At 62.6% G+C, this 43,691-nt stretch carries 42 protein-coding genes and 1 pseudogene (1 of these 43 only partly in view); 16 read left to right on the plus strand and 27 right to left on the minus strand.

Annotated features, from left to right (window positions below):
* A pseudogene (locus ACIOVD_RS18060) lies at window positions 1-473 on the minus strand (cache domain-containing protein); its annotated part reaches 256 nt to the left of the window's first position; the annotation flags it as partial.
* Between the two features lie 292 nt (window positions 474-765).
* Here ACIOVD_RS18060 and ACIOVD_RS18065 point away from each other — a divergent pair.
* Both ACIOVD_RS18065 and ACIOVD_RS18070 read left to right on the plus strand, forming a co-directional pair.
* A complete protein-coding gene (locus ACIOVD_RS18065) occupies window positions 766-1,596 on the plus strand; it encodes an undecaprenyl-diphosphate phosphatase (protein WP_095170436.1) in 831 nt (276 codons plus the stop codon).
* Window positions 1,593-1,997 (plus strand): DUF1294 domain-containing protein, encoded by a 405-nt coding sequence (locus ACIOVD_RS18070; protein WP_095170435.1) that lies wholly within the window; start codon window positions 1,593-1,595, stop codon window positions 1,995-1,997. The genes ACIOVD_RS18065 and ACIOVD_RS18070 overlap by 4 nt, the downstream gene beginning before the upstream one ends.
* On the opposite strand, the gene ACIOVD_RS18075 is transcribed toward ACIOVD_RS18070, so the two are convergent.
* Both ACIOVD_RS18075 and ACIOVD_RS18080 read right to left on the minus strand, forming a co-directional pair.
* On the minus strand, window positions 1,994-2,338 hold the full coding sequence (locus ACIOVD_RS18075) for an MmcQ/YjbR family DNA-binding protein (protein ID WP_174244618.1): 345 nt from the start codon (window positions 2,336-2,338) through the stop codon (window positions 1,994-1,996). The genes ACIOVD_RS18070 and ACIOVD_RS18075 overlap by 4 nt on opposite strands.
* A gap of 11 nt (window positions 2,339-2,349) precedes the next feature.
* Window positions 2,350-3,258 carry a LysR substrate-binding domain-containing protein gene (locus tag ACIOVD_RS18080; protein WP_401129410.1) on the minus strand — a complete coding sequence of 303 codons (909 nt, stop codon included), beginning with the start codon at window positions 3,256-3,258 and terminating at the stop codon, window positions 2,350-2,352.
* A gap of 127 nt (window positions 3,259-3,385) precedes the next feature.
* Here ACIOVD_RS18080 and ACIOVD_RS18085 point away from each other — a divergent pair, with 127 nt between their 5' ends.
* Together ACIOVD_RS18085 and ACIOVD_RS18090 are read left to right on the plus strand one after the other, a co-directional pair.
* On the plus strand, window positions 3,386-3,997 hold the full coding sequence (locus ACIOVD_RS18085) for an FMN-dependent NADH-azoreductase (protein ID WP_095170433.1): 612 nt from the start codon (window positions 3,386-3,388) through the stop codon (window positions 3,995-3,997).
* A 228-nt stretch (window positions 3,998-4,225) separates the two neighbouring features.
* A complete protein-coding gene (locus ACIOVD_RS18090; RefSeq protein WP_320332254.1) occupies window positions 4,226-5,275 on the plus strand; it encodes a dienelactone hydrolase in 1,050 nt (349 codons plus the stop codon).
* An 8-nt stretch (window positions 5,276-5,283) separates the two neighbouring features.
* On the opposite strand, the gene ACIOVD_RS18095 is transcribed toward ACIOVD_RS18090, so the two are convergent.
* The 5 genes from ACIOVD_RS18095 to efeU all read right to left on the minus strand — a co-directional run bounded on the left by ACIOVD_RS18095 (window position 5,284) and on the right by efeU (window position 10,994).
* Entirely contained in the window at window positions 5,284-6,474 is a 1,191-nt protein-coding gene (locus ACIOVD_RS18095) for an MFS transporter (protein ID WP_095170431.1), read from the minus strand.
* Window positions 6,475-6,759: 285 nt separating this feature from the next.
* Complete coding sequence (efeO, locus tag ACIOVD_RS18100; RefSeq protein ID WP_401129413.1) at window positions 6,760-7,584, minus strand: iron uptake system protein EfeO; 825 nt, start codon at window positions 7,582-7,584, stop codon at window positions 6,760-6,762.
* Window positions 7,585-7,617: 33 nt separating this feature from the next.
* Entirely contained in the window at window positions 7,618-8,916 is a 1,299-nt protein-coding gene (efeB, locus tag ACIOVD_RS18105) for an iron uptake transporter deferrochelatase/peroxidase subunit (protein ID WP_401129415.1), read from the minus strand.
* Window positions 8,917-8,934: 18 nt separating this feature from the next.
* Window positions 8,935-10,134, minus strand: coding sequence for an iron uptake system protein EfeO (gene efeO / locus ACIOVD_RS18110; RefSeq protein ID WP_401129417.1), 1,200 nt, complete (start codon window positions 10,132-10,134; stop codon window positions 8,935-8,937).
* Window positions 10,135-10,142: 8 nt separating this feature from the next.
* Entirely contained in the window at window positions 10,143-10,994 is an 852-nt protein-coding gene (efeU, locus tag ACIOVD_RS18115) for an iron uptake transporter permease EfeU (RefSeq protein ID WP_401129419.1), read from the minus strand.
* 232 nt (window positions 10,995-11,226) lie between these two features.
* On the opposite strand from efeU, the gene ACIOVD_RS18120 reads away from it, so the two are divergent.
* Window positions 11,227-12,243, plus strand: a complete 1,017-nt coding sequence (locus ACIOVD_RS18120) for an AraC family transcriptional regulator (protein ID WP_320332249.1) — start codon at window positions 11,227-11,229, stop codon at window positions 12,241-12,243.
* Between the two features lie 531 nt (window positions 12,244-12,774).
* Here ACIOVD_RS18120 and ACIOVD_RS18125 read toward each other — a convergent pair.
* Window positions 12,775-13,788 (minus strand): RHS repeat-associated core domain-containing protein, encoded by a 1,014-nt coding sequence (locus tag ACIOVD_RS18125; protein ID WP_401129421.1) that lies wholly within the window; start codon window positions 13,786-13,788, stop codon window positions 12,775-12,777.
* A gap of 462 nt (window positions 13,789-14,250) precedes the next feature.
* On the opposite strand from ACIOVD_RS18125, the gene ACIOVD_RS18130 reads away from it, so the two are divergent.
* The 5 genes from ACIOVD_RS18130 to ACIOVD_RS18150 are packed head-to-tail and all read left to right on the plus strand — an operon-like array spanning window position 14,251 to window position 19,819.
* A complete protein-coding gene (locus ACIOVD_RS18130) occupies window positions 14,251-15,909 on the plus strand; it encodes an AMP-binding protein (RefSeq protein ID WP_095171471.1) in 1,659 nt (552 codons plus the stop codon).
* Between the two features lie 16 nt (window positions 15,910-15,925).
* Window positions 15,926-16,687: an SDR family NAD(P)-dependent oxidoreductase gene (locus tag ACIOVD_RS18135; protein ID WP_095171473.1), complete on the plus strand. Its 762-nt coding sequence runs from the start codon at window positions 15,926-15,928 to the stop codon at window positions 16,685-16,687.
* Window positions 16,688-16,699: 12 nt separating this feature from the next.
* Entirely contained in the window at window positions 16,700-17,893 is a 1,194-nt protein-coding gene (locus tag ACIOVD_RS18140) for an acetyl-CoA C-acyltransferase (protein ID WP_401129424.1), read from the plus strand.
* A 9-nt stretch (window positions 17,894-17,902) separates the two neighbouring features.
* Window positions 17,903-19,030 (plus strand): acyl-CoA dehydrogenase, encoded by a 1,128-nt coding sequence (locus ACIOVD_RS18145; RefSeq protein WP_401129426.1) that lies wholly within the window; start codon window positions 17,903-17,905, stop codon window positions 19,028-19,030.
* 15 nt (window positions 19,031-19,045) lie between these two features.
* The gene (locus ACIOVD_RS18150) at window positions 19,046-19,819 is read left to right on the plus strand and encodes an enoyl-CoA hydratase (protein ID WP_095171478.1); all 774 of its coding nucleotides are present in this window, start codon (window positions 19,046-19,048) and stop codon (window positions 19,817-19,819) included.
* 81 nt (window positions 19,820-19,900) lie between these two features.
* Here ACIOVD_RS18150 and ACIOVD_RS18155 read toward each other — a convergent pair whose 3' ends face one another.
* Both ACIOVD_RS18155 and ACIOVD_RS18160 read right to left on the minus strand, forming a co-directional pair.
* Window positions 19,901-21,052 (minus strand): acyl-CoA dehydrogenase family protein, encoded by a 1,152-nt coding sequence (locus ACIOVD_RS18155; RefSeq protein ID WP_401129428.1) that lies wholly within the window; start codon window positions 21,050-21,052, stop codon window positions 19,901-19,903.
* 5 nt (window positions 21,053-21,057) lie between these two features.
* Window positions 21,058-22,164 (minus strand): enoyl-CoA hydratase/isomerase family protein, encoded by a 1,107-nt coding sequence (locus ACIOVD_RS18160; protein ID WP_401129430.1) that lies wholly within the window; start codon window positions 22,162-22,164, stop codon window positions 21,058-21,060.
* Window positions 22,165-22,647: 483 nt separating this feature from the next.
* On the opposite strand from ACIOVD_RS18160, the gene ACIOVD_RS18165 reads away from it, so the two are divergent.
* Window positions 22,648-23,124 (plus strand): Lrp/AsnC family transcriptional regulator, encoded by a 477-nt coding sequence (locus ACIOVD_RS18165; protein WP_095171484.1) that lies wholly within the window; start codon window positions 22,648-22,650, stop codon window positions 23,122-23,124.
* Between the two features lie 283 nt (window positions 23,125-23,407).
* Here ACIOVD_RS18165 and ACIOVD_RS18170 read toward each other — a convergent pair whose 3' ends face one another.
* The 9 genes from ACIOVD_RS18170 to arnC all read right to left on the minus strand — a co-directional run bounded on the left by ACIOVD_RS18170 (window position 23,408) and on the right by arnC (window position 32,514).
* Entirely contained in the window at window positions 23,408-24,115 is a 708-nt protein-coding gene (locus ACIOVD_RS18170; protein ID WP_401129432.1) for an HPP family protein, read from the minus strand.
* A 209-nt stretch (window positions 24,116-24,324) separates the two neighbouring features.
* On the minus strand, window positions 24,325-24,846 hold the full coding sequence (locus tag ACIOVD_RS18175; RefSeq protein ID WP_401129434.1) for a GNAT family N-acetyltransferase: 522 nt from the start codon (window positions 24,844-24,846) through the stop codon (window positions 24,325-24,327).
* Between the two features lie 9 nt (window positions 24,847-24,855).
* On the minus strand, window positions 24,856-26,232 hold the full coding sequence (locus tag ACIOVD_RS18180) for a UDP-glucose dehydrogenase family protein (RefSeq protein WP_401129436.1): 1,377 nt from the start codon (window positions 26,230-26,232) through the stop codon (window positions 24,856-24,858).
* Window positions 26,229-26,642, minus strand: a complete 414-nt coding sequence (gene arnF, locus ACIOVD_RS18185; protein WP_401129438.1) for a 4-amino-4-deoxy-L-arabinose-phosphoundecaprenol flippase subunit ArnF — start codon at window positions 26,640-26,642, stop codon at window positions 26,229-26,231. The genes ACIOVD_RS18180 and arnF overlap by 4 nt, the downstream gene beginning before the upstream one ends.
* Window positions 26,639-26,983: a 4-amino-4-deoxy-L-arabinose-phosphoundecaprenol flippase subunit ArnE gene (gene arnE, locus ACIOVD_RS18190; RefSeq protein ID WP_401129440.1), complete on the minus strand. Its 345-nt coding sequence runs from the start codon at window positions 26,981-26,983 to the stop codon at window positions 26,639-26,641. The genes arnF and arnE overlap by 4 nt, the downstream gene beginning before the upstream one ends.
* Window positions 26,980-28,626 carry a lipid IV(A) 4-amino-4-deoxy-L-arabinosyltransferase gene (arnT, locus tag ACIOVD_RS18195; protein ID WP_401129442.1) on the minus strand — a complete coding sequence of 549 codons (1,647 nt, stop codon included), beginning with the start codon at window positions 28,624-28,626 and terminating at the stop codon, window positions 26,980-26,982. The genes arnE and arnT overlap by 4 nt, the downstream gene beginning before the upstream one ends.
* The gene (gene arnD, locus ACIOVD_RS18200) at window positions 28,623-29,507 is read right to left on the minus strand and encodes a 4-deoxy-4-formamido-L-arabinose-phosphoundecaprenol deformylase (RefSeq protein ID WP_095171496.1); all 885 of its coding nucleotides are present in this window, start codon (window positions 29,505-29,507) and stop codon (window positions 28,623-28,625) included. The genes arnT and arnD overlap by 4 nt, the downstream gene beginning before the upstream one ends.
* Window positions 29,507-31,498 (minus strand): bifunctional UDP-4-amino-4-deoxy-L-arabinose formyltransferase/UDP-glucuronic acid oxidase ArnA, encoded by a 1,992-nt coding sequence (gene arnA / locus ACIOVD_RS18205; protein ID WP_401129444.1) that lies wholly within the window; start codon window positions 31,496-31,498, stop codon window positions 29,507-29,509. Before arnA ends, arnD begins: the two co-directional genes overlap by 1 nt.
* Entirely contained in the window at window positions 31,495-32,514 is a 1,020-nt protein-coding gene (gene arnC / locus ACIOVD_RS18210; protein ID WP_401129446.1) for an undecaprenyl-phosphate 4-deoxy-4-formamido-L-arabinose transferase, read from the minus strand. The genes arnA and arnC overlap by 4 nt, the downstream gene beginning before the upstream one ends.
* 489 nt (window positions 32,515-33,003) lie before the next feature.
* Here arnC and xerC point away from each other — a divergent pair, with 489 nt between their 5' ends.
* The gene (xerC, locus tag ACIOVD_RS18215) at window positions 33,004-33,954 is read left to right on the plus strand and encodes a tyrosine recombinase XerC (protein ID WP_401129448.1); all 951 of its coding nucleotides are present in this window, start codon (window positions 33,004-33,006) and stop codon (window positions 33,952-33,954) included.
* A 90-nt stretch (window positions 33,955-34,044) separates the two neighbouring features.
* Here the strand turns inward: xerC and ACIOVD_RS18220 are convergent, their stop codons facing one another.
* On the minus strand, window positions 34,045-34,671 hold the full coding sequence (locus tag ACIOVD_RS18220) for a histidine phosphatase family protein (protein WP_401129465.1): 627 nt from the start codon (window positions 34,669-34,671) through the stop codon (window positions 34,045-34,047).
* 365 nt (window positions 34,672-35,036) lie between these two features.
* Here ACIOVD_RS18220 and ACIOVD_RS18225 point away from each other — a divergent pair, with 365 nt between their 5' ends.
* Window positions 35,037-35,390, plus strand: coding sequence for a DUF1428 domain-containing protein (locus ACIOVD_RS18225; protein ID WP_095171505.1), 354 nt, complete (start codon window positions 35,037-35,039; stop codon window positions 35,388-35,390).
* A 19-nt stretch (window positions 35,391-35,409) separates the two neighbouring features.
* Here the strand turns inward: ACIOVD_RS18225 and ACIOVD_RS18230 are convergent, their stop codons facing one another.
* Together ACIOVD_RS18230 and ACIOVD_RS18235 are read right to left on the minus strand one after the other, a co-directional pair.
* Window positions 35,410-35,601, minus strand: coding sequence for a hypothetical protein (locus tag ACIOVD_RS18230; protein ID WP_095171506.1), 192 nt, complete (start codon window positions 35,599-35,601; stop codon window positions 35,410-35,412).
* A gap of 13 nt (window positions 35,602-35,614) precedes the next feature.
* Window positions 35,615-36,265: an MliC family protein gene (locus ACIOVD_RS18235; RefSeq protein ID WP_401129451.1), complete on the minus strand. Its 651-nt coding sequence runs from the start codon at window positions 36,263-36,265 to the stop codon at window positions 35,615-35,617.
* A gap of 177 nt (window positions 36,266-36,442) precedes the next feature.
* On the opposite strand from ACIOVD_RS18235, the gene ACIOVD_RS18240 reads away from it, so the two are divergent.
* Both ACIOVD_RS18240 and ACIOVD_RS18245 read left to right on the plus strand, forming a co-directional pair.
* Complete coding sequence (locus ACIOVD_RS18240; RefSeq protein WP_401129453.1) at window positions 36,443-37,663, plus strand: helix-turn-helix domain-containing protein; 1,221 nt, start codon at window positions 36,443-36,445, stop codon at window positions 37,661-37,663.
* Window positions 37,664-37,697: 34 nt separating this feature from the next.
* Window positions 37,698-38,324, plus strand: coding sequence for a PQQ-binding-like beta-propeller repeat protein (locus ACIOVD_RS18245; RefSeq protein WP_320332230.1), 627 nt, complete (start codon window positions 37,698-37,700; stop codon window positions 38,322-38,324).
* A 3-nt stretch (window positions 38,325-38,327) separates the two neighbouring features.
* Here the strand turns inward: ACIOVD_RS18245 and ACIOVD_RS18250 are convergent, their stop codons facing one another.
* The 4 genes from ACIOVD_RS18250 to ACIOVD_RS18265 are packed head-to-tail and all read right to left on the minus strand — an operon-like array spanning window position 38,328 to window position 41,390.
* On the minus strand, window positions 38,328-38,987 hold the full coding sequence (locus ACIOVD_RS18250; RefSeq protein ID WP_401129455.1) for a glycosyltransferase: 660 nt from the start codon (window positions 38,985-38,987) through the stop codon (window positions 38,328-38,330).
* Window positions 38,984-39,583, minus strand: a complete 600-nt coding sequence (locus tag ACIOVD_RS18255; protein ID WP_159996127.1) for a bifunctional 2-polyprenyl-6-hydroxyphenol methylase/3-demethylubiquinol 3-O-methyltransferase UbiG — start codon at window positions 39,581-39,583, stop codon at window positions 38,984-38,986. Before ACIOVD_RS18255 ends, ACIOVD_RS18250 begins: the two co-directional genes overlap by 4 nt.
* Complete coding sequence (locus tag ACIOVD_RS18260; RefSeq protein ID WP_401129457.1) at window positions 39,580-40,347, minus strand: PIG-L deacetylase family protein; 768 nt, start codon at window positions 40,345-40,347, stop codon at window positions 39,580-39,582. Before ACIOVD_RS18260 ends, ACIOVD_RS18255 begins: the two co-directional genes overlap by 4 nt.
* Window positions 40,344-41,390, minus strand: coding sequence for an acyl-CoA dehydrogenase (locus tag ACIOVD_RS18265; RefSeq protein WP_401129459.1), 1,047 nt, complete (start codon window positions 41,388-41,390; stop codon window positions 40,344-40,346). The genes ACIOVD_RS18260 and ACIOVD_RS18265 overlap by 4 nt, the downstream gene beginning before the upstream one ends.
* A gap of 219 nt (window positions 41,391-41,609) precedes the next feature.
* Here ACIOVD_RS18265 and ACIOVD_RS18270 point away from each other — a divergent pair, with 219 nt between their 5' ends.
* Window positions 41,610-43,535: a PAS domain S-box protein gene (locus ACIOVD_RS18270; protein ID WP_401129461.1), complete on the plus strand. Its 1,926-nt coding sequence runs from the start codon at window positions 41,610-41,612 to the stop codon at window positions 43,533-43,535.
* Window positions 43,536-43,691 lie beyond the last annotated feature (156 nt).

The raw sequence follows: 43,691 nt of genomic DNA on the forward strand, positions 1-43,691 counted from the left end.
TGCACCGGTGTACTGGCGCCCGGCTTGGGCCAGCGATAGTCGACCATGCCGGCACCCTTGGCCTTGGCGATGGCCACCATCTCGTTGAACAGGGCAAAGCCGTCCGGGTCCTTGATCGCCGACAGGTTCTGGCCATCCAGCTTGGGATTGGTGGGGTGCATGACCATCACCGGGGTCAGGTCATTGATCCAGAAATAGTCGCTCTGCTCATAGCGTAAGCCGCGGACCACGCTCAGGGCCTGCTGTTGCGCCGCGTCGCGGGTCAGGGTGCCGGCGGTTTCCAGTTGCCGGTAGTAATCCAGCACGCCGCTGGCCGCTTCAACCACATGGCGGGTCTTTTCTGCCTTGGCTTGATACAGGTCGTCATGAATCTGCTTGAGCATCAGCAAACCCAGGGTTAAGAGCATCAGTACAGCCACTACCAGGATGAGCCACAACCGCCGGCTGATCGACATACTGCGCAAGCTGTTCATAGTGCGTCACTCCAGGTTCTTATTCTTGTCATCAACCAGCGCCAGCATAAGGGCATGCTTTTGCCACTACGCCAATACGACTGAAGTCCCATGACGGCGCAGCGCTGGCCGGGCATGTCTGATAGGATTTCGGCCGCGCACGGGAAAACCTGAATCCGTGCTGATTTTTCACAGGATTTTTACCGGTTCCGGTAGATCCTGTACGCCTTGCCATTCAGCTACGCTGAGCGCAGTGAACACCAAAAAAACTAGATAACGTGGCATGCCAGGGGCATCGCTTCATGGGGGATTGATGGATCTTTGGACGGCCATACAGGCGTTGATTCTTGGGGTTGTAGAAGGGCTGACGGAGTTCTTGCCGATTTCCAGTACCGGGCACCAGATTATCGTGGCGGACTTGCTCGATTTTGGCGGCGAGCGGGCGATGGCATTCAACATCATCATCCAGCTCGGGGCAATTCTCGCGGTGGTCTGGGAGTTTCGCCGCAAGATCCTCGACGTGGTCATCGGCTTGCCGACCCAGCGCAATGCGCAACGCTTTACCGCTAACCTGCTGATTGCCTTCCTGCCGGCGGTGGTATTGGGGGTGATTTTCGCCGACCTGATCCACCATTACCTGTTCAACCCGATCACCGTGGCCACGGCCCTGGTGGTGGGCGGGGTCGTCATGCTGTGGGCCGAGCGTCGCCAGCACAGCGTGCGCGCCGAGACGGTCGATGACATCACCTGGAAAGATGCACTGAAAATCGGCTTCACCCAGTGCCTGGCGATGATCCCGGGAACCTCGCGCTCCGGCTCGACAATTATCGGCGGCCTGCTGTTCGGCCTGTCGCGCAAGGCGGCCACCGAGTTCTCGTTCTTCCTGGCAATGCCGACCATGGTCGGTGCCGCGGTGTACTCGGGCTACAAGTACCGTGACCTGTTCCAGGCCTCGGACCTGCCGGTATTTGCCGTGGGTTTTGTCACCGCGTTCATTTTTGCGATGATCGCGGTAAAAGGCCTGCTCAAGTTCATCGCCAGCCACAGCTACGCGGCGTTTGCCTGGTACCGGATAGCTTTCGGCCTGTTGATCCTGGCGACCTGGCAGTTCGGCTGGATCGACTGGACGGCGGCCAAGGCGTGAACGCCCCTCGCAACGGTGTTGCCATCCAGCATCCGCGTCTCAAGGGCCTGATCTTCCTGGGCCTGTGTGCCTTGCCGCTGATCGGTTCCAGCCTGTTGTGGCTGCGCGGGGGCTCGCCGCTGGCGCTGGCGGCCTACGGCGTGGTCAGCGTCCTGGCATTCCTGCTGTACTGGAGTGACAAGCGCAAGGCCCGTACCGAGCGCTGGCGCACCCCGGAAAACGTCCTGCACGCAGTGGAGCTGGCCGGCGGTTGGCCGGGCGCGTTGCTGGCCCAGCAAGTGTTCCGCCACAAGACCCGCAAGGTCTCGTTCCAGGTCGTGTTCTGGATCATCGTGCTGCTGCATCAGGTGTTCTGGATCGACCAGTTATTCCTCGGTGCCGGCTTGTTCAGCCTGTTTTAAAGGAGCAAGCCGACCTGCACCCGCTTGGGTAACTTGCTCACCACCAGTTGGTGGGAACGTTGCAACAGGCCCTGCAGCTCAGCGGCCCCCAGCGGGTAGGGGGGCTGCATGATGATCCACTGGGCGCGCGCCAGATAAGGCGCCGGTCCTATCCCCGGGCGGTCGACGTGGCCGAGGAACAACTCCTTGTCCACCTTGAACGCCAATGAGTCGCCCCGCAGATTCTGCAGGGCGAACATCTTGTTTCCCGCCACCGAAAACACCCGCACGCCCCCCCATTTGTAATCTTCCCGGGCCCCAGGCAGGGCCAGGCAGAAGTCGGCGACCTGTTGTTCGCTCATCACCTTGGCTTTCATAGCAGTCGATCTCCACAGCCATTGAACGATTCAGTCAGATGGTCTATCCACGCCCGCACCGCCGGCAACACGCCGCGCCGATGGGGATAGACGGCCTGCAACCAGCCACCGGGCAGCGACCACTGGGGCAGCAGTTGCACCAGCGTGCCGTCGGCCAGTTCCTGTTCGCAATACAGCATCGGCAAAATGGTGAAACCCAACCCGGCCAGGGTGCAGGCCTTGCGCACGACAAAGTCATCGATGCCCAGGCGCGCCTCCAGGCTCAAGTCGCAACTGTGCCCCTGCGCGTCGAGCATGCGCAAATGCACCAGGCGATCGGCTTCCAGGGCCGCGAGTACCGGCACATTTTTCAGGTCGTCGGGGTGGTCGATCTGGCGCTCGCGCAGGAACGCCGGGGTCGCGACGAGCACTGTTTGCGCCTGGCGCAGGCGGCGGGTCACCAGGAAGGGGTCCTCGTCGCCCAAATCGCGGACCCGCAAGGCCACGTCTATGCCTTCGGTGACCAGGTCGACCCGGCGGTTGAGCAGTTGCATCTCCAGTTGTACCAGGGGGAAGCGTTCGAGAAACGTGCTGATCACGCTCGGCAGGAACTCATGGGCCAGGCCCACCGGGCACGACACCCGCAAGCGTCCCCGCGGTTCGCTGGTCATGCTGGCCACCGCTTCATCGGCCATCTCCGCTTCCAGCAGCATGGCCTGGCAGTGGCGCAAGTAACGTTCACCCACTGCGGTCAGCTTCAGTTGCCGAGTCGTCCGTTGCAGCAGGCGCGCACCCAGGCGTTCTTCCAGCTCGGCGATGCGTCGTGACAACCGCGACTTGGGAATCCCCAGCAACCGCCCGGCCGCAGCGAAACCGCCGGCTTCGACCACCTTGGCGAAATAGTAGAGGTCATTGAGATCTTGCATGGCGCACTCGATTGTCCTATCAGTAGGACGAACTATCACATTGTTGCCGACTAATCGTCCATTGGATTCACCTGTAGGATTGTCTCAACTTGATCGCCCAGTGGCGATCCTCACTTGGAGATCCCACATGAAACTTCTGCATATCGATTCGAGCATCCTCGGTGACAACTCCGCTTCCCGTCAGTTGAGCCAGGGTGTGGTCCAGGCCTGGTTAGCCGCCGACCCGGCCACCCAGGTGACCTACCGCGACCTGGCCAGCGATGCCATTAGCCACTTTTCTGCCGCGACCCTGGTTGCCGCCGGCACCACCGCCGAACTGCGCAACGCCGCGCAGCAGCACGAAGCCGAACTGAGTGCTTCGACCCTGGCCGAATTCCTCGCCGCTGATGCGGTGGTGATTGCCGCGCCGATGTACAACTTCACCATCCCCACCCAACTCAAGGCCTGGTTCGACCGCATCGCCGTTGCCGGCCAGACGTTCCGCTACACCGAGGCCGGCCCTGAAGGCCTGTGCGGCAACAAGAAAGTGGTGCTGGTGTCGACCTCCGGCGGCCTGCATGCCGGTCAACCGACCGGTGTTGGCCATGAAGAGTATTTGAAAGTCATGCTCGGTTTCATGGGCATCACCGACATCGAGTTTGTCCGTGCCCATGGCCTGGCCTACGGTGATGAGGTTCGCAACAAAGCCATGAGCGATGCTCAGGTGCACATCAGCGAGCAACTGTTCGCTGCTGCGTAAAGCTTGCGTCAACCACTGGACTGCGCGCTTTGATCGAGAGTAAAACGATCAAGGCGCGCAGTTTTTTGTGTCCGCTTGAAAAAAGCCGCTCGCGCAGAGTGAGAGTGGCTTGAGTTATGCAATGGGGTTCTGCAATAGGATTCTGCAATAGGATTCTGCAATTTAGGTTTGCCAGCTTCGCGCTGAGCTCGATATTTCTACCAATCGGTTAACAAGGTGGGGCATGCCATGTCGCGTCTGTGGGCACTGTTACTGATCTGCCTGCTGGGCAGCCTGAATTCAGTGCATGCCGCACCCCGACTGACCCCACATTGGAGCGTCGGTTACCACTCCCTGAGCTTTCTCGACCCGCTGGACCTGCAACCAATGTCCGCCATCGCGTTTTATCCGTCGACGGGCATCGAACACCCCAGCATGCTGGAGGGCTATCAGATCCAGGCCACGCAAGATGCCCGGGTCGCCATCGGCCGTTTCCCACTGCTGATGTTGTCGCACGGCAACACCGGTACGCCCCTGGCCCTGCACGACCTCGCCACGGCGCTGGCCCGCAAGGGTTTTGTGGTGGTGGCGGTGATTCACCCCGGCGACAACTCCAAGGACCACAGCCGCCTCGGCACCTTGAGCAACCTGTACGGGCGGCCGATCCAGATCTCCGAGGCCATCACCGCGACCCTGGCTGATCCGCTGCTGGCGCCATTCGTCAATCCCGAGCAGGTCGGGGTCATCGGTTATTCAGCCGGTGGTGAAACTGCATTGATTCTGTCCGGCGCCACTCCCGACCTCGATCGCTTGCGCCGCTACTGCCTGGAGCGCCCGGAGGATCGCGACGCTTGTAACACCCAGGGCGAACTGATCGTCGACCGTGACGACCTGCAACCGGTCGCCGATCCACGGGTCCACGCCTTGATGCTGATGGCGCCCCTGAGCTTGAAATTCGGCCGGCAAACCCTGGCGGGGGTGCATGTGCCGGTGCTGCTCTACAGTGGCGATGGCGACAAGCTGGTGGCCGTGGACAAGAACGCGGCGGCCCTGGCGCGCAAGCTACCGACCGCGCCGGACTTCAAGCTGCTGGCCGGGGCCGGGCACTTTGTGTTCATGGCGCCGTGTAGCGCTGAACAACGGCTGTCCATGGCGGCCCTGTGCACCGATGCCGATGGTGTCGACCGCGAGGACATTCACCGCAACCTGATCACCGAAGCTGCCGCGTTTTTCTCACGCACCTTGGGCAAACCCAGCCGTGCCGGGCTGCAGACTGTTAGCGAGGAACATGGGTCCTGACGCAGTGACTAGCCCCGCAGGTGCCTGCGCTTGAGCAGCAAGGTCAGGCCCAAGCCGCTGATCGACAACAGCGCTGCGCCAAAGAAGATCCACGAGTACCCCAGGTTCAACGCCACGGCTCCCATCAAGGGACCAGCAATCGCCAGTGCCAGATCGAAGAACACCGCATAAGCGCTCAAGCCGGCGCCGCGACTGCTGCTCGGTACTTGCTTGATGGCTTCCACGCCGAGGGCTGGATACACCAGGGACAGGCCAAAGCCTGCGAGCCCGGCACCAATCAGGGCCACGGTCGTCGAGGGGGCCAGCCACAACAGCGCCAGCCCCAGGGTCTCGATGCTCATGCAGGCGATGGCCGAGCTGTACCCGCCGAAGCGGTTGATGCAGGAGATGAACAGCAGCCGCGCGAGAATGAAGCACAGGCCAAACACCGTCAGGCAGTAGGCCGCGCCGGTCCAGCCACGGCTGACATAAAACAGGGCGATGAAGGTGGTCAGGGTGCCGTAGCCGATCGAGGCCAGGCTCAGGCTGGCGCCAAAGGGCGCGATCCGCCCGAACACCGACCAGAAGGGCAGGCGCTCGCCACGGATCACCGGTACCGAGGGTTTGTTGCGAATCAGCAGCAAGGCGGCCGCTGCCAGCACGGCCAGGGCAATCCCCAGGCTGGCGAAGCCCCAGGCGTCGATCATCACCACCCCCAGTGGCGCGCCGATGGCGATGGCGCCATAGGAGGCAATGCCGTTCCAGGAAATCGAGCGCGCCGTGTGTTCGGCGCCGACCTGGCCCATGCACCAACTGATGGTGCCGACGCCGATCAGGCCCTGGGCAACGCCCAACAACAACCGGCCGCAGATCAGGATGCCCAGGCTCAGCAGCGGCAGACTCTGCAGCAGGGTCGAGGCCAGGGTCAGCACGCCGCTGAGCAGGATCCCCAGCAGTCCATAGACAATTGCACGCTTGGTGCCGACGCTGTCACACATGCGCCCGGCCATGGGCCGGCTGAGCAGGGTGGCCAGGTACTGCGAGCCAATGGTCAACCCGGCCACCACCGCACTGAACCCCAGGTGTTCGTGGACATAACCCGGCAGCACCGCAATCGGCAGGCCGATGCAGATAAAGGCAATAAAGGTGTAGAACACGATGGAGACGATCTGCAGGGTGATCGCCATGGAACTGACGGGGGGTGTTTGCTGCGCAGACATGGGAGCTCGTTCGCGGGCGGGCGGTACCCGGCATCATGGCGTGCGGTTGGGATAAAAGGAAGCAGGCTAACGATATATGTAGTAACCATGGGCCGGTGTCCTGGCAGTCGGCCTGAGTGATAAAAGCGGGCGAGGCGGCCTGGCTTTTCCTGGTGTACGAATTTCCCTTGTGGGCTAGCCTGCTAGCGATGGGGCCGGCCCCATAGCGAGTGTGCTCGCTCGCACTGTGTTTTGTTGCTGCTGGCAGATTTTGCATACGCTCACCAGGAAGGGGACGGGGGGACGTCAGTTCAATCCCAATTTGCCGCGCAGCGTCGACAGGTCTTCGGCCAGGGTATTGACCGGTCCGATCAGGGCCTTGCGGTCGCGGTCCTTGACCTTGTCGTAGGTCTGGAAGCCACCGTCGGCGGTCCGGTACTTGGCGAGGATGCTGTTGACGCTGGCGAAGTTTTTGTCGACCTTGGCCACGAACGCCTGGTCCTGCTGGGTCAGTTGGCCACGGAACAGGTCGACGATTTTTTTCGCGCCGTCGATGTTGCCCTGAAAGTCATACAAGTCAGTGTGGCTGTAGCGATCTTCTTCGCCGGAAACCTTGGTCGCCGCCACTTCTTCGAGCAAGGCCGCCGCGCCACCCACCACTTTTTCCGGCGGGAAGGTCAGGCCAGCCACCCGGTCCTGCAGGTCCTTGATGTCCTTGTCGAGGCCGTCCGCCAGGGTCGCGAGACCCTCGGTGGTGTGCGCGGCGAACAGTGAATATTCGATGCGGTGGAAGCCAGTGAAGTCAGGCGCCTTGACCCCTTGTTCATGGTCGTCGACCCGGGAGTCGATGGACGCGTCGAGGTCGCTGAACAGTTCGGCGATCGGCTCGATCGACTCGTAGTACACCCGGGTTGGCGCATAGAGTCGTTGCGCGGTGGCCAGGTCGCCGCGTTTCACTGCGGCGGTGAACGCCTGGGTGTGGCTGGCCAGTTCATCCAACTGTTCAGTGACGTAAATCTTGTAGTCGGAGATCGGCCCCACCAGGTCCAGCGGCGCCGTGGCAGCGAAGGCCGGGATAGGGGCGTGGAGCAAACCAAGGGCTGCCAGCAAAACGAGAGGCGATTTGTTCATGGGACGGTTCCGTGGGTGGGGTGTGAGGTGAAATCAGGCCCTGGTCATGGCCGGTGCAGCGCCAAGCAGTGAGCGACCGATGAAGTCCTGGTCGTCGGTGACGCCCGGCAAGCTGAAGAAGTACCCGCCGCCAATGGGCTTGAGGTACTCCTCCAACGGTTCGCCGTCGAGGCGGTTTTGCACGGTGATGAAGCCCTTGAGCAGGTCGGCCTGATAGCAGATGAACAACAGGCCCATTTCCAGCTGGCCGTTCTTGCTCACGCCATTGGAGTAATTAAACGGCCGGCGCAGGATCAGATTGCCCTGGGTCGCGGCGGTGCGCGGGTTGGCCAGGCGGATATGGGCATCCAGCCGGGTCAATTGACCGTGGGGGTCTGAGGCGTAGTCCGGCACTTGGTTCTCCTGGGTACCGTCCAGGGGCGCGCCTGTGGTCTTGACCCGGCCGATGATGCTTTGCTGTTCCTGCAGGGGCGTGCGGTCCCATCGCTCCACCAGGTTGCGGATGATCCGCACCACTTGATAGCTGCCATGGGCGGCCCAGGCCGGCTCCGTGCTGCCGGGCTGGACCCAGACCACTTGGCGCATGCTGCCGGGGTCGTTGGAGTCGGGGTTGGCCGAGCCATCGCGAAAACCCAGGTAATTACGCGCACTTTGCGCCGCGACCCCGGGCTTGGCCGGTGCCTGCGGCGGTACGCTGCCTTCCTGTTTCCAGCGCACCAGCAGCAGGTCCGGCAGGTTCTTGACGATGTCGCGCAGGGCATGAATGTTGGTGTCGGCGCTGTTGGCGCAGAACTGCAGACTCAGGTCGCCGTGGCAAAGATCCGGCTGCAGTGCATCGTTGGAAAACTCGTGCATGCGGATCAGCCGGTGGGGCTTGACGGGCGCCAGGCCAAAACGTTCGTCGAACAGCGATTCGCCCACCGACACGGTGATGGTCAGGTTGTCCGGCGTTACCTGCGGGCCAAGAATCCCCGAGTCCAGCGGCGGCAGCTTGGCGTCCAGCTCAGCCACCGGGCCGCCGGCCATCAGGAAGGCGATCCGGCTGTTGAGGGTGCGGAACAGGCGCTCGAGTTCGTCGCGGTCGCTGGCCAGCACATCAAAGGCTACCAGCATGCCGGCGGCCGGGCGTGGGGTGACGATGCCGGCCTGGTGCTGACCGTGGAAACGCTGGCGGTCCTCGGTCTTGTCGCTGCTTGGGGCCTGGGTGACTTGTGCTGGGCTGGCGGCCATGGCCGGGCAGCTCAGGGCGCTTCCCGCCAGCGCTACGCCAGCGGCCCCCATGCCCAGTAACACACGGCGACGCTGGGCACTGAATGGATCTGAATGGTTCATCTGTCGTTGGTCTTCTGCTTACAGGCCGGAAAGGCCAAGGGCGGGATCGATGCCATCGAGCGCGTCAGCCAGGGCCTTGGCCCGATCGGCGATGCGCTGGCGCTGGTCGGCGTTGAGGCGCTCATAGCCACGGTCACCAGACTGGGCGTTCAGGTCATTGAGCTCGGTTTCGAAGTCGCTGGCTGCACGATCAATCTGCGTCAACAGCGGGCTGGCACTCTTGACCAGCAAGGGGCGCAGCAAATCGAGCACTTTGCGGCTGACCGCCAGGTTGGCGGTGAATCCGTTGAGGTCGCTGTGGCTGTAGCGCTCCTCTTCACCGCTGCTGGCGCGCACCTGGGCGATGCTGCGCAGGTTGCGCGTGACACTGCTCACCAGTTGTCCGGGCGGCAGCGATTGCGCCAGCAGTTGTTGCTTGAGTTGGCCGACATCAGCCAACAGGCGTGCAGCGATTGGTCCCAGGCCCGCGGTGCTGCGCTGCTCGAACAAGCTGTATTCAATCCGGTGGAAGCCGACAAACTGCGGGTCCTGCTCACGCTGCTCGAAGTAGTCGGCGCGGGCATTGATCGCGTTATCCAGTTCGGCCAGGCGTTGCGCCGCCGGGGCCAGGCGTTGATAGGCAATGCGGGCAGGGATGTACAGGGCTTGGGCCTGCTCCAGGTCTCCCGCGTCGATGGCTTGCTGCAAGGCGCTGACCGCCTTGATCAACTCGGTGCCCTGGGTGCTGAGATAGACCCGGAATTCCGACAGCGGGCCGACAAACGCCAGCATCGAAGGCCGGGCCTTGGCGGCGGCTTCGGACGCGGCGGTCGGGGTCACGTGCAAGGTGCCGCGGGGATTGCTGAGTAACCCGCAGGTGATGCTGTAGTCGCCTGACAACAGGTCGGCGTTGATCACCTGGCTCAGGCCCGGGGCGATGTTTTCCCGCTCATCGAGCACCAGCACGCCATCGAGGATTTCCCATTCCACGGCACGCTCGGAGCGGTTGACGATGCGAAAGCTGGTGGGGCCTGCCGGCACGGTCAGGGCGTTGGGTTCGCAACTGTGGGGGTGGATGGTCACGGTGATTTCACCCTGGTGCGCCTGACGCTTGGCGGCGGCCATGTGCGCGGCGTAGTAGAACAATCCACCGGCGGCGATCATCACCAGCACCGAGCCGGCCAGCGCCCAGTGCAAGGTACGGGGTGGCAAGGATGAAAGGGGGACCTGGCTTGACATGTATGCCCTTACTGACTGGAAGCGGAAGAGGAAGGACTGGCTGGCGGCTTCGCGGGTGCGCTGACCGGCAGGCACAACAGCACCAGGGCCACCAGCAGATAAATCCCGTAGGCACCGAGGGTGCTGACGGTGGGCGCGTCCTGGTAGCCGAGCATGCCGGCCAGCACCGAGCCCAGTGGGCCGTCCATTGGCAGGCTGGCACTGAGGTCAAAAACCACCTGTTGCAGGTGATTCCACACCCCGGCTTCATGCAGGGCCTGCACCGAGTTGGCAAGAATCCCGGCGGCCACCCACACGATGAACAGCCCGGTCCAGCGCAAGAACGCCGCGAGGTTCAGGCGCATGCTGCCGCTGTAGATCAGCCAGCCAACGATAATCGCCAGGCCCAGGCCGAGCAGGGCACCGATTGGCGCTGCCGGGCCGCTACTCTGCTGGAACACCGCCAGCAGGAAGAACACGGTTTCCAGGCCTTCGCGGGCCACAGCGAAAAACACCATGGCGATCAAGGCGCCGACCTGATGCCGGGAGCTGCTCATGGCCTGCTCCAGGGACAACTGCAGCGAGTGCTTGATGGAGCGGGCGACCTTGCGCATCCAGAACACCATGGAACTGAGGATGGCCACGGCCACGAGGCCGATCACTGCCTCGAACAACTCCTGTTGTTTCTGCGGGAACTGCGCGCTCATCAATTCCAGGCCAGCGCCCACCAGCAGGGCCAGTGCGGCGGCGAGAAACACGCCGATCCACACCGCCGGCAGCCAGTGCCCGCGCCCGGTTTGCTTGAGGTAACTGGCAATGATGCCGACGATTAACGCCGCTTCAATGCCTTCGCGCAGCATGATCAGAAAAGGAACCAGCATTCAGCACCGTCGAGATAGATAGCAAGCTAAGTTGTAACATAATGATACTCATTGTCAGTCGAGGCTGATTGACATTTACCTGAACGAAGGCTGAACCAATTCCAAGGAACGGTCGTTGCGCTGATCAGGGGCATTTTCGCGATTGAGTCAGCGCCTTGCCGTTGATCGAGGGCCAACTGGCCAGCCGGTACGTTAAGATGGCCCTCAAATAAAAACCGGGTCGCCACGCTTTATGTCGGAAAAAGACAGCATCTCCATTCACCTGGTGCGCGAAGCGCTGTTACAAAGCTGCGAGCCGGGTGCCGCCAGTCATGAAGTGCTGCTTAAGGTCGGTATCGAGCCGCAGTTACTGGAGGTGGCGGACGCCCGGGTGCCGGCTACCGCCTACGCCCGGCTGTGGCGGCTGCTGGCGCGACGGCGCGACGATGAGTTCTTCGGCATGGACCCGCGCCAGCTGAAATCAGGCAGCCTGGCCTTTCTCTGCCAGTGCGCCATGGCCCAGCCGACGTTGGCGGCAGGTCTGAACAGCGGCCTGGGCTTTCTGTCGCTGATGCTCGAGCGCCTGCCAGCGCAACTGGTGCACCAGCAGAGCCTGGCGGAGATCGTCCTGCTGGAAGACGACCCGCAACCGCGTCGCGCCTTCACCTACTTCACTTATTGGATGATCGTCCACGGCGTGGCTTGCTGGCTGGCGGGGCGGCGAATTCCGATCCTGGCCATTGAACTGCGTTGCGCCGAGCCGCCGTTCTGCGACGACTACAAGGTGATGTTTTCCGAGAACCTGAGATTCGACCGGCCACGGACCCGGATGATCTTCGCGGCCGACTGCCTCGACCTGCCGCTCAAGCGCAGTGTGCAAGAGCTGCAGCGCTTCCTGGCCCATGCCCCGGCCAACATCCTGGTCAAATACCGTGACCCGCAAAGCCTGGCCAGCCGCATCAAACACGACTTGCGGCATCTGCCGGCACACACCTGGCCGGAGACCGAAAGCCTGGCGCAACAGCTGTGCATGTCGGCCTCGACCCTGCGCCGGCGCCTGGCGGAAGAGGGGCAGACCTACCAGGGTTTGAAGGACAGCGTGCGCAAGGAGCTGGCGATTGTCTGGCTGGCCGAACCGGCCATCAGCTTCAGCGACATCGCCGCCCGCCTGGGGTTTGCCGATACCAGCTCGTTCTACAAGGCGTTTCGCAAGTGGTCGGGGTCCAACCCGGGGCATTACCGCAGCTTGATTCTCAGCGACGCCGATTGAATCGGTTTTAGCGCGCGAGCTGATATGGCTATCGCGGCATAGGTATCAACACAACTGTGTGTGCGACGTTGCACCAGGGTGTTGGATTAGACCGAGTACATATCCATTTTTGCGGTAACGGCCTCCTATGGTTCCGCTTTTACAGCGGCTCACTTTTGGAGGAGCCCAAAAGTAAGCAAAAGGCTCTTGCCCCACCACTCGGCACCTCGCTTAGGCTCGGTGTTCCCTCACTCCGGCTTGAATCCGTGGGCCGCCGCCACGCGCCATCCATGGCGCGGGGCGGCTAACCCGGCGTCCTGCCGGGTTACCCACGGCTTCAAGCCTGCGTTCGGCCAGCGTGGTTAACGGGGCGCCCAGGATCAAAAGCAAAGCGAGGCGGCCTAAAAGCCGACCTGATCGCTAGGGCATGCGCGGTGTAGCTTCTACTACCCCGATATTGATTTGGGGGGTAAACCGGCAGGACGCCGGTTTAGCCGCACTGGGCCAGGGCTACTGAGACCAGGAATTGATCGGCTTGCAACGCCCGAGTGACTACCTTCGCGGGGCTATTAAAAATGGTCGTGGAGGTTGTCCCGCCCGTATTCGTCGTGCATTTAGCACGTCCATTGCGGCTCGAAGTGCATCTTGTTGCAACTGGACTTGAGGATTCAAAAAGGGTTGTCTCGCAGGTGCTTGCAGTGGAAGAAGACGCGAGTTCATGCCAGTTGCATCACCACCTCCCCTAGTTCGAGGGAATACGACCTCTCGTCCATGTGTTCCACGAGAACTTGTCCACGTATCTCCCCCAGAGTTGCTTGGTTGCGGCGGGGCGAATTGTCCGGTTGACAGGCTGGAGCTTTGCACAGTACGACCAGTTGTTGATCTGCTTCCCAGAGCGGTCAATCCGTCCATGGCGGCGCCTCCTACATAGCCGGGATGAATCCTTTCTGTTGTTGGTCCATAGTCACCAAGCCCTGGCGAAGGTGGGAAGTTTCGTGGCCCCGGCGCCCCGGCGATAACAGTGCCCAAGGTACCAAACGCATTCAGAGTGCTTTCTTTTTCGACGCGCATAGGTCCCGTCACAGTTTCCACTTGTCTAGTGGCTTTCAATGCTTTGCTGCGGCTGGGGCCAGTAACGGAGGCACCACCAAACAAAAACCGATCCACTCCTGAAAGGAAGTTGCCGATTTGGTGAATCAGTTTGGGTAAATGCCCGGTTGGATCTGAAAAATTCAACGGATCTACGCAATACATGTAGGCATTCAGTCCACCCGCTCCAAACGGACTCCAACTGTCCGGGCTATGAAAGCGCATCAACACAGGGTTGTAAGCCCTGTAGCCATTGCCCAGCAAGTACCAGCCCAATAGCACCTCGCGTAGCTCACCGTTAAAACCCAATCGCCCGTTGATTTCCTGCCGCCCGGCCTGTTCGCCATAAACTGAATAAGCGATCGAATTGAACCTTCCGCCTGCGACTTCGACCAGCACCGAGTTTTTACTGTCGGTGGCTAGAAGTATGGTTTGTGACTGCCGTGAGGGGCGGTCACTGTTTGCGGAATCGGTCATCACAAGGCCTGCCTTCGAGGTTGATTTCTTGCTTCCAGATATACTCGCGCGGCCAAAAGTTGGGAACTATCAGAACTGATAGTCAGACGTGGCGGTAATGCTGAATAAAACCCTGTAGGGGATGGCCCATTGCGGCGCCCCTCCCAAATCAATGTCGGAGTACGGGCATGCCGAGCCTAAGCGATGCACCGAGTGGTGGGGCATGAGCGTTTTGCTTACTTTTGCCTGGGCCGGCATTCCGGCTGTTCAAAAGTGAGCCGCCGTTGGGCGGAACCCTTATCAGCCGTACCGAAGAAATGGATATGTACTCGGCCTAATGTCGGCTCACAGATGCGCCCCCTTGGCCAAAGCAGTCAAGCAACTTGATGGCTTTGACCATTGTCCCGCGCCGCCCGTGGAGCGAGTATTTCGAGGATTTTGTAGGTTCCCCCAACCCAATAAAAACACCAAGGGATTCTGGCAATGCGCGATTACCTGTCTGCGACTTCACAGTTCAACTATCAGCACACGGTCGATGCGGCACTTCATGGTTCGCTGACGGCCCTCAACGCCTGTGTCGAGTGCTGCGACCGCCACGCATTGCCCGGGCGCATTGCCTTGTTCTGGGAAGGGCGCGACGGCGCCAGCGCGACCTATACCTTCAGCGACCTGCAGGACAAGGCCGCGCGTTTCGCCAACTTCCTCAAGTCCCAGGGCGTGAAGCAGGGCGACAAAGTCGCTGGCCTGTTGCCGCGCAACGTCGAACTCTTGATCGTAGTGCTCGCCACCTGGCGCATTGGCGCGGTCTATCAGCCATTGTTCACCGCCTTCGGCCCCAAGGCCCTGGAACATCGCCTGGGCACTTCCGGCGCGGCCGTGGTGGTGACCGATGCGGCGAACCGGCCCAAACTCAGCGAAGTGCCCGAGTGCCCGACCATCGTCACGGTCACCGGTGCCAAGGGCCAGGGCCTGGTCCGCGGCGACTTCAGTTTCTGGGCGGAACTGGCCAATCATTCCAACCAGTGCGAACCGGTGTTGCTCAGCGGTGAAGACCCGTTCCTGCTGATGTTCACCTCGGGCACCACTGGCCCGTCGAAAGCCTTGTACGTGCCGCTCAAGGCCCTTGTCGCCTTCCAGAGCTACACCCGCGACGCCGTGGACCTGCGCCCGGAAGATGCCTTCTGGAACGTCGCCGATCCCGGTTGGGCCTATGGCATCTACTTTGGTGTGGCCGGCCCGTTGGGCATGGGGCACCCGATCACGTTCTACGACGGCCCGTTTACCCTGGAAAGCACTTGCCGGGTGATCAACAAGTACGGGATCACCAACCTCACCGGCTCGCCTACCGCCTACCGCCTGCTGATTGCCGGCGGCGACGAGTTCGCCCGCAGCATCAAAGGCAAGCTGCGTATCGTCAGCAGCGCCGGCGAACCGCTGAACCCGGAAGTGATCCGCTGGTTTGCCGATAACCTCGGCGTAGTGATCCACGACCATTATGGCCAGACCGAGCTGGGCATGGTCCTGTGCAATCACCACGGCCTCGAGCATCCGGTGCATGTCGGTGCTGCCGGTTTTGCATCGCCCGGCCACCGCATTGTGGTGCTGGACGACAACTACAACGAATTGTCCGTCGGCCAGCCAGGGATCCTGGCGATCGATCGCAGCCAGTCGCCGATGTGCTGGTTCCCCGGCTACGACGGTGCGCCGACCAAGGCCTTTGTCGGCGACTACTACCTGAGCGGCGACACGGTCGAGTTGAACCCGGACGGCAGCATCAGCTTCGTCGGTCGCAGCGATGACGTAATCACCACCTCGGGTTACCGGGTCGGTCCGTTCGACGTTGAAAGCGCGCTGATCGAGCACCCGGCGGTGATCGAGGCGGCGGTGGTCGGCAAACCCGACCCGGAGCGCACCGAACTGGTCAAGGCCTTCGTCGTGCTCGCTAGCCAGTACCTGGCGTCGCCGGAACTGGCCGAAGAGTTGCGCCAACATGTGCGCAAGCGCCTGGCCGCGCACTCCTATCCCCGTGAAATCGAATTTGTCAGCGACTTGCCGAAAACCCCAAGCGGCAAATTGCAGCGCTTTATCTTGCGCAACCAGGAAATCGCCAAGGCTCAAGAGGCCGCGGTCAACAAGGCTTGAATTCAAGGAAACAACGATGCAGATCGAAAACAAGGTTTTTATCGTCACCGGCGGTGCGTCGGGGCTGGGTGCGGCCACCGCTGAACTGCTGGTCGCCGCTGGCGCCAAGGTGATGCTGGTGGACATGAACGCCGCGGCGGTCGCGGCGCAGGCCGAGCGCCTCGGGGCCCACAGCGTGGTCGCCGACATCAGCAACGAAGACGCCGCACAGGCTGCGGTGCAGGCCACGGTTGCGGCGTTTGGCGGGCTCAACGGCCTGGTCAATTGTGCCGGGATCGTGCGGGGCGAAAAGATCCTTGGCAAAAACGGTCCGCACGCCCTGAGCAGTTTCAGCCAGGTGATCAACGTCAACCTGATCGGCAGCTTCAACATGCTGCGCCTGGCAGCCGAGGCGATTGCCCAGGCCACCCCGGACGCGGACGGCGAGCGGGGAGTGATCATCAACACCGCTTCGGCGGCCGCCTTCGACGGCCAGATCGGCCAGGCCGCCTATGCCGCATCCAAAGGCGCGATTGCCAGCCTGACCTTGCCGGCCGCCCGTGAGCTGGCACGCTTCGGCATCCGTGTGATGACCATTGCCCCGGGTATCTTCGAAACCCCGATGATGGCCGGCATGACCCAGGAAGTTCGCGACTCGCTGGCCGCCGGCGTGCCATTCCCGCCACGCCTGGGCAAACCTTGCGAGTACGCGGCGCTGGTCAGGCATATCATAGAAAACAGCATGCTCAACGGTGAGGTGATCCGTCTCGACGGTGCCTTGCGCATGGCCGCTAAATAAGGAGTCATGAACATGACCACTCACAACGATCCGATTGTCATTGTCAGCGCTGTCCGCACCCCCATGGGCGGTTTTCAGGGTGACCTCAAGAGCCTGACTGCGCCACAACTGGGCGCCGCCGCCATTCGTGCGGCGGTCGAGCGCGCGGGCCTGGCCAGCGATGCCGTGGAAGAAGTGTTGTTCGGCTGTGTACTGCCTGCCGGTCTCGGCCAGGCCCCGGCACGCCAGGCAGCATTGGGCGCCGGCCTGCACAAGTCGACCCGTTGCACCACCCTGAACAAGATGTGCGGTTCGGGCATGGAGGCGGCGATCCTGGCCCACGACATGTTGTTGGCCGGCAGTGCCGAGGTGGTGGTGGCCGGCGGCATGGAAAGCATGTCCAACGCTCCGTACCTGCTGGACCGCGCCCGTAGCGGCTACCGCATGGGCCACGGCAGCGTGATCGATCATATGTTCCTCGACGGCCTGGAAGACGCCTACGACAAGGGCCGCCTGATGGGCACCTTTGCCGAGGATTGCGCGCAGGAACACGGCTTCAGCCGCGAGGCCCAGGACGCCTTCGCCATCGCGTCGACCACCCGCGCCCAGCAGGCCATCCTGGACGGCAGCTTCACCGCCGAAATCGTCCCGCTGCAGGTCACAGTCGGCAAAGAGCAGAAGACCATCACCGACGACGAGCAACCGCCCAAGGCCAAGCTGGACAAGATCGCCAGCCTTAAACCGGCGTTCCGCGCGGGCGGTACAGTGACCGCTGCCAACTCCAGCTCGATTTCCGATGGCGCCGCGGCCTTGGTCCTGATGCGTCGCAGCGAGGCGCAAAAACGCGGTCTCAAGCCACTGGCGGTGATTCATGGCCACGCCGCGTTTGCCGATACTCCGGGATTGTTTCCAGTAGCTCCGGTGGGCGCGATCAAGAAGCTGATGAAAAAAACCGGCTGGTCGCTGGATCAAGTCGATCTGTTCGAAATCAACGAAGCCTTTGCGGTGGTCAGCCTGGTCACCATGACCAAGCTGGAAATTCCCCACAGCAAGGTCAACGTGCACGGAGGCGCCTGCGCCCTGGGTCATCCGATTGGTGCTTCGGGCGCGCGGATCCTGGTCACGCTGCTCTCGGCCCTGCGTCGCAAAGGCCTGAAGCGGGGTGTGGCTGCCATCTGCATCGGCGGCGGCGAAGCCACGGCCATGGCCGTTGAATGCCTGGATTAAGGATTCCCTATGCTGCCCAATGACGAACAACTACAGATCAGCGACGCGGCCCGGCAGTTCGCCCAGGAACGCTTGAAACCGTTCGCCGCCGAGTGGGATCGCGAACACCGTTTCCCCAAGGAAGCCATTGCGCAAATGGCCGAGCTGGGTTTCTTCGGCATGCTGGTTCCCGAACAGTGGGGCGGCTGCGACACCGGTTACCTGGCGTACGCCATGGCCCTGGAAGAAATCGCTGCCGGCGATGGTTCCTGCTCGACCATCATGAGCGTGCACAACTCGGTAGGCTGTGTACCCATCCTCAAGTACGGCACCGACGAGCAGAAGGCGCGCTTCCTCACGCCACTGGCCAGCGGGGCGATGCTCGGCGCCTTTGCCTTGACCGAACCCCAGGCCGGCTCCGATGCCAGTGGCCTGAAAACCCGCGCCCGCCTCAATGGCGACCACTATGTGCTCAACGGCTGCAAACAGTTCATTACCTCCGGGCAGAACGCCGGGGTGGTGATTGTGTTTGCGGTGACCGACCCCAACGCCGGCAAGCGTGGGATCAGTGCCTTTATCGTGCCCACCGATTCGCCTGGCTACAAGGTTGCCCGGGTCGAGGACAAGCTCGGCCAGCACGCCTCCGACACCTGCCAGATCCTGTTCGAAGACGTCAAGGTGCCCGTGGCCAATCGGTTGGGGGAGGAGGGCGAAGGCTACCGTATTGCCCTGGCCAACCTCGAAGGCGGCCGGGTCGGGATCGCCTCGCAGTCGGTGGGCATGGCGCGCGCCGCGTTCGAAGCTGCCCGTGATTACGCCCGCGAGCGCGAAAGCTTCGGCAAGCCGATCATCGAGCATCAGGCCGTGGCCTTCCGCCTGGCCGACATGGCCACGCAGATCGCCGTCGCCCGGCAGATGGTGCACTACGCCGCCGCCCTGCGTGACAGCGGCAAGACCGCATTGGTGGAAGCGTCGATGGCCAAGCTGTTTGCCTCGGAAATGGCCGAGAAGGTCTGTTCGTCCGCCTTGCAAACCCTCGGCGGTTACGGTTATCTGAGCGACTTCCCGCTGGAGCGTATCTACCGCGATGTGCGGGTGTGCCAGATCTACGAAGGCACCAGCGATATCCAGCGCATGGTCATTTCGCGCAATCTTTGAACAAGGAAACCTTGCATGAGTTACGAAACGATTTTGTTGGAAATCCAGGGCCGCGTGGGCCTGATCACCCTCAATCGCCCCCAGGCATTGAACGCCCTCAACGCGCAGATTGTCAGTGAACTGAACCATGCGCTGGACGGCCTGGAAGCCGACCCGCAGATCGGCTGCATCGTCCTGACCGGTTCGAAGAAAGCCTTCGCCGCCGGTGCCGACATCAAGGAAATGGCCGAGCTGACCTACCCGCAGATCTACCTGGACGACCTGTTCAGCGACAGTGATCGGGTGGCCAACCGCCGCAAGCCGATCATCGCCGCCGTCAACGGTTTTGCCCTGGGTGGCGGTTGTGAGCTGGCGTTGATGTGCGACTTCATCCTGGCTGGCGACAACGCCAAATTCGGTCAGCCGGAAATCAACCTCGGCGTCCTGCCGGGCATGGGTGGCACCCAGCGCCTGACCCGCGCGGTGGGCAAGGCCAAGGCCATGGAAATGTGCCTCAGCGGTCGCCTGATCGACGCGGTGGAAGCCGAGCGTTGTGGCATCGTGGCGCGCATCGTGCCGTCGGATGAGCTGCTGGATGAAGCGTTGAAAGTCGCGACCCTGATCGCCAGCAAGTCGCTGCCGATTGCCATGATGACCAAGGAGAGCGTGAACCGCGCCTTCGAAGTCAGCCTGTCCGAAGGCGTGCGTTTTGAACGCCGGGTATTCCACGCGGCGTTCGCCACCCAGGACCAGAAAGAAGGCATGGCGGCGTTTATCGCCAAGCGTGCGCCGGAGTTTGTCGGTAAGTAATCCTGGGTTCTGACGGATCCCATCGCGGGCAAGCCGCAAGCGGGTGCCCGCTTGCGGCTTGCCCGCGATGCGTTCAGGGTTTCACAGCAGGTAGTTCTTCAATTCCCGCGCAATCACCATCCGCTGAATCTCGCTCGAGCCTTCGTAGATCTGGGTGATCCGCGCATCACGGTAATAGCGCTCCACCGGATAATCTTCCAGATAGCCATAACCGCCATGAATCTGGATGGCCGAGGAGCAGACTTTTTCGGCCATTTCCGAGGCAAACAGCTTGGCTTGCGAGGCCTCCGACAGGCAGGGTTTGCCGGCGCTGCGCAGGCGTGCTGCGTGGAGGATCAACAAGCGAGCGGCGTTCAGCCGGGTGTGCATGTCGGCCAGCAGGTTGGCGATGCTCTGGTGCTCAATGATCGGCTTGTCGAACTGCACCCGGTCGCGGGCGTAGGCCAGGGCCGCTTCAAAGGCTGCGCGGGCAATGCCCAGTGCCTGGGCAGCGATGCCGATGCGCCCACCTTCGAGGTTGGACAGCGCAATCGCCAGGCCCTTGCCACGTTCACCCAGCAGGTTGGCTTCGGGGATGACGCAGTTGTTGAGCGTCACTGCGCAGGTGTCGGACGCCCGAATGCCCATCTTGTGCTCGCTGCGGTCAACGACGAAGCCGGGGTTGTCGGTGGGCACCAGGAACGCCGACAGGCCTTTCTTGCCCAGCTGCGGATCGGTCACCGCAAACACGATCGCCAGCTTGGCCCGCTTGCCGTTGCTGACAAACTGCTTGGCGCCGTTGATCACCCACTGGCCATCGCGCAGTTCGGCGCGGGTACGCAGGTTATGCGCCTCGGAACCGGCTTGGGGTTCGGTCAGGCAGAAGCAACCGATGGTCTGGCCGCTGGCCAGGTCCGCCAGCCAGGTCTGTTTTTGTGCCTCGGTGCCGTAGTTCAACACCGGCCCGCAACCCACCGAGTTGTGGATGCTCATCAAGGCGCCGGTTGCACCGTCGCCGGCGGAAATCTCTTCCACTGCCAGGGCATAGGCAACGTAGTCGACATAAGTGCCGCCCCATTCCTCAGGCACCACCATGCCCAGCAGGCCTAGCTCACCCATCTTCGCCACCAGGGCGTCGTCGATCCAGCCAGCCTTTTCCCAAGCCTGGGCATGGGGTGCGATCTCGCCGCGGGCAAAGTCCCGGGCCATGTCGCGGATCATCACTTGTTCTTCGCTCAGTTCGATATCGTGCATGAGAATCAGCTCCCGCTCTGCTCAAAGCCTGTGAAGAAACTGGCCACGTGCTTGGCGTCCAGGGCCTGGACGGTGGCAGGGTTCCAGCGTGGATTCTTGTCTTTATCGATCAGCAAGGCGCGTACTCCCTCGATCAGGTCGCCACGGGCGAACCATTGACGGTCCAGGTGCAGTTCCAGGGCAAAGCAGCGTTCCAGGCTCAGTTCGCGGCCGCGGCGGAGCATTTCCAGGGTCACGGCCATCGCCAGCGGGGAGCGGGTCTGCAGCAAGTTGGCGGTGTCCACGGCCCACTGATGGCTGTCGGCGACGGTCACGCTGCGCAGTTGTTCGATGATGCTTGGCACGTCCGGCAGGTCGAAAAAGTGGTCAATGGCTGGGCGCAGGGCTTGCAGCGGGGGGGCGGGCAGGTGCTGCACTGCCAGTTGGGCCAACAGCCCTTGCAGGTCCTTGAGCGGCGTATCGTGCCACTGCAGGTTATCCAGGCGCTGGTCCAGCTCGCTCAGTTGCTCACTTGCCAGGTACCAGTCGGCCAGGCCGCAATACAGTGCATCGGCGGCGCGAATCTGTACCCCGCTGACCCCCAGGTAGATCCCCAGCTCGCCCGGGATGCGCGGCAGGAAATAACTGCCGCCGACATCCGGGAAATAACCGATACCGACTTCCGGCATCGCCAGGCGGCTGCGTTCGGTGACCAGCCGCAGGTCGGCGCCTTGCACCAGGCCCATGCCGCCGCCCAGGACAAAACCGTCCATCAGTGCCAGGACCGGTTTGCGGTATTGGTGAATAGCCAGGTCGAGGGCGTACTCCTCAACGAAAAAATCTTCGTGCAGGGTGTCGCCGGCTTGGTAGCTGTCATACAGCGAACGGATGTCGCCGCCAGCACAGAAGGCTTTTTCCCCGGCGCCGCGCAGCACCACGGCATGCACCTGCGAATCCCGGGCCCAGGCCTCGAGTTGGCGGTGCAGGGTGCGGACCATGTCCAGGGTCAGGGCATTGAGGCCGGCGGGGCGATTGAGGGTCAGGTGGCCAATATGGTTGCGCACCTCGGCCAGGACTTCGTTGCGCGTGGCATCCATGGCCTTTACCTGCGTAGATAAAACCTCAGCAGTCATCGGTAACTCCCTGCTTTTATTGTTCTTTATGGAAATGCCCAGGCGCGGGCGATCGTCGATCGTAACAGTGCAAATTTGCCGTGTACAACCCGGATGAATGCAGGTTCGGTGTGCATTTTTGTAATATCGAAATGGCCGTCGGCGATATTTTTAACTGAATAGGGCATTCACGACAGAATCGGCTGTGAATCGGCCGACGCCAGCATAACCATGCTGTTTGCGCAGCCCTGAACGACACCTCGAAGGTTACGTCTGTGGGCATTCTGCTCATCGATTTGCAACCGTCTGCATCAGAGGTTTCAGGTCGACAGGGGTGCGCGGACAGGGGTGTTTCCTGTACAAGTTCAGCGTTGAAAATCTGGATAAACGTTTTGACGTGGAACGGGCTCGAGGAGCAGGGGACTGCAACTGGTCCCGACCGGCCGGTCAGAGCGAGCGTTTGCAGTAATTTCTCTCGGGTCGTTGAAGTGAGGCAAGACGTACATGGCGGATATCCGCGATCTGTCGATTGTGCTTGATCGTATCGACCAGGCCATTATCGAGGTGCTGCGCCACGATGGGCGCATCACTTATCAAAAGCTTTCCGAGCTCGTGCACCTGACACCCAGGCCCTGCCTTGAACGGGTGCGCAAGCTCGAACAACTGGGGGTGATTCGTGGCTATGGGGCGATTCTCGACGAGAAAAAGCTGACCCCTGGCCTGTCATTGCTGGTGCTGGTGGCGCTGTCGAACCAGAGTGGACGCGCCGCGCAAAAGGCTTTCGAAGCCAAGGTCAGGGCGTGCCCGCAAGTGCTGGAATGCCAACTGATCAGTGGCGCCTTCGACTACAGCCTGCGCATGCGTTGTCGCGACATGGAGCACTATCGGGTCCTGACCGAAGTCTGGTTTGACGACCCGGAGTTGCACATCGACAAACTGGTCAGCCACCCCGAACTGGCGATGGTCAAGACCTCGTCCTGAGGTTGTGGTCTTTTGATCCTGGGTTTGTGGGTTTATCCGCCCAACGGCGGGTCACTTTGGCAAACGCCGGAATGCCGCCCGCCAGCACTGTAGGAGCGAGCCTTGTTCGCGATGGACGTCAACGATGACGCGTCTCTCCTGATTCAACGCGGCGCTCTCGGGTTTCTCGCGAGCTGGCTCGCTCCTACAGGTTTTGGTGGCTGTATGTGAGCTCTGTGATGGAGCGAGCCGCAAGCGGGCGCTCGCTCCTACAAACGCATCAGCGCTCAAGCGCTGGGCTGTATCAGCCTTGGCCGCTCAGTACCTGGCCGATGCTGCGACGCTTGGCGTGACGCTCGCTGGCGTGGATCAACTGTTCGAGGTCTTCGGGGGTGACGTCGAAGAAGGCCTCCAGCTCGGCCAGCGCCGCCTTCAGGTCCTCGGCGTTGATGGCCTGGCTGTCGGTGGGCGGGTGGTCGGCGGGGATCATTGGCACCGGTTCGGCAGGGCGCTTGGGGTAACGAATGCGCGTCAGGTTGTTGTACCCCAGGGCGCTCAGCAGCAGGGTCGATGCGCCCAGCATCACCGGGGCCAGTGCCTGCCAGTCGAGGGCGATGGTCGCCGGATCCGCCAGCACCATCAGCAGCGCCAGGGCCCCGGCCGGTGGGTGCAGGCAACGCAGCCAGCACATCAGGATCAAGCCCAGGCCGGCCGCGAGGCAGGCACTGACCAGCGTTCGTCCCAGCACGTGAGCTACCAGCAACGCCATCACGGTGGCACACAGGTAGCCACCGATGATTGACCAGGGCTGGGCCAGCGCACCGGATGACACGGCAAACAGCAGCACTGCCGACGCTCCCAGGGGGCCGATCAAGTGCAGGGCAATCTGCATGCCGAAGACCTGGGCACAGGCCCAGACACTCAGCAGGGTGCCCAGCGACATGCCGATGGCAGCGCGGCTCCATTCGGTAGGGCGGGTGTTGATGGCAGCGGGAATCCAGCGAGCGAACATGGGTAGGACGGTCCAATTGCAAAGGGCAGGCAAAAAGAAGGGCTTGGCTGGTTCTCCAGCAAGCCCTTTAAGCGTTCCAACATTTGGGGGAGGAACCGGCACAGTGTGCCGGCCAACTCGCAGCCTGACAAATTCATATTAATGATCTTTAAGTTCATTAATGTTGAAGTTAAATCACCCCGCGCGCAGCCCTGCACCCCGGTTTGTCGCTAAGGACGCAAGTCCAGGCGCATGGCACAGCGCCGATGGCGGGGCAGGCCGTGGGCCGCTTCCTCATCCAGCAGTTGCTGCAGGCGGGGATCGATCTGCTGTGCATCCAGGGTGACAAAACCACTGCGCCGATAAAACAGCTCGTTCCAAGGCAATTCACGGAAGGTGGTCAGGGTCACTGCCAGCAGCCGCTGGTCCCGGGCGTGCTCGATCGCCGCCTGCAACAACTGCCGACCCAAACCCAGGCCCTGAGCTTCACGATCAACCGACAGTTCCTCGATATGCAACTGGCCGCCCGTCACAGCGGCGCTGAGAAAACCGACGATGCACCTATCCGCCGCCTCGACCACCCACACCGGGCAAGTTGCGATGCGCTGGCGATGCTCTGGGCCACAGATCACCGCTGCGTCGACCAGCCAGTCCAGGTCGGGGTCCTGGGCAAACAGGCGGGCCGCCGAGCGCTCGATGTCGGGTAGGGCGTCGGCATCCTCGACTCGGGCTCGACGCAAGACACAGGTCATGCCCACTGCCTAGGCGATGGCAGCAGCGGGCCACTGCTGCTGCGGGATTGGCAGATGGCAGGACTCGCCGCGCCCCATGGGGAAGTACTTGAAGCCATTGCGAGCCAGGCGTTCTGCGTCGTACAGGTTGCGTCCGTCGAAAATCACCGGCGCCTTGAGACGCTGCTGGATCAACTCGAAGTCGGGGGCCTTGAACTGCTGCCATTCGGTGCAGATGATCAGCGCGTCGGCGTCCTTGAGGACTGACTCTGGCGTGCCCATCAGCATCAGCCGGGTCTCGTTCGGGTACAGCTTCTGGGTTTCCTGCATGGCTTCGGGGTCGAATGCGCTGACCGATGCGCCGGCGGCCCACAACGCCTCCATCAAGACGCGACTCGGGGCGTCACGCATGTCGTCGGTATTGGGCTTGAACGCCAGGCCCCAGAGGGCAAAGGTCTTGCCGGCCAGGTTGCCGTTGTAGAACGCCTTGATCCGCTCGAACAGCTTGTGTTTTTGCCGTTCGTTGATGGCTTCCACGGCTTGCAGCAGGTCGCTGGAGCAATTGGCTTGCTCGGCGCTGTGAATCAAGGCCCGCATGTCCTTGGGAAAACATGAACCGCCATAACCACAGCCGGGGTAGATGAAGTGATAGCCGATGCGTTGGTCGGCGCCGATGCCCAGGCGCACCGACTCGATGTCGGCCCCCAGGTGTTCGGCCAATTCGGCGATCTGGTTGATGAAGCTGATCTTGGTCGCAAGCATGCAGTTGGCGGCGTACTTGGTCAGTTCGGCGCTGCGCAGGTCCATGAACAGGATGCGGTCGTGGTTGCGGTTGAACGGCGCATACAGGTCGCGCATCACCTCGCGGACTTCGTCGCTGTCGCAACCGACAATGATCCGGTCGGGACGCCGGCAGTCAGCGACCGCTGAGCCTTCCTTGAGAAACTCGGGGTTGGAGACGATATCGAATTTCAAGCTGCGCCCGGCGGCCAACAACTGGCGCTCAATGTGCGCGCGCAGGGTGTCGCCAGTGCCCACCGGCACGGTGGATTTCTCGGCGAGGATCAGCGGCTGCTGGCGGTGGCGGGCCACTGCATCGCCGACTGACAACACATGGCGCAGATCGGCCGCACCGTCGTCGTCGGACGGCGTGCCCACGGCGATGAACAGCACCTGGCAGTGCTCTATGGCGAGCTTTTCGTCGCAGCTGAAATGCAGCCGTCCAGACTCCAGGCCTTCACGTACCAGGCTGGCCAACCCAGGTTCAAAAATGCTCACATGCCCCTGCTGCAGCAGCGCAATCTTTTTCTCATCGATGTCCATGCAGACCACATCGTGGCCCACTTCGGCCAGCACGGCAGCCTGCACCAGGCCCACGTAGCCACTCCCGATTACACTGATTTTCATGAGGCATTCCTGAGGTCTGAAGTACGGTTGCTGCGCGAATTGATGGTGATGACTCCGAGGATGACCAGGGCCACCCCCAGGGAGCGGGACAGGCTGAAGTCTTCGTTAAACAGCGGTAGGCTCGCCGCCAGCAGGTAGACCAGGGCGTAGCTGATACTCAGCAGCGAATAGGCGCGACCCAGGGGCAAATCACGCAAGGCCAGCAGCCAGCAGAGCATCGACAGCCCGTAGGCAAGGATGGCGCTGAGTACCACCGCCACCGCGAAGGGGTCGACCGTGCCGTCCTGCAGGGCCGTCCACCACTGCGCTGGCAGGGGCAGATGGCTCATGCTCCAGCGCATGCCCAACTGGGCCGTGCTTACCAGCACCACGCTGGCCATGCCAAAAGCGATTCCACGACCCACGCTCATAGCTGCCTCCCGAGCAGAATCACCCCGGCGATCACCAGGGCGACGCCGATCCAGTGCCGGCGGTCGATCGTTTCATGGAACACGAAGCGGGCCACCAGGGTGATCAGCACAAAGTTCAGGCTCAGCATCGGGTAAGCCACCCCGACATCGAGCCGTTGCAGCACCAGCAACCACACCAGCAGGCCCAGGCCCAGGCTCGCCAGCGCCAGCCACAGCCAGGGTGAACGCAGTTTGTCGAGCAGCGCCGAAGGCCGGTCGCGCCAGCTTTCCACCGCGTACTTCTGCGCCACCTGGCCCAGGCACGTCAGGAGGCAGGCGAGCCCTACGAGTATCAGGCTCATGGCTGACTCTTGGGGAAAATCAGAATCACCAGATTGCCTTGGTCATAACGCTTGAAGTCCTGGGGCAACATGTCGATCTCGTAATGCTCCTCGCCATTGATCCGCATGACGACGCCCACCTGACCTTGCTGGCGGGCTGCGCTCATCCATTGCGGGACCTTGAGGAAGTCCACCCGGCGATGCAGGGTGTCAGGATAAGCCAGACCATATTTCACTTCGCCTACGGTGTTGTACAGCGCCACGTCCGCGCGGTTGAGGCGCCAGGCCAGGGCCGAGGCGGCGCCCAGGTCGTTGCTCAACAGCCGGGTGCTCTGGCTGAGCTCCTGCAGATGGTCATTGATGAACTGGTCCGGGGTCTTGTTGTACACCACAGAGTTCGGCAGGCCGGCCGGCAGCAGGGCGATGAACAGCCAACTGCCGAGCACGGGGGCGGCCCACAGTTGCAAAGGGCGCAGGGCCTGCAGGGTGTTGCACAGCAACCAACCGATCACGGCAACGCTAACCAGCACCAGGTGTTCGGGTTCGTTGTTGTACAGCGGCTTCTTGATCTGGAAATACACCAGCGCCAGCAAGACCAGGCCACCCAGGGCCAGGTTGAATGCAGCGTTGAGACGGATGACCCGGGTCTGGCGGTTTCTCAGGCGATCCACCAGGGCATGGCCCATCAACAGCGCCAGCGGCAACAGGCAGGGAAAGATGTAGCTCGGCAACTTGCCCTTGGCCAAACTGAAGAAGGCCAGTGGTAGCAGCAGCCACAACAGCAGGAAGCCGATGCTGGCCTGGCGCCGATTTTGCCAGGCCTGGCGGATGGCGACCGGCAACAACGCAACCCATGGCAGGCTGAACGCCAGCAGCAGCGGCAGGTAGTACCACCAGGGCTCCGCGTGTTGTGCATCGGCACCGGCAAACCGGCGGATGTGTTCGTGCCAGAAGAAGAAATTCCAGAAGTCCGGCTCCTGGGTATGTACCGCCAGTGCCCAGGGCAGGCTCACCAGCACCGCGACCAGCACGGCCACGCCGCCGTAGGTCAGCAGTTCGCGCAGGCGCTTTTGCCAGGCCATATAGGGCAGGGCGATCAGTACCGGCAGCAACCAGGCGAGGAAACCCTTGGTCATGAAACCCATGCCGCAGGCCAGTCCAGTCAGCGCCCAGTAGCCCAGGCGGGCACGTGGCGTCTGGCTGTCAAAGGCCAGCCACAGCCCCACCAGGCTCAGGTTGACCCAGAAGGTGAATTGCGGATCGAGGTTGGCATAGCCGCCCTGGCCGACCACCACGCACAAACTCATGTAGAGCAGGGCGCAGGTCAGGCTCTTGCGCGGGTCGTTCCACAGGCGCCGGGCAATCAGGTAGGTCAGCACGATGCTCAGGCCGGTGCTCAGGGCCGAGGCCACGCGCACACCAAACAGGTTGTCGCCAAACAGCGCCTGGCCCAAGGCGATCATCCAGTAGCCAGCCACCGGTTTTTCGAAATAGCGGATGCCCATGAAGTGCGGTGAGGCCCAGTTTCCGGTCAGGAGCATTTCCTGGCTGATCTGCGCGTAGCGGGTTTCATCGGGAATCCACAGGCCGTGGGAGGTCATTGGCAGCAGGTAAAACAGACCGAAAGCCAGCAGCAATAAAGGCAATATCCAGCGTCTGCTCATGCGCCTTGCACCCCCAGCCAACCTTCACGGCCGGCCAGCGTGCCACGTAAGACCCGGCCCGCAGGCAGGCTGTCGAGCGTCTCGGGAAGCAAGTTGCCCAAGGGCTGGAAGCGGATGTCGCGCGCGCGCGCCTGCACCAGCAATTGACGGAAATGCTCAGCCATCAGAATCCCTTCTACCTCTGCGTGTACGGTGTAGACGTTCAGCTGCGAGGGGCTGAATCGATCCAGAATGAATGGGTTGAACCCGTCGGCGGCTACCAGCGGGCCGACCACCTCGTCGAAAGTCGGCAAGTCCACCGGAATCTGTGGGGTACCGAGACTGCCGTCGGCCAGGCGCGGACGAAACAGGCTGTGCCCGCGGCAGTCACTGTTGTAGCGAAAAGCAAAAGCTTGCTTGGCGCCGATCACCCGCTCATCGGCGCGCCAACCGGCGGCAGCCGAACAGTCCACGGTTTGGCCGAGAATATCGCTGAGACAGTCGACGCCTCGGCGGATCTGCTCGCTCAACTGCGCATCGCTCCAGCGCCCGGCGTTGGCCTGCCAGCCGTGGTGGTCCCAGGCATGCAGGCCAATTTCATGGCCGGCGGCCGCGGCCCGGCGCATCAGGTGCCCGAGATCGCGGCCGATGGGCTTGCCAGGCCAGGCGGTCCCCGCCAGCAGAATGTCCCAGCCGTACAGGCCGGCGGCATTGGAGCGCAACATTTTCCAGAGGAACTGCGGGCGGATCAGGCGCCACAGGTGGCGCCCCATGTTGTCCGGGCCAACGCTGAAGAAAAACGTCGCCTTGACCTGCGCCTCATCGAGCATGTCCAACAACCGAGGCACGCCTTCGCGGGTGCCCCGGTACGTATCGACATCGATTCGAAGGCCCGCCTGCATCAACGCTGGTCCGCGATTTCGAGCATGGCTTCACGCAGGAAGAAGTCCAGCGTGTTGCCGATGGTTTCGCGCATGTGCACGGTCGGGGTCCAGTCCAGCAGGCGCTTGGCGTTCTTGATGCTCGGCTTGCGGTGCGACACGTCCTGGTAGCCGTTGCCGTAGAACGCCTTGCTCTCGACCTCGCGGAAACCGGCGAACGGCGGGAAATTGTCGCGCAGTGGATGCGCCTCGAACTGGCGCAGCAGTTCCTCGCCCAGTTGGCGGATGCTGGCCTCGTTATCCGGGTTGCCGATGTTGATGATCTGGCCGGTGCAGGCGCCATTGCGGTTGTCGATGATCCGCGCCAGGGCTTCGATGCCGTCGGCGATGTCGGTGAAACAGCGTTTCTGCTCGCCGCCGTCGAACAGGCGGATCGGCGTGCCTTCCACCAGGTTGAGGATCAGTTGGGTGATGGCCCGGGAGCTGCCGATCCGCGCGGAGTCCAGGCGGTCCAGACGCGGGCCCATCCAGTTGAACGGGCGGAACAGGGTGAAATCCAGGCCTTGCTGGCCGTAGGCCCAGATCACCCGGTCCAGCAGTTGCTTGGATACCGAGTAGATCCAGCGCTGCTTGTTGATCGGGCCGACGACCAGGTTAGAGGTGTCTTCGTCGAAGTTCTGGTCCTGGCACATGCCATAGACTTCCGAAGTCGACGGGAAGATCACGCGCTTGTTGTACTTGACGCAGTAGCGAACCAGCTTGAGGTTCTCTTCGAAGTCCAGTTCAAACACCCGCAGCGGGTTGCGGGTGTACTCGATGGGGGTGGCGATGGCCACCAGCGGCAAGACCACGTCGCATTTCTTGATGTGGTACTCGATCCACTCGGAGTGAATGCTGATATCGCCTTCGACGTAGTGGAAATTGGGGTGGCTGCGCAAGCGCTCGATGGCGTCGGAGCCGATGTCCAGGCCATAGACTTCGTACTGGTCGTCGCGCAACAGGCGCTCGGACAGGTGATTGCCAATGAAGCCGTTGACGCCCAGGATCAGTACCCGGGTGCGCCGAGGGCTGCGCCCCGATTCAGCGCCGCGCAGCACGGAACCCTCGACCAGGCCCAGTTCGTCGGCCAGTTGCGGGCCACTGAGGAACAGGCCGTTGTCGTTGCGCTGGCCGGAGGCGATCAGCAGCGAGTCTTCACCGCAGGCAATGCGCAACGGATCGACGCTGATCACGCGTCCAGGGGCCAGGCCTTCATTGCCCTTGACCACCTCGGCAGTCCAGACGATCAGCTTGTGCTCGCCGACGGCACAGAAGGCGCCAGGGTAGGGCTGGGTTACAGCGCGCACCAGGTTGAACAGTTGCTCGGCCGGTTGCTGCCACAGCAGTTTGCCGTCCGCAGCGGTACGGCGCCCGAACACCGTAGCGCGGGATTCGTCCTGGGCGGTTTCGCTGGTTTTGCCCTGGATCAGCAGGGGCAAGGTGTCACGTAGCAGGCTGGCGGCGGCTTCACGCAGCTTGCCGTGCAGGCTCAGCGCGGTGTCGCTGCGTTCGATGGCGACCGCTTGTTGGGCGACGATGGCACCGGCGTCGGCGCGCTTGACCATGCGGTGCAGGCTGACGCCGGTCTGGGTTTCGCCCTTGACCAGCACCCAGTTGGCCGGGGCGCGGCCACGGTAGGCCGGCAGCAACGAACCATGCAGGTTGAACGCGCCCTGGCGCGCGGTTGCCAGCAGCGGCTCGCTCAACAGGTTGCGGTAATAGAAGGAGAACAGGTAGTCGGGGTTGAGCTTGGCGATGCGCTCGATCCACAGTGGATGGTTGACGTCTTCCGGCGCATGCACGGTGATGCCCTTGCGTGCGCACAGTTGCGCGACCGAGCCATAGAAGGTGTTTTCCTTGGGATCGTCGGCATGGGTAAACACCGTGCTGATCCGAATCCCCGCTGCGAGCAGGGCTTCGATGCCGGCGCAACCAATGTCGTGATAGGCAAAAACAACAGCGTTTGAACTCATGGCGAAACCTGATCAGTAGAAGTGGAAGTCAAACCGTCGACAGTGACAGCGGGAGCCGGCGTGGCGGGTTGGTTGCGCAGGACTTTTTCGATGAAGAACCGTGGTCGCGCCCGTACATCACCGTACATCCGCCCCAGGTACTCGCCCAACAGGCCCATGCCGATGAACTGGCCGCCGGTGAACACGAACAGGATGGCGAACAGCACGAACATGCCGTCACCGGCCCAGCCGGCACCAAAGGCCAGGCGCAACACAATCAGGGCCAGGGCGAAGAGCATGCCCAGCGCCGCCATGCTGAAGCCGATGATGCTCAGCAGGCGCAGCGGGGTGGTGGTCATGCACGTGATCAGGTCGAACATCAGGTTGATCAGGCGCATGGTGCTGTACTTGGACTCGCCATGCTCGCGCTCGGCGTGCTGCACCAGGATCTCGGTGGTGTGGCGGGCAAAGCTGTTGGCCAGGATCGGTATGAAGGTGCTGCGCTCGCGGCAGGCCAGCATCGCGTTGACCACGGTGCGTCGATAGGCCCGCAACATGCAGCCGTAGTCACTCATGGCGACCCCGGTGGAGCGCTTGACCGCAAGGTTGATCAACTTCGACGGGTAGCGGCGCAAGGCCGAGTCCTGGCGATTGTTGCGTACCGTGGCCACCACGTCGTAGCCCAGCTCGGCCTGGGCCACCAGGCGCGGGATTTCTTCCGGCGGATTCTGCAGGTCGGCGTCGAGGGTAATCACCACATCGCCCTTGCACTGTTCGAAACCGGCCATGATCGCCGCATGCTGCCCATAGTTGCGGTTGAGGATTACCGCCACTACCTTGCTGCCGTCGCGGGCGGCGGCCTCTTCGAGCAGTTGTGCAGAGTTGTCGCGGCTGCCGTCGTCGACCAGGACGATTTCATAGTCCTGTTTGAGTTGGCGGCAAGCCCCTTCAGTGCGGCGCAACAACTCGGGCAGGCTTTCTTCTTCGTTGTAGACCGGGATAACGATCGACACGCAATGGATTGGATAAGGCTTCAAAGGCTTGGGTCCAGGGTCTGTGCAATGGCGCCCACTACGGGTTCGACGTCATTGGTAGTCATGTCAGGGAACAATGGGATCGAACACCGGGGTGTCGAGTTCCGCGGAGCTCGGTTCAAATGAATAAATTTGTCACAGGGTAACTCAAGAAAAATAATCCATATCAAACGGTTAGCCGACAATTATGAAAAAGCGCTTGAATTGACTTTTTCCCTTGGGATCGGCAGCGTGGGCTCCGGCAGAACCTGATTCGGATGCCCTGAGAGTAAGCGTGAAAATGTGAAAGTGACATGAAAAATCTGTGTCTGGATCCTTTAACGTAGACGTTTACAGCAACTGTTCAGGGTATCGCGAAGGATAGGGGGGTTATCGGAAACTTCCTACGGGTTTAGCCTGTCAGACCCAGCCTCAATAACCCATTCGACTATTAATAGACTTCAACAGATGAACCGTCTCTGTTGAGCACTTTTCATTAAAGGTCCTTTCAGTTTGTTCGATTTACCCGATACCGCAGACACACCGACGCACGCCGTGCAACGCCCCAATCCACTGACGCTGTACCTGGCGCGCCTGGCACCCTCCAGCCAGTTGACCCTGCGCTATGTCTTGCAGGATGCGGCCGACCGCCTGGGTTTTGATGAGTTGAACATGGAAGATATTCCCTGGCACCAGTTGCAGCCCGAGGATGTGATCGCGCTGGTGGCGGCGTTGCGCAGCGACGGCTACGCGCCCAACACCTCATCCCTGTACGTCAACGCGATACGGGGGGTGATGAACGAAGCCTGGCGCATGAGCCTGATCAGCCATGAGCACCTGCTGAAAATCCGCTCGGTCAAAGGCATCGCCGGCACACGCCTGTCCCAGGGCCGCAACCTCAAGCGCACCCTGATCCACGACCTGATGGCGGTGTGCGCCGCCGACCCCCGGCCCCAGGGCCTGCGCGATGCAGCGATCATTGGGATTCTGTACGGTTCGGGCATGCGCAAGTCGGAGTCGGTCAACCTCGACCTGGCGCAGGTCGATTTTGCCGAACGCAGCCTGCAGGTCACGGGCAAGGGTAACAAGCAATTGATCAAGTACGCGCCGAGTTGGGCCTTTGCCAAGCTCGAGGCCTGGCTCGAGCTGCGGCGTTCGTTTCTCGAAGAGGGGCAGGCGGACGATGGCTTCCTGTTCAATCGCATTCGCCGTGGCAGCCACATCACCCGTGAGCGGATAACCAAGCATGCGATCTACTACATTGCCCGGCAACGCGGCACCCAGGTGGGCGTGAAGATCATGCCCCACGATTTCCGCCGTTCATTCATCACCCGGGTGATCGAGGAACACGACCTGTCGATCGCGCAGAAGCTGGCGCACCACAGCAACATCCAGACCACCGCCAATTACGATGTGCGCGACGACAATGAGCGGCGGCGCGCTGTAGATCGTTTTGATTTGTGATAAAAGACTTATTAAACAATAGGATATAGCTGATTATTGAAGTGATTTGTAGAGTCGGGTTGCACGCCTTTGTCGCCCAGGTTCCGCAGGCTATTTCTCTGCAACTTGGTTATTCAGTACGCTCGGCCAATCAGAATCATTCACCGTGCCGAGTACCTGCAACTTGCCATCCGGCCCGACTCCCGCAAACAAGGCGCTGGTGTACTCGGCTTTGCGGGCGTTCTTGAAGCCGTTCTGGGCTTCAAAATCGCTGATGCAGCCACTGTGGGTGACCAGCACCAGATTGCGCTGCGCGGTCTTGTGCGCCAGCACCTCGGCACCCATGGTCGCGCCGCAGGCTGCCAGCCATTCCTGTTGAGGTACCACGTGGGCCGAGAGGTAGTGCGCGGTTTGCACCGTGCGGGTGGCCGGGCTGGTGAGCAGGTCGGTGTGCGCAAGCCCCAGGGTATCCAGGGCCTGGCCCACTTGCCGGGCCGCGTCCCTGCCGACTTCGGTGATGCCGTCGGCAGGGCCCAGGCAGGGGTTGCTCGACTGGTCACAGCGTTCGGCATGGCGTACCAGCACCACGATTTCCCCGGCCTGCCAGCGTTGCAACACACTGGCCTTTTGCAGCTGATTCCCTTGCGCCAGGAACATCGGTGATGCCGGCCAGGCAACGAACCCCATTACCAGTGCCGCTACCAGCAGGGTCAAGATGACAAGGGCCAACTTGCGCATCGGCTGTTTAATCAAGCTTTCACCGGATAACTTCGGTGTTGGGGACATAACCACAGCGTTCACCTGTAGAGCGTAGATACACCACTGAAATGATCCTGACGTTGCGCGTGCAAGGCGCTCGCAGGACAAATGATGTCGCGCACTGTAGGAGTCGGCAGGTGGCAGGCGAGTGAAACCAATGTGAAAAATTCGCTTTAGCCAGGAAGCAAGTAATAACGGATGTAAATCATTGGCGTCAGTTGGCCGGACGCACCCTTGTGCGTGACCGTTGGTCAGTACAGTCCCGGGGACTGTCGATCGTTGGTCGGGCCAGTCGACTAGTGCATGAGTCTTTCCATCAGCCAATGTGCAACAGGAGTCCGAGCATGTCCTATGTCGATGGTTTTCTAGCCGCTGTGCCCACGGCCAAACGCGAGGCGTTCCGCCACCATGCCGAGACCATGGCGCAGATCTTCAAGGAGTTTGGTGCACTGAACGTGAGTGAGTGCTGGGGCGACGATGTGCCCGAGGGCAAGCTGACGTCGTTTCCCCTGGCGGTGAAGCTTGAGGAGGGCGAAACCGTGGTGTTTTCCTGGATTCTGTGGCCCGATCGCCAAACGCGCGACGCCGGCATGGCCCGCTTCATGGCCGACCCGCGCGTGCATGAGCCGGGCAACCAGATGCCATTCGATGGCCAACGCATGGTGTTCGGCGGTTTCCAGCGGATTGTCGACGTCTAGCGTGTCGGGCCCGGGGTGTTCATTCGTGAGGACTGATCCGGCAACTCTTGCGGTTACGGATCTCCTCTTGCGAAGGCCGTTGCTTGACGAACTCGAACCGTGGTTCGCCTTCGTTGTAAGTCACCAGCCAGCCCCATTCCAGCTCTGACTCGTCCTGCCCTTGCCGGGGTGGCTCAGCCCACCAGGGTTCTTTACCGACTATCTGGCGCATGACGTCCTCCCGCTTATCCAGTGGGTTCGAGGGTGCAACTCAAGGGTGCGCTGGCCGGGCGTTGCAGCAGCGCCTGGTTGCCGTTCTGGGAAAAACTGTAGGAACCGCGCGCGTCCTGGCCACTGTAGCGCTCCCCCGAGTCACTCGGCACCTGGGAGAGGGTGATAGAGGTCGTGGCCCAGCGCAGGTAGAGCACGTCCGGGCCGGCCTTGAAGTAGGTGGCGGCCACCAGCGCGTCAAGCCCGTTGCAATGAAACGCCAGCGGGCCATCGGTCAGCCGGCTGGGGTCTTTGGTCCTGACGATGGCGGAGCCCTGGCGCAACTGGTGGGCCCGCTCGGCATAGGCTTGGCGGATACAGGCCTTGGGCTCGGCGGTGGAGGCGCACTGATTGCGATCCAGGGTCCAGTAGCGTTGGTCGGTCATGACCTTGTCCGGGCGCGGCACCGAGCGCTCATCGGTGAGGGCCAGGCGATACAGCCGGTACAGTTCGAGGTCCATGCGGGCCAGTTGCGGATCGCGGCAGATCAGCTTTTCCACCATCAGGCTGGCCTGGGCACACTCGAAACTGGTTTTGTACAGGGAGTCTGCCCAGGTACGTTCGCTGCTCACCGCGCAGGCGCCGGTGGCGAGGAGGGTGGTGCACAGGGTCGTGAGCGTTTTCATGCTGGCTTCACTCAGATCATCAGGTACTGCCCGGGCAACGGTGAGCGCCATGATCCGCGTTATGGGTCTATCAGTGTAAGTCAGTGGGCAAAACTTGCCACCGGCACGGCCTACCGCAGGGCCGGTGGCCGCTGAGATAGACTGCACGGCAAGAGAGCAAGCGTGGGAGCGGTTGACATGGATTCGCTGATCACGGCCGCTGCCCGGGCACTGGCGGTGGGCGACCCGCTGGGGACACTCAAGCACGTCGCCTTGCGCGACGATCCGCCGGCGCTGGCCCTGCGCGGGATTGCCATGGCGCAGTTGGGCGACTTTGCCCGGGCGAAGGCCTTGCTGCGCCGGGCCAGCCATGACTTTGACCCGAACGAACGGGTGGCGCGGGCGCGCTGCGTGGTGGCTGAGGCGGAAATTGCCTTTGCCGCGCGGGACCTCGGCTGGCCGCAACCGGCCCTGGAGGCGGCGTGCGAGTGCCTGCAACGGCACGGTGACCGGATCAATGCCGCCCATGCCCGCTACTTGCAGATTCGCCGGCTGCTGCTGATTGGCCAACTCGACGTGGCCGAGGGCCAACTCGCGGCACTGCAGCCGGGCACGCTGCCACCGGGGTTGCGGGCGATCCATGGGCTGATTGTCGCGGGTTTGGCGATCCGCCGCCTGGATGCCCCGGCGGCGCGCCTGGCCTTGGCCGCCGCCGAACAGGCCGCACGGTTGGCCGCAATCCCGGCGCTTGGTGCCGAAGTGGCAAGCGCCTGGCAGGTACTCCAGGCCCCGGCGGCGCGATTGACCTGCCAGGGCGCAGAACGACTGTTGGACCTGGAGGCCGTCCAGGCGCTGCTAGGGTCCGGGGCACTGGTGCTCGACGCGCGTCGTTATCAGGTCCAGCAGCGTGATGCGCGGATTTCCCTGGCGGGCCGCCCGGTGCTGATGGCGCTGCTGACCGTGCTTGGCGAAGCCTGGCCGCAGGCGGTTCCCAGGGCTACGCTGATCGCTCGGGTGTTTCGCCTGAAACTCAGCGATGACTCCCAGCGGGTCCGTCTGCGGGTGGAAATCGGTCGCTTGCGCGCGATGTTGCGGCCACTGGCCCAGGTCACTGCAACCCCGGGCGGTTATGCCCTGGTGCTGCCTGCATCGGGCACGCTGGCGGTCCTGGCATGGCCCATCGAAGCGTCCCACAGCGAGGTGCTGGCGCTGTTGATGGACGGTGAGTGTTGGTCGAGCTCGGCCCTGGCCCTGGCGTTGGGCGTTAGCCAGCGCAGCGTGCAGCGAGCCCTCGAGGCGCTGGCGGCTGAGGGTAAGGCGCAAATGTTCGGCCGTGGTCGGGCGGCGCGCTGGACCCGCCCACCGATTCCGCGATTCGCGACCACATTGTTACTCCCGCTGCCCTGGTCCGGTGATTAGGCTCAAGGCTCACAACCACTACGAGGATGTCGCGATGAAACAGTCAGCCGCAAGCATAGTGCGTGAGTACGGGCCTTTTCCCGGGGTCGACAGCGTGCACGGCGTCACCTGGGACGGTGAGCGCGTGTGGTTCGCCAACAACCTGGGGCTGATCGCCTTCGACCCGGACAGTGGCAAGGCGCTGGATACGTTCGCGATGGCCGCCGATGCCGGCACCGCTTTCGACGGCCAGCACCTGTACCAGATTGCCGGGAACCAGATCCACAAAATCGACCCTGCCAGCGGACGGGTACTGGGCAGCATCCCGGCACCCGGTGGCAGTGACTCGGGGCTGACCTGGGCCGAAGGGTCGCTGTGGGTCGGTGAGTACCAGGACCGGCAGATCCATCAGATCGACCCCGCTTCGGGGGAAATCCTGCGGACCCTGCAATCGAACCGCTTTGTCACGGGCGTGACCTGGGTCGACGGTGAGTTCTGGCACGGTACCTGGGAGGGCGAGGAGAGCGAATTGCGGCGGATCGACCCGCAGAGCGGCGAAGTGCTGGAGACCCTCAACATGCCCGCCGGGGTCGGAGTCTCGGGCCTGGAGTCTGATGGCGCCGAGCAGTTCTTCTGCGGCGGTGGCAACAGCGGCCGCGTGCGGGTGGTGCGGCGGCGCTGAAGCTCAGCCGTCGCCCGCCAGCGACTTCAGATAATCACCGAAGCCGCCTTGCGCACGGGAGTCCAGGCGGCTGCTGGTGCGCACGCGGTTGAGGGCAGTCCAGACGATGCTGGCACCGCTGCGTTGCAAATCCTCCACCAGGCAGACGTCCTCATGCGCCGGCAGCGGACGGAATCCGCCGACGCGCTGATAGGCTTGCGCGCACACCCCCAGGTTGGCGCCGTGCACATGTCGGTGGCCTTCCCGGGATTGATACAGCGCCTGGTAGCGCTGGCGTACCGCCGGGCAATGGTCGGGGTGCCAGTCATCGATGCTGACCGTGCCACACACTGCATCGGCCTTGAATGCCAACTGCTGGCGCAGCCAGTTGCGGGGCACCCGGCTGTCGGCATCGGTACAGGCCAGCCAGCGCGCGCCCTGGTCGAGCATGTAGGCGGCGCCGGCCCGGCGGGCACACCCGACGTTACCTTCGTCAATCACCAGGGTCTGCACGCCACTGGCCTGGGCGATGGCTAACGAGCGGTCGGTGCAGGCATCCAGTACCACCAGGATCGCCACTGCTTCTCCAGTGCGTTCGACGTCGTGCGCGGCGCAAGCGAGGGCGTCGAGGCAGCGTTTGAGCAGGGCCTGTTCATTGTGAGCCGGGACGACGACGCCGATCATTGGGTGGGTTCTTCGAGGTCAGGACGGTAGGGGCCTCGGCACCAGAGCTCGAGGATGAAATCGGGTTCCTCGTGGCGCACGGCACGCGGTAAATGCAGATGGGCATCGAGCATGGCGTGGACCTGCGCCCCGGTTTGCGGGCAGCCGGCAATGGGTTGCAGCCAGTGGCAGGCCAGGACCGCCCCTTGGGGACTGAGGCTCGCGCGGGCCTGGTCGATCACCTGGCGCCAGTCGTTACTGTCCAGGTAATAGCCCAGTTCACTGAGCACAATCAGGTCGAACTGGCCTTCGGGCCACTCTTCAGGCAACCGACCTTGCACCACCTGCACCTCGGGATACCCAGCCAGGCGTTCGGCGGCCAGGGCCACGGCGGTGTGACTGAGGTCCATGCACAACAGACGGTCGCCGCGTTCGGCCAGGCCCAGGCTCAACTCGCCATTGGCACAGGCCGGCTCGAAGACCCGCCCATAGCGTTGGCGAGGTAACAAGGCTAGGGTCAGTGCCCGTTTGCGTTTTTCGTACCAGCGGCTGCGGAACGCCCATGGGTCCGGATTGGCACTGAACAGCTGTTCGAAGTAGATCGCCGACAGGCTCATAGAAACACCAGTTCAAAGGGTTGCAGCAGGCGTTCCAGCACTGCCGGGGGGAGAATGGCTGGCTGGCCGGTACTCGGGTCGGCCAACAGCTGGCTCTGGTGCGCAGCAATTGCCCGGCGCTTGCGCACCAGGAAACGCGGCGCGACCAGCAGTTTGCGGGCGCGCAACCACGGCAGGCGGTGATCCTCCGGTTCTGCCCAGTGCCAGGCCCAGACGGGCACTTCCAGCAGATGGGCCTGGCGCGTACGGCAGGCACTGGCACAGGCGCGGCCCACGGCTTCGTGATCACAGTGGCCGTCATGGCGCCAGGTGGTGAGCACCTGGTCGTCCGGGCGAATCAGCGCGCAGAGTTGCTGCACCAGCTGCGTTTCGCTTTCGCCTACCGCGGAGTCGGCGAACCCCAGGCGCAACCAGTCAAGTCGTTGCGCATCCAGGCCCAGGTGCGCCAAGGCCCGGGCACTTTCCCGAGGCCGCTCGGCGCCGAGGCGCTCGGCGGGCCAGAGGCTGGACCCCGGGTGGCTGCCTTCCCCATCGGTCACGGAAATCATCAGCATGCAGGTGGCGTCGCTGGCCAGGCTGGCCAACAGTCCGCCGCACATCAGCACCTCGTCATCCGGGTGCGGGGCGACCACCACCAAGCGCCGGCCCAAGGGCAGGATCAGCTCTCGGGGCAATGACGGTACGGCTTGCAAGGCGCGGGATGCCTGCCACTGGGCCAGCGAGGTACCCGCGCCTTGAATCAGTGGGTCTGGGTCCTGGCTCATAGGCACCAGCCCCGCGGATCACGTCCGTGCAGTTGCCGGCCGAGTTCAGCCAGGTCGCGCTCGGCATGGCTCTGCCGGATAAATACCGGCAGGTCAGCGCTCAACCGGGCGAAGCGCGGATCGCGGCAAAAGGGCGTGGCGCCCAGTGCTCGTCCGACGTGCCATTGCACCTGGGCTACTGCCGCTTCCACCAGGGCGCGGGTCCGACGCACGGTAAATTCCGCATCGGCCTGGGGCTGAGCATCGATCCACGCGGCGCACTCGCGCAAACCGGACGCCGCGCTGGCGAGCGCAGCGTCGACGGCTCCCAGGTGTGCTTGCGCGTGGGGATCGTTGCGCGGTCCGGCGCAGGCGTGGTGCAGGACCTCGGCCAGGGTCCGCGCGGCGCCGTACCAGCAGGCGGCAATGCCGGCACCGCCATGCCAGAAACCGCAACGCTGCACATACGCACCGCTGTCCCCCACGCAGTGGGCGCGGGCGCCGTCGAGGTGGACACTGACGCTGGCGGTCGTCGCCATCCCGCGGGCCTGCCAGTCGTCACTGTCGATGCGCAGAGCGCCTTGGCTGAGTGCCAGCGCCACCAGTTGCGCACGGTCGTCTTCGTCCCAGGCGGTGAGCAAGGCATGGTCGATCTGCAGGGCTCCGGAGCACCAGGCTTTGGTCCCGCTCAATTGCACCGCCCCGTGCTCGCGACCGACGATTCGCACCCTGGCCGTTGGCGGCTCGGCCGCCCAGACGCCCCAGATGCCCGGGCTGTCCAGGTGCAGGGCATCCAGTTCGGCAAGAATCGCCTTGGCATCGGTGTGGCCTTCGAACAGCTTGAGCAGCGCCAGGTCATTGCCCGCTACCTGTGCCAGGGTGCGCCAGCGTTGCAAGGTCTGGCCCTGGCCGGGCAGCGGCAGGTCGGCCTGGCCGTCTACCAGGCAGCGGCGCATGATCTCGGGTAACTGGCGATCAAGTTCCAGCGGCGCGGCGCGCTGGCCAAAGTCCTCGAGGATCTGCTCAAGCGAACTCCTCCCGTCCTGCGCTGTCGACCTGTTCATGCTGACTACTCCCTGCTGACCCAATGCGCTGGATGGCGAGTACCGCCGCCTTCATAGCATTGTGAGAGATCGGCATTTAAGGAGTTCAATCTGCTTTATCCGGTGCCGATGTCATCTATGATCAACAGATCCAGAACAACCCATGCAGCGTGCAACAGTGGGTGCGGCAGTACCTGCCGACATCCGGGCAGCGCCTGATAAAAAAACGAGAAGGCCGCCATGAGTGAACAACCGGGTACCCGCAGCGATCCACTGGAGCAAGGCCGACTGCGCTTGTTGATTGACGCGGTGGTGGACTACGCCATCTACATGATCGACCCCGAGGGTATCGTCGTCAGCTGGAACGCCGGCGCGGCGCGGATCAAGGGTTATGATGAAGCCGAGATCCTCGGTGCGCACTTTTCCAGGTTCTACACCCCGGGGGATCGCCAGGACGGCACGCCACAACGAGCCTTGCGCACCGCCATCGAGCAAGGGCGTTTCGAGGGCGAGGGCTGGCGGGTTCGCAAGGACGGCAGCCATTTCTGGTCCCATGTGGTGATCGACCCGATTCGCGACCCCCAGGGCAAGCTGCTGGGATTTGCCAAAATCACCCGCGACCTGACTGAGCGCAAGGCGGCCGAGGAAACCCTCAAGCAGAGCGAACAGCAGTTTCGCCTGCTGGTGCAGAGCGTCACCGACTACGCCATTTACATGCTCGACCCAACCGGGCGGGTCAGCAACTGGAATATGGGCGCCCAGCGGATCAAGGGCTACCTGCCGCAGGAAATCATCGGCCAGCATTTTTCAGTGTTCTATACCGCCGAAGACCGCACCGCGGGCGAGCCCGAACGGGCGCTGGAAGTGGCGACCCGCGAAGGGCGGTTTGAAAAGCAGGGCTGGCGCATGCGCAAGGACGGCACGCGCTTTCTCGCCCACGTGATCATCGACCCGATCCGCAGTGAAACCGGGTCGATCCTGGGGTTTGCCAAGATCACCCGCGACATCAGCGAAGCGACCCAGGCCCAGCGGGAATTGGAGATAGCCCGCGAAGCGCTGTTCCAGTCGCAGAAGCTGCAGGCCATCGGTCAACTCAGTGGCGGTATCGCCCATGACTTCAATAACCTGCTGACGGTCATCCTCGGCAACCTGGAACTGCTACGCAAGCGCGCCGGGGAAGACCCCAAACTCCTGCAACTGCTGGACAACGCCGCCTTGGGCGCCCAGCGCGGAGTCTCGCTGACCCAGCGCATGCTAGCCTTTGCCCGGCGCCAGGAGCTCAAGGCAGAGTCGGTGGCCTTGCCCCATTTGCTGGAGAACATCACCGGCTTGCTGCGCAGCTCCCTCGGGCACCTGGTGACCATCCACTGTGATTTACCTCCCGACTTGCCGCCCGTGCAGGCCGACGTCAACCAGTTGGAGCTGGCGATCCTCAACCTGGCGACCAACGCGCGCGATGCCATGCCACTGGGGGGACGCATCCTGATCAACGCGGTGGATTCGCTCAAGGGGCATCCGATCCCGGCCCAATTGACGGGCCAGCGGTATGTCTGCCTGTCGGTCAGCGATAACGGGCACGGCATGGATAGCGAAACCCTGGCCCAGGCCACCGAACCTTTTTTCACCACCAAGGGTGTGGGCAAGGGCACCGGGTTGGGCTTGTCGATGGTTCATGGCTTGGCGGAGCAACTGGGCGGTTGCCTGATTCTTGGTAGCGAGCAGGGCCTGGGTACCACCGCGCAGTTGTGGTTACCCCTGGCCGTCACCGCAGTGGCCCAGGCGTCCAGCGCACCCGACGCGGCGCAAGATGGGTTTACCCGCCTGTGTGTCCTGCTGGTGGATGACGACAGCCTGGTGTTGACCAGCACCTCGTTGCTGCTCGAAGACCTTGGGCATCGGGTGATCTGTGTGACGTCGGGCACCGAGGCCCTGCAGGTGTTCAAGAAACGCAGCGACATCGACCTGGTGATCACCGACATGGCCATGCCGCTGATGGATGGCGCACAACTGGCCGCAGCCATCCGCGAGCTGCACCCTGACATGCCGATCATTCTCGCCACCGGCTTCGCCCAGCGCCTGGACGGCTTCGTCGCCCACTTGCCGCGTCTGGCCAAACCTTTTACCCAACTGAACTTGATGGAAATCCTTAACAAGGCGATGCGCTGAGCTGTGGTGGCAGGTAACGATGGCGGACTACCGGCGGGCCTCTGGGGTGTTGGATTAGGCTGAGTACATATCCATTTTTGCGGTAACGGCCACCTATGGTTCCGCTTTTACAGCGGCTCACTTTTGGAGGAGCCCAAAAGTAAGCAAAAGGCTCTT

This window comes from Pseudomonas sp. NPDC087626 (genome assembly GCF_044743405.1).
In the GTDB taxonomy this organism is placed as follows: domain Bacteria; phylum Pseudomonadota; class Gammaproteobacteria; order Pseudomonadales; family Pseudomonadaceae; genus Aquipseudomonas.

Coding starts and splice junctions, on each gene's coding strand:
- ACIOVD_RS18265 (WP_401129459.1), bottom strand. CDS start 41,390: ATGAACAGGTCGACAGCGCAGGACGGGAGGAGTTCGCTTGAGCAGATC.
- arnA (WP_401129444.1), bottom strand. CDS start 31,498: ATGAGTTCAAACGCTGTTGTTTTTGCCTATCACGACATTGGTTGCGCC.
- efeO (WP_401129417.1), bottom strand. CDS start 10,134: ATGTCAAGCCAGGTCCCCCTTTCATCCTTGCCACCCCGTACCTTGCAC.
- ACIOVD_RS18085 (WP_095170433.1), top strand. CDS start 3,386: ATGAAACTTCTGCATATCGATTCGAGCATCCTCGGTGACAACTCCGCT.
- ACIOVD_RS18270 (WP_401129461.1), top strand. CDS start 41,610: ATGAGTGAACAACCGGGTACCCGCAGCGATCCACTGGAGCAAGGCCGA.
- arnT (WP_401129442.1), bottom strand. CDS start 28,626: ATGAGCAGACGCTGGATATTGCCTTTATTGCTGCTGGCTTTCGGTCTG.
- ACIOVD_RS18145 (WP_401129426.1), top strand. CDS start 17,903: ATGCTGCCCAATGACGAACAACTACAGATCAGCGACGCGGCCCGGCAG.
- ACIOVD_RS18140 (WP_401129424.1), top strand. CDS start 16,700: ATGACCACTCACAACGATCCGATTGTCATTGTCAGCGCTGTCCGCACC.
- ACIOVD_RS18165 (WP_095171484.1), top strand. CDS start 22,648: ATGGCGGATATCCGCGATCTGTCGATTGTGCTTGATCGTATCGACCAG.
- ACIOVD_RS18175 (WP_401129434.1), bottom strand. CDS start 24,846: ATGACCTGTGTCTTGCGTCGAGCCCGAGTCGAGGATGCCGACGCCCTA.
- ACIOVD_RS18130 (WP_095171471.1), top strand. CDS start 14,251: ATGCGCGATTACCTGTCTGCGACTTCACAGTTCAACTATCAGCACACG.
- ACIOVD_RS18155 (WP_401129428.1), bottom strand. CDS start 21,052: ATGCACGATATCGAACTGAGCGAAGAACAAGTGATGATCCGCGACATG.
- ACIOVD_RS18125 (WP_401129421.1), bottom strand. CDS start 13,788: ATGACCGATTCCGCAAACAGTGACCGCCCCTCACGGCAGTCACAAACC.
- efeB (WP_401129415.1), bottom strand. CDS start 8,916: ATGAACCATTCAGATCCATTCAGTGCCCAGCGTCGCCGTGTGTTACTG.
- ACIOVD_RS18170 (WP_401129432.1), bottom strand. CDS start 24,115: ATGTTCGCTCGCTGGATTCCCGCTGCCATCAACACCCGCCCTACCGAA.
- arnD (WP_095171496.1), bottom strand. CDS start 29,507: ATGCAGGCGGGCCTTCGAATCGATGTCGATACGTACCGGGGCACCCGC.
- ACIOVD_RS18090 (WP_320332254.1), top strand. CDS start 4,226: ATGTCGCGTCTGTGGGCACTGTTACTGATCTGCCTGCTGGGCAGCCTG.
- arnF (WP_401129438.1), bottom strand. CDS start 26,642: ATGAGCGTGGGTCGTGGAATCGCTTTTGGCATGGCCAGCGTGGTGCTG.
- ACIOVD_RS18240 (WP_401129453.1), top strand. CDS start 36,443: ATGGATTCGCTGATCACGGCCGCTGCCCGGGCACTGGCGGTGGGCGAC.
- ACIOVD_RS18230 (WP_095171506.1), bottom strand. CDS start 35,601: ATGCGCCAGATAGTCGGTAAAGAACCCTGGTGGGCTGAGCCACCCCGG.
- ACIOVD_RS18065 (WP_095170436.1), top strand. CDS start 766: ATGGATCTTTGGACGGCCATACAGGCGTTGATTCTTGGGGTTGTAGAA.
- ACIOVD_RS18120 (WP_320332249.1), top strand. CDS start 11,227: ATGTCGGAAAAAGACAGCATCTCCATTCACCTGGTGCGCGAAGCGCTG.
- arnE (WP_401129440.1), bottom strand. CDS start 26,983: ATGAGCCTGATACTCGTAGGGCTCGCCTGCCTCCTGACGTGCCTGGGC.
- ACIOVD_RS18135 (WP_095171473.1), top strand. CDS start 15,926: ATGCAGATCGAAAACAAGGTTTTTATCGTCACCGGCGGTGCGTCGGGG.
- efeU (WP_401129419.1), bottom strand. CDS start 10,994: ATGCTGGTTCCTTTTCTGATCATGCTGCGCGAAGGCATTGAAGCGGCG.
- ACIOVD_RS18180 (WP_401129436.1), bottom strand. CDS start 26,232: ATGAAAATCAGTGTAATCGGGAGTGGCTACGTGGGCCTGGTGCAGGCT.
- ACIOVD_RS18080 (WP_401129410.1), bottom strand. CDS start 3,258: ATGCAAGATCTCAATGACCTCTACTATTTCGCCAAGGTGGTCGAAGCC.
- ACIOVD_RS18225 (WP_095171505.1), top strand. CDS start 35,037: ATGTCCTATGTCGATGGTTTTCTAGCCGCTGTGCCCACGGCCAAACGC.
- ACIOVD_RS18220 (WP_401129465.1), bottom strand. CDS start 34,671: ATGCGCAAGTTGGCCCTTGTCATCTTGACCCTGCTGGTAGCGGCACTG.
- ACIOVD_RS18255 (WP_159996127.1), bottom strand. CDS start 39,583: ATGAGCCTGTCGGCGATCTACTTCGAACAGCTGTTCAGTGCCAATCCG.
- ACIOVD_RS18160 (WP_401129430.1), bottom strand. CDS start 22,164: ATGACTGCTGAGGTTTTATCTACGCAGGTAAAGGCCATGGATGCCACG.
- ACIOVD_RS18095 (WP_095170431.1), bottom strand. CDS start 6,474: ATGTCTGCGCAGCAAACACCCCCCGTCAGTTCCATGGCGATCACCCTG.
- ACIOVD_RS18245 (WP_320332230.1), top strand. CDS start 37,698: ATGAAACAGTCAGCCGCAAGCATAGTGCGTGAGTACGGGCCTTTTCCC.
- efeO (WP_401129413.1), bottom strand. CDS start 7,584: ATGAACAAATCGCCTCTCGTTTTGCTGGCAGCCCTTGGTTTGCTCCAC.
- ACIOVD_RS18150 (WP_095171478.1), top strand. CDS start 19,046: ATGAGTTACGAAACGATTTTGTTGGAAATCCAGGGCCGCGTGGGCCTG.
- ACIOVD_RS18075 (WP_174244618.1), bottom strand. CDS start 2,338: ATGAGCGAACAACAGGTCGCCGACTTCTGCCTGGCCCTGCCTGGGGCC.
- ACIOVD_RS18235 (WP_401129451.1), bottom strand. CDS start 36,265: ATGAAAACGCTCACGACCCTGTGCACCACCCTCCTCGCCACCGGCGCC.
- ACIOVD_RS18250 (WP_401129455.1), bottom strand. CDS start 38,987: ATGATCGGCGTCGTCGTCCCGGCTCACAATGAACAGGCCCTGCTCAAA.
- ACIOVD_RS18260 (WP_401129457.1), bottom strand. CDS start 40,347: ATGAGCCAGGACCCAGACCCACTGATTCAAGGCGCGGGTACCTCGCTG.